This is a genomic window from Aquibacillus saliphilus, from assembly GCF_020404745.1.
GTDB classification, from domain to species: domain Bacteria; phylum Bacillota; class Bacilli; order Bacillales; family Amphibacillaceae; genus Aquibacillus; species Aquibacillus saliphilus.
Window position 1 is genome coordinate 115344 of record NZ_JAIZAP010000009.1, and the last position, 57671, is coordinate 173014.

Sequence of the window (57671 nt, forward strand, 5' to 3'; positions counted from 1 at the left end):
GAGAGTATTCGTGCAACTGCTGCCTACCGTATAGGAATGATAGATGATCCTAAACAATCCAAGAAAAAGAGCCCGGCAACTCCAATCATTGGATTTGTGGCTCCTCCCAAAAGCTATCGAACGTATTTAAATAATATACGAATAAGTACAGATGAAATAGACCTAGTTTCTAGGTTAATGTATATGCAAATCACACATAAAACATATGCAGGTACTTCTACTGTATGTACAGGAGTGGCGGCAAGAATTAAAGGCACGATTGTTCATGAAGTGTCTTCCGGTAGGGATAATATCAGATTGAGGATCGGTCATCCAGCAGGAGTAATTGAAACTGAATCAATCGTTGAACAAATATCTTCAGAATATGTAGTTAAACGGGCAACCATAGGTAGAACAGCACGACGTCTAATGGAGGGATATTCTTTCATTCATTCTTCTATTTAAAGGAAAGAGGGAAGGTATATGAGCTGGTTAGTGAGAGACGATGAAGAAGATCCGATTACAACCCTTAGAAATATGATTAACGAGGATGGTATATTTCAGGTTCCAGGAACACATGATGCAATGGCTGGTTTACTTGCTAAAAAGGCCGGATTTCGTGTCATTTATTTATCTGGTGGTGCATTTTCTGCTAGTATGGGCATGCCTGATGTAGGATTATTCACTCTTACAGAATTAGCAACACGTACAAGAGAAATAACTAGGGCTACAGGAATGCCAATTCTTGTGGATATTGATAACGGATCTAATAGTATATTAAATTTATCCAGAATAATAAAAGAGATAATAGATGCAGGGGCAGCCGCTGTCCAGGTTGAAGACCAAAAACTACCCAAAAAATGTGGCCATTTAAATGGGAAAAGGTTAGTAACAAAAAAGGAAATGATTCAAAAAATTCAAGCGATAAGAAATACAAGTGATAAAATTATCATTGTGGCAAGAGTAGATGCGAAATCAGTAGAAGGTATGAACAGTGCAATTGAGCGGGCAAAAGCCTATGTGAAAGCAGGTGCTGATGTAATCTTTCCAGAAGCATTAGAAACCGAAGATGAATTTAAGCGGTTTGCACAAGAAATTGATAAGCCTTTGCTAGCTAATATGACAGAGTATGGTAGAACACCTTATTACCACATAGATCAATTTAAAGAATGGGGTTATAAAATGGTGATCTATCCTGTTACTTCTTTACGTGTAGCTTCCAAAGCAATCGAAAATGTTTATAATAGTATTCGTGATGAAGGCTCTCAAAAAAATACATTAGATCAAATGCAAACGAGAAAAGATTTATACGAAACGATTAAGTATTACGATTACGAAAAACTGGATAACAATATTGCAAAAACAGTTTTACAAGATATGAAAAATTAGCACCAAAGTGGGAGTGCCTCATTGTAGTTGGTTAGTAATAGAAGAAATTAAAAAGAAGGATTGATTCTAATCTAATAGAATCAATCCTTTTTTGTCATAAATAACGGTTTCATATTCAAACAAAGACTGACTATATTTAAGGATTCATTCATCTAGTAAATTATTCATATGGAATTTTTCGGAAAACAAATCAGAATGCAGTGCATTCCCCTCCTTTAATATAGTATAATTCAGAATATAGAAAATATTTTGCGAAAAGTAAATATCTGATTGGGGAGGATATTGTGCAAGAAAAGGATTGGTATATGATTAAAGTATTGCATGAAGAAAAGCGAATTACAAAGACGGCAGAAAGACTATATATATCTCAACCAGCAATAACTCACCGAATTAAACAAATTGAGAAAGATTATAACATAAAGATAGTTGTTCGTGGAAAGAAAGGAATCCAGTTCACACCTGAAGGAGAATACCTTGTAAATTATTCTACGAGAATGCTCGAAGAATTAAAAAAAATGAAGGAATATTTTCTGAAGTTGGATGGGCATGTACAAGGAACGTTGAGATTGGGTGTATCAAGTAATTTTGCACGTTATAATCTTTCCAGACTATTAAAAGAATTTCATGACCAATATCCAGATGTGAGTTTCAACTTAAGAACGGGATGGAGCAATGAAGTGATGGCGTTACTCCAAAATGATGAAATCCACATGGGAATTATAAAGGGAAATTATAAATGGCCTGATGAAAAGCTATTGATAAGTCAAGAGCCTATATGTATAGTTTCGAAAAATCCTATTAACATGAAAGAATTACCGAAATTAGAACGAATAAATTACAAAACAAATAATGACTTGAAGTCCTCGATCGATTACTGGTGGGAATCTTATTATGCTGTTCCACCACTAATATCAATGGAAGTTGATTCAACGGAAACATGTAAGGAGCTGGTCAAAAATGGGCTTGGATATGCAATTCTTCCTTCTAGTGCTTTAACTGAGGAAAATTCTTTATTATCAATGCCAATATCTATCGATGGGGAAGTTGTTATTCGAAATACATGGCTGATGTATCGAAGTTCTTCAATAGAATTGCCAGTTGTAAGGACCTTTAAGGAATATCTACAGAATAACTAAGGACAAGGAGATAGGATAAAACCACTGAAAAACCATTCCCAAAACTTGTGAAAAAGTAAAAGAAACCTCCTAATATTTGGTGTAAGGGTCTTCTAAAACTAAATGAATATCGGAATAATTTCTATGTTTTACAACGTCCAAGCTTCCTTGCGAAGTTTAGGGTGCATCGATTACAAGGTGTATCACTACTACATTCGCAAAACCTTATATTTTTGTATGTAGGATGGCGAATAAATGAGAGAGATTTTAAAATTTCACGGATTCGGTCGTGCCAAAGGGTACGGTCTAAAAAGCATGTCCAGACATACAAAACTAACGGTATTAGCGGTTAACATAAAGAGGATAGTGGGATACTATCCTCTTTATGCCCTCTCATTTTGTGTTTTTCGCTAAATTAGTGATACAAACAATTTGCCTGGTGATTTCAACCACCCTCGGTACCTTCCAGCGAACCCTGAAATCTGTTCCTCTGTCCCACTTAGTCATAATATAGTAAACTAGAGGTTAGTGAAATTTTTTGATTGCTAATGAATGAGTGCCTTTACATATTAATTACTAGTTCTGGGACAAGGAACCTGTCCCTTTTTCCCAAGGAGGGTCAGCATGAAGCGCGTATTTATTATTTATTTTGTTTTAGTTTCTTTATTTATCACGTCTTTAGGATTCTTTTTTTATTTTTATCAACAAGTACAGACTTTTGACAAAAAATTGACGGAAACAATTTCTACTGAAGAACCTTTATCGAAACATCATTTTGTTTTAGTTGGTGAGGAAATGGATCACGATTATTGGCGATTAGTCGGAGAAGGTGCGAAAAAGGCTGAGTCAACATATGAGGCTATTGTGGAATATGTGGGGCCTAAGCGTTCCAATCCAGAAGAGCAACTAAAGCTTTTTGATATGGCTATTAAATCAAAAGTAGATGGGATCATTGTGCAAGCGCTAAATGACGATTTTACGCCAATGATTAATAAGGCTGTAAAGGAGGGTATCCCGGTAATTACCGTTGATACGGATGCTCCTGAAAGCTTGCGTAGTGCATATATTGGAACAGATAATTACAAAGCTGGTCAGTTAGCTGGTCAAGCGTTGATTGAAGATACTGGTGGAAAGGCTATTGTCGGCATTGTTACCGGTGGGATGGATAATGCGCATCATCAGCACCGGCTAAGACTAGAAGGATTTAAAGATACAATCGCTCAGGTTGAAGGAATCAAGGTTGTCGCATTGGCCGAATCAAAACTGACAAGGGTCAAAGCAGAAGAAAAAGCCTACAAAATGTTAACCGAACATGAGGATATAACAGCATTTTACGGAACGAGCTCATTGGATGGCATGGGCATAGTAGCTGCGGCCAATACGTTGAATAAGCTGAATGATTTGTATGTGATGACATTTGATACATTGGATGAAAATATTCAATTACTTGAAAAAGGAGATATCGATACTATTATTGGACAACAACCTTTTGAAATGGGAGAAAGAAGTATTAAGATTATGCTGGACCTGATCAAGGGAAAGTCCGTCCAAGATGTCTATCAAACAGAGGTAACGATCATTCGTAAATCAGACTTACCCCTAAAGAATAGAGAAAGGGTAGGTTCTCATGATTAAAATTCGTACGAAGTTACTTATTTATTTTGCCACTATTCTTTTTTTAATTGTTTTATCATTTTTAATTAGAGAACAAAGTAACCAGGAAGTAAAGGAACTTTATCAGGAAAATGTAGAATATCTTTTTCTACTGAATGAAATGACGAAGCAGACGAATGAGACATTTCAGTCGCTGCAAATTTTTGTGCATGAACCACTCTCAGAAAATTTAAGCACATATAACGAAGATAAAGAAAATCTCCTCGTGCTAAAAGAGCAGTTTGATGCGAGAGAAAGAGGTGGGATTAAAAAGGAAAATTTCCTGAATATAATGACCGACTTTCTTATCCAAACGGATAAAACGATTGCAGGCGTAAACAAACAAGATATTGAACAATATTCAGCGTCATTAGACGAAGCTGAAAAAACGTCTGGTTATATTGATGAGAAGGCACTTGATTTAATAGATGAGAGACTAACGAATTATCAAGATGTTTCGTTCCTTTTAGATAAAAAAATCACGCAAACAAAAAACATGTGGACAATGATTATTTCTTCTATCATCATTCTAAGTATTTTGTTTGCACTATGGTTTTCTAATGGTATTACTAGAACCATTGAGCGCCTGACAAAGGCAGCACAGGAAATCTCAGCTGGGCGTTATTCGGGCAAGGATGTTGTTGTCTCTACAAAAGATGAGCTTTGGTTTTTAACGAAGACATTTAATGAAATGAAAAAGAATATCCTAGATTCGGTTAATGATATAGAAGAAAAAGCTAGATTAGCCCAACTACTAAAGGAGATGGAATTGAAAAGTTTACAAAATCAAATCAATCCCCATTTTTTGTTTAACACATTAAACGTCATCTCCAAAACGTCTTATATTGAAGGGGCGGAGCGAACGAATGATTTAATTTCATCTATTTCAGCGTTGCTTCGTTATAATATCGGTAATCTGGATCGACAAACGACGCTAAAAGATGAAGTGGAAATTGTAAAGGAATACTTTTTTATTCAAAAGACACGTTTCAAAGACCGTGTGGAGTTTATCGAAAACATTGATCCTAGCTGTTTATCGATCCCACTTCCATGTCTTACGCTTCAGCCAATTATAGAGAATGCGTTTATCCATGGGATTGAAAACATGTCTGAAGGCGCCGAGATTGTATTATCGATTTATGAAAAGAATGAAAGCGTGTGTATCGAAGTAAAGGACAATGGGGTAGGGATGGACCAGCAAACAATCGATCGATTGATGGATACAAGTGACGAGAAAGAGGTTCATGTAGAGAAAAAAGGCTCAGGTCACTCTACTGGAATTGGCATGAAAAACGTGATCAATCGCCTTAGACTATTCCATAAGGATAGTGAAATTAACATTTCTTCAGATCTTGGAAAAGGTACGACAGTGACGATTCGATTAAATAAAATTTAACAGAGCTAGAGGGGATAGTTTATGATAAAAGTGATGCTGGTTGACGATGAACCAATTGAAAGAGAAGGTTTAAGGCTGATACTTGGTAGAAATCGTTCTAATTTTAAAATTGTTGCAGAAGCTCAGAATGGAAAAGAAGCCGTCGAATTTGCGTGCACAGAGAAACCAGATGTAATCTTTATGGATATCAAAATACCAGAATTTGATGGCATCGAAGCAATTAGGAGAATAACTCCGGAGCTTCCCTCTACAAAGTTCATAATGGTATCAGCTTTTGATACGTTTGATTATGCCCGTGAGGCTATGAAATTTGGAATTAAAGAATATTTGTTAAAACCAAGTAAAATTTCTGAAGTGCTAGAAGCATATGACCGAATAGTTGATGAAATTGACACAAAGAAACAAGAGGTTACTGAAAGAAAGCAAATAAATCATCGTCTAGAAAGCGTTAGTTCCTTTATAGAAATGGAATATATTGTCTCTTTTATGATGGATCATGTTCATGAGTTCGACCAAGAGAAGTGGGATGAATGGCTAGACCTCGATGATAAACAAGGATTTGTTTCCGTTTTCTCGTTTGAATCGGACAAAAAACAGCCTAGTCGGGAAGAAAAAAGTCACTGGTACCGGATTTTAAAGCAAACGTTTAACGAACAAAATACCACATGTCTTGTCGGCCCATTAACCGGATTCCAAGTGCCTGTATTGGCACTATTTAGCGATAATCAAGAACTAGACCGTGAAATAAGGGGAGATTTTGTTCGGACGATTATTCATCGTGTTCAAAATAACTTAGAAGATTGTCGGATAAATGCTGGGGTTGGGAGTCTTGTTGTGGATGTTAATCAGTTCTCCGATTCATACAAAGAGGCGATGTATGCATTAGAACTAGTTTGCAATCATCCAAGTGCCTCCTATCTTGTATATAGTGATCAATTGAAACAAAAGCGTGTACAGTTGGTTCCTTTTGAAGCAGAGCGAGAACTGGTTAACGCTATTAAAAAAGGCAATATCCAAAAAGCAATGCAACTGTTTGAGTCCTATTTTTCAACGATTCAAGAAGCTTCAGACTTTCGGGTAAGCGCGGTTCACAAGGCGATGGAGGATTTTTTTATCGTGTTAACAAGATCGATGAAAGAGCTTGGATACAATGAGGATATTCAGACGAGTTTAGGACAACTTGACACATCGATACAAATCAAAGAAGTAGCTAAGGCACATGTATTAATGATTATCGAACGTTTAGAGCAATGGCGATCGACTGGTATCCAGCCCCTACTTTTACAAGCAAAAAATTATATCGATAAATATTATTATAGACCCATCTCGTTGGATGAGGTTGCCGAACAAATAGGGATTAGTTCCTATTATTTAAGTAAACTTTTTAAAGATACCTTTCAAGTTACCTTTATTGATTACTTGACGGATACTCGATTAGAAAAAGCAAAAGAGTTTTTACTAGACCAAAACGTGCCGTTAAAAGAAATAGCACTAAACATCGGTTATAAGGATCCCAACTATTTTAGTCGGGTATTTAAAAAACAAATTGGAATTAGCCCAAGTGACTATAGAACGAAATATCGACAATGAAAAGCAGTGATCCTATGGTCACTGTTTTTTATTTTGAGTACAAGTTTATTTCCTGAAACAAAAAGCGAAAGTGTTCGACAACATGCACCTAAAAATGCCAAGAACTTTAATAAAAATATAGATTTCACAAGATAGTCTAGCTGATAACAAGAAAGTGCAGATGAAAGTGCTATCAGGAATGCGATTACATGATAATTTAGATGTACTGATTAAAGAACATTTTGTTAATATCATAAAAATGAAAACGAAATCTTTTTAAAAAGTAGTTAATTTTAGGGGGATAGTAAGATCGTTTTAGTCGTTCGTAATAAGGCAATCATTAAAAAATACAGCATTAATGTAAGCGTTATAAGAAGAACTTCAACTAGAGAAGGGAGGAAAGAAAGAGAATCTATCTCTTTCTAACAAAAGATGAAGAAAAATAGCTATTTTTATATTATTTTAATTACATTGGTAGCAACACTTGGAGGGCTGTTATTTGGGTATGATACAGCTGTTATCTCAGGAGCGGAGGGTTCGCTTCAAGCATACTTTACAGACAGTCTAGGACTTAGTTCACTTGTTCACGGAATAACAGTATCTAGTGCTTTAATTGGTTGTATTATTGGTGGTTTTGCATCCGGTTTCTTTTCATCAAAATTTGGTCGTAAATATTCGCTTGTATTAGCGGCCTGCTTATTTTTGATTTCAGCTCTTGGATCTGCTTATCCAGAATTTCTATTCTTTACAAAAGGTGATCCAACTATTGCTTTACTGTTTACTTTTAACATCTATCGAATTATTGGTGGTATTGGTGTTGGACTAGCATCAGCAGTTGCACCTATGTATATTGGTGAAATGGCACCCGCGCACATTAGAGGAACATTAGTTTCTTTAAATCAATTTGCAATTATCTTTGGAATGTTAGTTGTTTATTTTGTGAACTGGGGTATTGCTGGCGGGCAATCGTTGGAGTGGTTAAATGATATTGGTTGGCGCTACATGTTCCTCTCAGAAGCAATACCGGCACTATTATTCCTAGGTCTATTATTTACCGTACCGGAGACGCCGCGTTATCTTGTTTCGAAAAATCAAGATGAGAAAGCGATGACCGTTCTATCTAAAATTTACGAGACTACAATGGCGAAAGCAACTATGTTTGAAATCAAGAAATCATTTGATAATAAAGCAAAAGCAAAGCTATTTTCTTTTGGTAAAAAAATCGTTGTCATAGGTATTTTATTATCTATCTTCCAACAATTTGTTGGAATTAATGTGGCACTCTACTATGCACCACGAATTTTTGAAAGCATGGGTGCAGCAAGAGATGCTTCTATGTTCCAGACTATTATTATGGGCTTAGTGAATGTTGTATTTACTCTTATTGCAATTTTCACTGTTGATAAATTTGGACGTAAACCATTATTGATTATTGGCTCAATCGGTATGACTATTGGTATGTTTGGTGTAGCTGGAATGGCTTATACAAACACAATTGGTATTGGTACGTTAATCTTTATCATTATTTATACAGCATCATTCATGATGTCTTGGGGACCAGTGGTTTGGGTACTTATTGCTGAAATTTTCCCTAATAAAATTAGAGGACAGGCTGTCGCAATTGCTGTTGCAGCACAATGGGCAGCGAACTATTTCATTTCTTCCACATATCCAGCGATGATGGAATTTAGTGGCGGATTAACCTATTCATTCTATGGCATTATGAGTCTACTATCCGCAATCTTCATATGGAAATTTGTTCCTGAAACAAAAGGAAGATCATTAGAAGAACTCGAGCAAATCCTAGTTAACTCTAGAAAAGAAAAAGAAGAATCAAAAGCAAAAGTTAAAGCATCATAGGGGTTAAGGGTCAGGTTTCTTGTCCCAAGTATCTAAAAAGACAATTTGCCGATTAGGTAAGTTGTCTTTTTAAATTTGTACTGAAACAGTGATGGAGGATAACATGACTTGACTCGTTTTTGTTTGGTATAATGATGAAATTTCATTTGGTCCATTTTTTAGCCATAGTATAGTAAACTATGGGTAGTAGATATGAATGATACTCTTAATGGGTGAAAAACGAGCGAATGCAGCTAAAGGAGAATAGGAATGGATAGTATTATTTTTGACTTAGATGGTACCTTGTGGGACTCCAGAGATACGGTGGTTCTTGCCTGGAATAACGTATTGAACAAATATAAAGTTAACAAAGAAATAACGAGTGATGATTTAAAGCAAACCATGGGGTTACCAGTTGAAGAGGTCAGCAAACTATTGTTACCTGATGTAGATAAGGAAGTAGCAGAAAAAGTATTAGATGAAAGTTGTGAAGTTGAAAACGGTTATTTAAGTAAACAAGGTGGGCTTTTATATGACGATGTCGAGGACGTATTAACTACTTTATCACAACATTATAAGCTTTATATTGTAAGTAATTGTCAAGACGGTTACATCGAAGCATTTTATCAGTATCATGGTTTAGGAAAGTATTTCTCTGATTATGAGAATCCTGGCAGAACGGGACTTCCAAAAGGAGATAATATTAAATTAATTATCGAAAGAAATCAGTTGATAAATCCTGTTTATGTTGGAGATACAAAAGGTGATCAACAGGCAGCGAAACATGCCGGAGTTCCTTTTGTTTATGCAAGGTATGGATTCGGTGAGGTAACTGGGCACGATCATGCTATTGATAGATTTGATGAACTTTTAGATATGTACATGTAACGACGATTCTCATGAGAGCGGCTCTGTCCTAATACTAATTAAAGTAGGGTGTTCGTTACAACTGACCATCATTTAAAAAATAAAAGTGCCAGGTTCCTCATTTGAACAAAATGTTCGTACAAGGAATCTGGCGCAATATTATTGAGCTGTTAATCCACCGTCAACGACAAACTCAGAACCAGTACTATAACTAGATTCATCAGAAGCAAGAAATAGTACGAGATTGGAAACCTCTTCAGGCTTAGCAATTCTTCTATTAGGGATAGATTTTGCAAACTCCTGAATTTGTTCTTTGGCATCTCCTTGTGCAATCATTGGTGTTTCAATCACACCTGGATGGACAGAATTAACACGGATATCATAATGAGCTAAGCCAAGAGCAGCAGCTTTACTCATTCCTCTAACTGCAAATTTAGAATCGGTATAGCCTATCGCGCCTCCCACTAAACCATTAATGGAAGAAATGTTAACAATCGAACCGCCATTTCCTTTTTTCATAGATGGAATCACGGTTTTCATACCAAGAAATACAGATACTTGATTAATATCGATAATTTTTCGATACTCTTGTTCCGAGATTTCTTCGATTGATTTGCTCATCGAAATACCAGCGTTATTTACTAATACATTTACAAAACCAAAAGTATGTTCCGTCACAGCAACTGCTTCTTGCCAGTTTTCTGCTTTCGTGACATCAAGCTTGACAAATGTAGCATTCTCTCCAAGTTCTAAAGCTAAGGCTTGCCCTTCTTCTACTAGAATATCAGCAATCACTACTTTAGCACCCTCGTTCACAAATAAACGAGCATGAGAGGCTCCCATTCCTCTTGCCCCGCCTGTAATAAGAGCAACTTTGTCTTGTAATCTTCCCATCAAATTCCTCCTTGTTCTAATTAATAACGTATTTCCGCGAAAACTAGTCTGCTAATCGGTGCAATACTATATAGCAGGTAGAAGACGTTTATTTCGTAACAGGATGAAGTTCCTTAAGTTTATTTGCAATGTTATCAGTTAGTTCAGTTGCTGTTTTTGGTACGAATGATTTAAGGATTGGATTAATCATCGGACCCATCATACCAGCAGCTGTAATATCAAGATTACCTGTCATCTTCGTTTGGGTATCAGAGATGGCCTCAGCCTTGAAATACCCATTTCCTGCAAAATTTTCATTTAATCCTTTTAAGTCAAAGGTAACTAAGTCAGGTTCCTGCCACTTGGTGATATCAATTTGTAGGCTCACTTTCTTTTGCATGATCCCAATGTCACCTTTAAATTTCCATGTCGATTGTGTTTCACTCAGTATTTGATGTTCAATGTACCCGGGTACCAAAGGCGCCCAATTGTTCATTTCACTAATGAAATTCCATATCGAATCAATCGATAGATTTAATTGTACTTCATGTGTTCCACTTGGCATGATTTAACCCCCTACTATATGTCTATTTTGATTCTATTAGGTTAGTTTGAGCAATATTCCTACTTGGTGTATTTCCAGCATCTATTCCTGCTAGATAGCCAAATGTCATAGCTGGTCCAATCGTGCCACCTGCACCAGGATAACATGCACCAAGTACACCCATTGCTGCGTTGCCAGAAGCATAAAGCCCTGGGATCGTTTCTCCTCGTAAATTAATAACCTGTCCATTCTTATTAATGCGAGGTCCACCATTAGTACCTAGTGTCCCTGCATAAATTGGAAGTGCATAAAACGGTGCTTTCTCAACCGGGCCAATATTCCCTTTTGGCCCTTGATAGCCACCCATCATATTTTCGAAATGCTGTGTTCCACGATGAAAATCAGGATCTTCTAATTTTTCTGCATGGCTATTAAAACGCTCAACCGTTGATTCCAGTCCTTCCGGGTCCACGCCTATCTTTTCAGCTAGTTCACGGAGAGTAGGCGCTTGGTCCACCCAATCTGGTGCTGGTTCGCCTGGTGCCATTGTTAACACAAGAGAGCGATCTTTCAAATTTTGATCAAAGATTAACCATACAGGTGGTTTGTTTGGCCATGTTTGTGTTACTGGATCAAACTCATAGAAACTTTTCGGTAAATCCATATAAGTTGTACCTTCATGAACAAACCGTTTTCCTTGTTTGTTTACTATGATAGAATTGCCCACTCCACGACCACTGCCCAACTGGTTGAAAACGCGATCTTCATATTCAATCGTTGGATCTTGCATAATTGGGTACCACCATGCTTCACTCATATTTGCTAAGCTTGCCCCTGCCTCCATTGCCATAATTAGACCATCACCTTCATTACCAGCAGGACTTGCAGCATGAGTTACTTCTTGTTTTAGAAATGAGCGAACTAACTGTTTGTTCCATTCAAAGCCACCAGTAGCGATAATAACTCCTTTTCTAGCACCAACAAAAAAGTCTTTGCCATTTCGTTCTGCTCTGACACCAATTACTTCTTTGTTATCATTCATGACTAACTCTTTTCCGGGTGTTTCGAGTAAAGTATCAATACTACGATCAAGTACGGCTTGGAACATGGCGCCAATTAAGGCTCGTCCCATTGTAGTTATATTGTTTTCCATTCGTTCCGCAATCAGAGAGAAATCTGCTTGTGAAGGATCCGCTGCGCCTCCTTCTTCTAGCGTAAGTGGTGGGAAGATTGGGTTTCGGCGAATTTTGTCGGCATATTCTCCTAAACCAGACAAACTAAACGGAGTAGGGTCTAAGGAACGACCAGCGACTTTACCGCCAGGAAAATCAGCGTAATAGTCACCATAACCTCTTGGGATTTTGAATCTTACCTGTGTGTGTTCGTGGAGATAATCAATCATTTTCCAGCCATTATCAATGAAGACATCGACTAACTCGGAATCTGGTTCCGAACCATTAATCAATCTGTTTAGATAAGTATTCACTTCTTCCTTCGAGTCTTCAATTCCCATTTCTTTCATGTAACGATTCATCGGAATCCACGGAATTCCCCCAGAAAATGCCGTTGTTCCTCCAACTTGATTTGCTTTTTCTAAAATAACTACCTTTGCACCTTGATCATGTGCGAGAAGAGCTGATGTGAGCGCAGCTCCACCACTACCTAGGACAACAACATCAGCTTCTAAATCCCAGTTTATCTTTTTGTTTACTACCATTATTTCCCCTCCCAAAATTTTGAAATCGTTTTCATTAGATGGTAGAATTAAAAAAACTATAAATAGTAAAACTCGATTCTATCACCTTCTAATTCCATCATAACAGTGGTTTTTTTTGAAACAATGAACAATATTACGAGAAATGATGTTTAATAAACAATTGTTTCATTCTAATTGATAAAATTAAAGATAATAGACGGGAGTTTTGTAAATGTCTAGAAAATTAGATCCGCGAGTAGAAAGAACTAGACAATCTTTTATGGACGCTTTGCTTGAGTTAATGGAGCAGAAGGACTTTCAAAAAATTTCGATTCTAGAAATTGCACAAACCGCTCGCTTGAATCGGTCTACTTTTTATCTGCATTTTTTTGATCGGGATGACTTAATGCAACAAATGTTGGACGAGGCGCTAAATGAGCTAAGAGAAAGTGTCAAACTAACGGAAGCAGAGTTTGAATATGCTAGTGATAAGCCACACCCAATCTTTATCCGTTTGTTTGAAAAGATGATGGAGGACCGTAAATTTTATTCTGTGATTCTCGCAAATGACAAGATTCCTTATTTTACTAATTCCGTGTTAGAAATGATAATGGAGTTTATAGCTAAAGCCAAACATTATTTAATTAATGACGAGGTTGAGTTCGTTGTTCCTTTAGAAATTTCAAGTTCATATGTGGCTTCCGCTTATTTAGGGGTGATTAATTGGTGGCTGAAAAACGAGATGCCATATACTCCTCATTACATGGCAATCCAACTTACTCGAATGTCAACGGTTGGCCCTTATCGGACTAATCCATTTTTAAAAGAGAGTGTGGTGCGAGCTTCAAATGAAATGCCTTCACACCAATTTAGAGTCTGAAACGATTAGATAATAACAGCGCAAGCACCAGTAAAAGTACTATCTTCAGTACCTGATTTGTATTTTATGAGTATATTTTTAAATGCAAAAATCTGGATAGACACATTATTCCTTCCTATTTAATCTCGCCAATTCATCAAATTACTTCCAACATAGACACCTAACACCGACCTCCCGACAATTATAAATATGAAAGACAAATCAGGAGGAGGTCACAACAGATGGAGCGTTGTACAATTACAGTAAAAGAAGTGGCGAAGTACCTAGGTGTGCACACGGATACGATTTATGATTTGGTTCGAGAGGGGAGTTTTCCACATATTCGGTTTGGGCGGAAGATTCTTTTTTCCAAGGCAGCTATTGATAATTGGGTGCACGAGCAATCGAGTACGTCAGTCTATCCTCAAGACGAGCAGGAAATTGACTGAAATGAATTATCTGATGTAAGTTCAATCAACTGAAGAGCGTATGCCATGTTGCTATGGCATACGCTAATGTTATGTAAGGAAGGAAACGTTTAATGCAAAGAATGGTGTTAAACTTCGAGTTCTTTATGACGAAGTTGGTTCTGGGAGGATGTCTATTTTTTTTTGACTTATTGAAGAAGTCATATGAGTTTAGAAATAAGACTTAAAGAGTATAGGGAGAGGCCGGTTTAAATCAAATGTAAAGAAGTATTATCCCGTCTATTTTCACCAATCTTATAGTGAATTTTTAAAAAACTCTATGGATTAAAAATCCAGTTAATAATAAGAATGAATACCTTCCCTGAATTTGTACTGTTTAAATTATAATTCATAGTACAAATAAGATTGGAAAGACTGAGATAAAAGGAGGTTATAAAAAAATGAAAAAGTTTTATTTAGTATTTTTCTTAACCTTTTCCGTTTTATCGCTAGCAGGTTGTGATGAAGAAGCACCTGAGGAAGGGGAAGAAATTGAAGAAATAGAAGAAGAGGATGAAATTGGGGACGGAGAAATTGACGATGAGTAACGAATAATTGCTATTAGCAAGGGGATTTATAGTTATTAGGCGCTTCTTTAGCTAAGGAAGCGTCATTTTCTATACTATGATTTGCTGAGCATTTACGACATCACCATTTTGCACATATCTTTATTAAATATTTGTAAAATACTGTTAAAATTGTTGCAACAAATAAGTACTGTCTGCGATTATAAATGGAATAGTTTAAAGTTATAAAGAGCATTTTTTTGTGATAAAGAATGCTCTTTATTTTCGTCTGAAATAATCTTTTCAATAAAAATAGTATTAAACTTGATAAATATTTATTGTAAAACAATAAATAACTTGTTAAAATCAAAATTGAAAATAAATAGGTGAGGTGTTTTTATGAAACAAGGATCAACGCTTTTTTTAAAGATAGCTGTTTATCTGATTGGAACTCCAGTTCTTGCTTTGTGTATCTTTTTGTTGCCTCAGATAGCGAATGAAGCAATTGAACAAGCACAAAGGGGTCAAGAGTTGGCTTATGTAGTATTTGGTATTTTAATTGTTATGTATGGATCGGCGATACCGTTTTACTTTTCATTGTATCAAGCATTTAAACTTTTAAGTTATATTGACAAGAACCAGGCATTCTCTCAAATTTCTGTAATAGCACTTAAAAAAATCAAAAACTGCGCCATCCTAATCAGTGGCTTGTATGTGGTAGCCTTGCCATTAGTGTATATCATAGCGGAGTGGGATGATGCACCGGGTCTTATATTGATTGGAATGGTCATTGTTGGTGCTTCAATGGTTATCGCAGTCTTTGCTGCCGTTCTACAAAGACTCCTGCAGGAAGCTATCCATATAAAATCTGAAAATGATCTAACGGTCTGAGGTGATAAAATGGCGATTATAATCAATATTGATGTGATGCTGGCGAAAAGAAAAATGAGCGTAACAGAACTTTCGGAGCGGGTTGGAATAACCATGGCTAACCTTTCTATTTTGAAAAACGGAAAGGCAAAAGCGGTTCGATTATCCACTTTAGAGGCGATTTGTAAGGCATTGGATTGCCAACCAGGGGATCTTTTAGAATACAAAAGTGACGAAAATGCGCAAGAATAATAAATAACTTAGATACCACTGCTTTAGAATTCAATAATCTTATTTTAATTTTACTTTATTCAATTTGAAGGTAGATTATCAAAATAGGGGGACATAAATAAAGAGTCCATCCTTTATAATGTATAGTTCAATGTAATTCATTGTTGTTTTAATTGCAGGATGATGTTCAAAAAACGACACAGATCTTATCATAGAGATCAAACAGAAAAATAAGAGATTCTGGAGGTGTCAAACCCCCCCGAATCCCATTTTGACAATAGGTTGTGTCCAATCCTGGTCTACAGTCCTAAAACTGTGTGTGGGAGAAGAGATTGGAAAAATCAATAACATTTCGGGGGGGCAGACAATGTCAATGAAAATTCCATTTTTCAATAATAAACAAACGAAAGAATCCTTTCATTATACGGAAGATAATACACCGGATCATATAGCCATAATTATGGACGGTAACGGACGATGGGCCCGGAATCGAGGCATGCCGAGAGTTGTTGGGCATAAAGAAGGGTTATCTGCCGTCGTAAAAATTGTCAAGGTAGCAGTCAAATGCAAGGTGAAGGTTCTGACACTTTATGCGTTTTCCACGGAAAACTGGAAACGTCCAAACGCCGAGGTAGACTTTATATTGAGACTTCCAAAGGAGTTTCTAACCATTTATTTGCCAGACCTTATAGCCAATAATGTACGCATTGAAGCAATCGGTGATATCGAGAATCTTCCAACTTATACACGTGAAGCAGTACAGCATGCAATAGATCGTACCCGGGACAATGACGGTCTTCAGATGACTATTGCGCTCAACTATGGAAGTAGGCACGAGATTCTTAATGCTATGAAAAAAATGATCGCTGATGTAAACGAGGCGAAATTGTCACTAGATGAACTGGATGAACAGCGGTTCTCTCGATACCTGCATACAGCAGGTATGACAGAACCAGATCTGCTTATTCGCACCGGTGGGGAAAAGCGCCTAAGTAATTTCCTGCTCTGGCAGCTGGCCTACACAGAGTTCTGGTTTACCGATGTCCTGTGGCCGGATTTTTCTGAGAAGGAATTTATGCATGCACTGGAAGAATACCGGCAACGGAAGAGAAGGTATGGTGGAATATAAGTGACACTCTCTCTTTTTGATTTCCGTTGTGGCTTAACTGCCTTAAGTATGTAACTCAATTCTGGAAAGTGCCAATCACTTTTGTTCTTAAGTGGTTGGCACTTTTTTATGACTATCCATAGGTTGTAACTATTGATTTCCTTACATAACACGATGTGATAAAAGGGCTAGGGCAGAGGGAAAGGTTTGTCCCTGTGCGCCTTGTTAACGACTGGCAGTTTTAAAATATACTTATAATAAGAAAAAGGTACCAAATAGCGATGAACTACTTAGTACCTACAACTACAGACCGTATAAAGAACGGTTGACCATTAATGTTTAGATTCTAAAAAGAAGTAACCACTACCTTGATTGGGGGCAGTTATTTCTTTTTGTTTAGATAGACTACAATAGTAACAAGGAGTATAAGTCCTGCTGTCTGTGAAATGCCAAATTGTACTATTAAACTGAGAAGTGATGAGGCAGACCCTCGGTATGGGACCGCAAAGAGATTTGGTCATTTGTGGTACATAATCTCAGATTATGTACAATTTTTAAGTTATTTGGAGGTTTCGTTTTTCACTGCTATACAGGTACGAAAAGCTAGTTCTGTGGTATAATAATAGTAAGAAAATAGAAAGAGAGAACCATAATAGTATGCTAATAAAAGTCCAATCAGGAGAGTTTATTGATGTTTGTTTTCGAGTATTAGAGAAAAGTGATTTAAAAATGTATGGACTTACCAGACGGAATGGTTGGTTCGATTGGGCAAGTGAGTTTAAAAAGAAGAGAAATTATATGTTTGGCATGTTTGTAGTAGGGAATACTAAAGACTGTCAAGGAATTATTGCAATCCAAGAACATACCGAAAATCAGCTTATTCATATAGAACTCATGGAAGCAGCCCCATCTAATAGGTACGATGGACCCAGCAGGCAGTACAAATATGTAGGCATTCATTTATTAGGATTTGCGATGCATTACAGCCTTCAACGTTACGAGCAATTTGAAGGATTTGTAGGATTAATGGCGAAATTAAACCATAATGAACATTATTATCAACGACTCGGTGGAATTTGTGCCAACCTTATTAATGGAAGACCCTATTACTTTTTTGATGATAAAGCAAGTAGACAATTAGTAAATACGTACATGCCTGGAGGTGTGCAATTATGTCAAAGGTAAGTCATTTTGTATATAAGAAAAGCCGTACGGGAGTTACAGCAGTCAGAAAGGAACGAAATGAAATGCACAGTGAAGACTTTATGGATGAATTTGATCGCCTTCACCCTAACGGAAATTACGTGACACCTGGCGAACCTCCAAGAATTCGAATTCGAGACATGCACAAGTATTGTAAGTCTGTAGGTAAAAAACCAATGGATTTAACCGAAGCAGAAATGGATCAGTTTCGGTACTAATAAGACACCAAGGTGATGTCCTTTGGGGTCTTATTAGGTCATTTAACAATAAAGGCTTTCTACTTTTTATTGTTATCTCTCGGATATTGATCACTTACTTCAATTGTAACTACTCTGTATAAAATGCTGTGAAAATTAACGTAAAGTCTGTACTTAAATTAATTATGAGGTACACCTTTTCATAATTTAATTCTAGTCACCTCTAAGAAAATATTCCTCAACACCCTTTGTTTTTAATTATTGTAGTTAATCAAAAGATTGATGTAATGAATGTGGGTGAATTTTTTATGGCCATGTTAAGTTGGAATGAAATCAAAAGTCGAGCTATTCGGATTTCTAGAGAATGGAAAGATGAAGAGCGTGAATCCGGGGAAGCTAAAACTTTTTGGAATGATTTTTTTAATATTTTTGGTATTTCTAGCCTGCAATATCTGTGAATACAGTAGCCCTTGTTCGTCCTTGAAATCTCGCACTTGGTTCCGCAATTCCGAGGGTAGTGTATGGATGTAGACTTTCTTACCCATTGCTAATATATCTTCTGTTTTGGCTAAATCAGGTTTCTTACAAGTGGATCCTGTGATGGTCACGGAAGAAGACCGGCAAATGTTTTACTTACAGACTGTCATAGAGGCGCTAATAACCTATTGCTACCTTTGGAAAAAATGGAGCTACTTGAATTAGCTGAACAGCTTAGCCATATTGAGGAAAACTGGGTCGATAAAGGCTATGATTTTATAAAGGAACAGCTCTTTCGGTATCATTTGGAAGAACTACTGATGATTCCTGGTGAGAGTGGTAAAGAAGAAAAGATTAGGGCACATGTGTTAGAAAAACTGGCTCCATTTGTCGATTACCTAACTGTGGATCATGCAGGGAACATATTAGCGGAAAGAACGCACAGAGGTGTGAATGGTCCAACGATTCTACTAAATGCACATCTTGATACAGTTGATGAAATAGAAAGACCGTAAAATTATTAAAGACGGTTCCATCTGGTCTAGCAGTGAAGGTATCCTAGGTGCTGATGATCGTGCAGGTGCAGCAGTTTTGCTACATGTCGCCAAACATCTTCATTAACTTTGAAAGATGTAACCATACGGTTGATATCATAACTTTTACTATTGAGACACGAATTATGAAGTATATCTGGGAATAATTAATAATTTAAATAAGAAGTATTAAGAATTGATTTGCTTTAAGTTTACCTCTACATTCTTTAGGTATTGTAAGTTTCTTTCTAGTTCGGAATAATGTCTTTTCTTTTCATCAAACAGACTAAAGTATCTTTTGAATTGTTTATAACTTAATGTGTGGGTATTATCCAAATGAGTTTCTATAAAAGAAAGCAAGTTATTTAAAGAACAGAGTTATACTGAACAGTAATGTTTTTTACGGTGTTTCTATTTGGAAACTGTGTGTTGAAAACATTGCAAGAGGAATGATCTTATGTTATTTTTATAGTTATCGTTCTATATAAAAGGAGGTTTATCTTATGAGCAAAAAGAAACAAGATCTCATTGAACATGCGGAGCAGTTATTTTATAATCATGGTTTTCATGCTGTTGGATTAAAGCGAATCATCAAAGAAGCAAATGTTGCACTTATGACGTTATATAATCACTTTGACTCGAAAGAAGCTCTGATCCTAGACGTACTTAAAAAAAGAGGTGAACAATATTTTTCTTTGCTGAAGTCATCTGTTGAAAATTCCAAAAGCTCACCGATATTGTCCCTAGCAGAAGCCCATATTGATTTTATTCGAAAACATAATAAGAATGGATGTATGTTTTTAAGGGCTAAAGAAGAGTTCTCTTTTGATGAAGATCATGAGATTTTCCAATATGTAAATGAACATAAAAGGTCGTTGCTGGCTTTTTTTGAAGAAATTGGCTTCAATCATAGCGAAGCTTTACAGTTGGTGTTATTGTTTGAAGGGGCAACTGCTTTGTCTGAAACCTTGACTATGGATGAAGTGGAGATGACGTTTATGCATTCGATAAAGTCTATGAAGCTCCAGATGAGGGTTGAATAAGAAAGTCGCACAACTAGTCTGAAAAGTCTTAGGGCGGTGTTTGCTCAAGATTTTTTCTTTTGCTAAAAATATAATGACCGTTCTATACATAAAGGTGGAGGTGTTGTTAATGGATTCGAAAAAATTAATTATGGTAGGTTTACCAATGATTGCGGTAACTTATGGTTTTGCAAGGTTTAGTTATGGATTAGTTCTCCCTTATATACGGGAATCTCTGGATATCAATCCATCTGAGGCGGGAGTGATCTCTTCATTATCGTATTTGGCATATTGTATAGCGATTATCGTGGCGATGTTGTATATGCAGAAAATTGGTTCCCATATGCTGATTTTAATAGCGGGGATTACAGCAGTTATTGGAATGGGCATCATATCTATGGCAAATGATGCAATACCCCTGGGCATTGGGGTCTTTATTGCTGGCTTAAGTACGGGATTGTCCTCTCCTCCTTATGCAGATGTGATAAAAAAATGGGTGGATCAGAATAAGCAGTCTCCAGCAAATACGTGGATTAATGCAGGTACTAGTTTGGGAACTGCATTAACAGGAGTTATGGTTATATTTTTAGGTACCAACTGGAGACTGACTTACCTACTGTTCGCACTAATAGCGTTCATTATATTGATACTTAATTATAAGGTCATTCCTAAAGAAAATAAGAACAAAAATCGTGAGACCCAAGCATTTCATGTGGAAAAAAAGGATATTGATAATGCGTATTCTTTAATTTTATCATCTTTACTATTGGGTATTACGAGTGCGGCTTATTGGACGTTTTCGAGAGATTTTTTACTTCAAATGGAGAATATTCCTGAAGCTCTCACGCAAGGATTTTGGATCATCATGGGCATGGCAGGAGTATTAGGGGGATTTGCCGGTTATTTTAGCTCGAAAATCGGATTATTATCCTCCTACCGAGTAAGTGTCATTTTTCTAGGAACTTCTTCCTTGTTACTAGGTTTATTTACGAGTGCCTTCCCTGTTGTCATATCAGCGGTTTTGTTTGGAAGTTCGTATATATTCATGTCAGGTGTTCTGATCATTTGGGGCATCAATATCTTTAAAACAAATTCTTCATTTGGTCTTGGTTTACCATTTTTACTATTAGCTTTAGGACAAGTATTTGGCTCATTTATTGGAGGAATGGTTGCTGCGTTTACAGGTTATGGAGTCATGTTTACCGTATTTGCTATGACTAGTTTTATTGCTTTAATTTTTAAACCGAAAAAATAAGTTTAACTACTTAAGGATATACCACAATCAGGCGCAATTCTGTCATAAGATTTGCGTCCTTTCTTTGTGTATAGGGACAGATTCTGGACTGTTTTATCAGAGTATTATTTTCAAAGAGTTGAGATGTAGCTTAGCTTTATAATTGGGAACATATCATAAATGACTGTGGTTTTCTTACGAAGTATTAATATTACAAGGATATGACTTACTAATTAACAAGGAAAAATCCCATATCACATGGAATAACTACAATTTATATCATCGTAATGTTATTTCAATATTCACACATATAAAATAATATATTAATTTGGTATAATTTCATAATGCGGGTTAAGGAGGATGATTATGAAACTATGTGAACAGATTAATAAATTAATTTCTGACAAGGTGGATAAAAGCCAATTTTCAGGTGTAGTTTTAATGAAAAAAGGAAATGAAGAAATCTTTTCAGGAGCTTATGGACATGCAAGTAGAACTTGGAGAATAAATAACAGGTTAAAAACTCGTTTTAGAATTGCATCAATATCTAAAATGTTCACATCAGTAGGCATTCTTCAATTAATTGAAGCTGGAAAGTTATCTTTTAATACTAAAGCTATTGAATATTTAAACCTTGAAAACACTAAAATTCCAAAAAATGTAACAGTTGAAAGTTTACTTACACATACCTCTGGTATCGGGGATTATTTTGATGAAAATCAAGGTGGTGAAGAGTGGGAAAAGCTTTGGTCTAGTATCCCAATTTATAACATCCGTAAACTAGAAGATTATTTAGAGCTATTTATGTATAAAGAACCAGTTAGTAAGGTTAATGAAAAATACCATTATAGTGGTGCAGGATATATATTATTGGGTCTTATAATAGAGAGAGCATCAGGCTTATCCTATTTTGATTATATTAGAGAATATATTTTCCAAAAGATAAATATGAATGATTCTGATTTTCTTGCTTTAGACGGTGTAGATGAGTTTGTGGCAGAGGGTTATGAAGCTATATTAGATGGTGACGAGGAAATTATAGGATGGAAAAAGAACATCTATACAACAACACCTGATGCCGCTTCAGATGGGGGAGCTATCTCAAGCGCGGAGGATCTAATAAAGTTTAGAAAAGCATTAAGAAATGATCAATTACTTGGTGAAAAAATGTCAAGGGAGATGTTTATCCCAAAGGTTCTGGAATATGATGATACACCAAGGGGTTATATATGGATGTATGGCTATGGAAATGAATTCATATTAAATAAAGAGACCAAGGAGATCGTTCGATGTGGTCATACTGGGGAAGAATACGGAGTTAGTTGTAGACTATATTATTATCCTAGCATTGATTTAGATGTAGTCATATTAGGTAATCAAGGATGGTGTGCGGGTTCGTTAGGATGGGGTTTACACGATATTATAATGAATTACAATCTTTACTAATTTATTTACATAAAACTTGACATGAAATAAGTCAGTAAAGAGACAATTAGAGTCACCATAAGGGGGCTTATTGACTCTCCTTTTGATGGATAAGGTGCATTAGCGCTTTTGTTCTTAAGCAATTATTTAAATTCAACAAGATGACAAAATACTTTTCACGAACATGCCGTTAAAGGATGGAATTTTAGATGCGGAAAGGATATGGATATGAGTGTATTAAATTTGATAGATTTAGAGAAACATCGGCAGGATAGTACCGTGTTTCCCGCTATTCGTTTGAATATCGATGAAGGCGAAGTAATTGCCATTCACTCCACGACAGACATTCGAAAGTGCTTGTTGAATATTTTTACTGGACATGAGTACATTTCAAATGGAAGTGTATTGATTGAGAATGAACTAATGAGGCACGGGAAAATCTCTGGAAATCAAAAAGTTGGATTTTTCTTTTTGGATGAGGGATTTTATGAGCGTTTAAGTGTGAAGGACCACCTGATTCTTTTTAAAGGATTATTCACATCTCCGTTGGGAGTAGAAGATGCCCTAAAGCTTGCAAGATTGGAGATGAAAAAACAAACAAAAATAAAGCAGTTATCGTTTTCTGAGAAAAAAAGACTTCAAATGGCAAAGTTGCTTACTCAAGATCCTATTCTTTTTATTTTGGAAGAACCAGATCAAAATGTGGATATTGAAACAAAACGAATTTTTATTGCAATTACAAAACATTTAAAAGCGCAGGGGAAGGCGATATTAATTCTAACAAGTAATATGGAAAGTGCAATCACATTTTCTGATCACGTGTATCGGCTCAGCGAAGAAGGTTTGCTATCAATAGAAATGACCTCGCCGTTAGAAAAGGAAAGTCAACAGCAAGAATCTGTGGATGAGCCAGAAGAATCAGTGATTCACTTTAATAAGATTCCTGCCAAGGTGAATGATAAATTAATTTTGTTTGATCCGCCTGAAATAGATTATGTTGACAGTCATGATGGACATTCCAGTATACATGTTCGAGGAGAAAGCTTTCCGTGCGTATTTACGTTAAATGAATTAGAAGAGAAACTACATTCATTTGGTTTCTTCAGATGTCATCGATCTTATATTGTGAACTTGCAAAAGGTCAAGGAAGTGGTGACTTGGACGAGAAATAGCTATAGCTTGATGTTAGAAAACTCAAGTAAAACCGAAATCCCGTTATCTAAAAATAAAATGGCCGATTTAAAGGTAATGCTCGGATTAAAATAGCTCCTTTTAACCGGTTATATACTCTTTTCACCTAAAAAATGCTGACAATGTGTGTGTCTTTTCTTATTCTTGAGATGCAGGTAACGCCGACTAAGAGGAGGAGAAAGATGGATAACATACTCAGTGTGAAAGCATTAAAGCAAGTCTTTTCGAAAGAAACAGCAATAGACAACATGAATTTCGAAGTAAAAAGAGGCGAAATTTTTGGATTTTTGGGTCCTAGTGGTGCGGGGAAAACGACCACAATTAAAATTTTGACTGGTCAGCTTCATCCAACGAGTGGTTCGGCTTTACTTTTTGATGTTCCTTCAACAAAGGTGAATCATCCTAAATATTTAAAGAAAATTGGCGTGATGACGGACAATAGTGGGCTATACAGTAGGCTCAGCGTGTATGATAACCTCCATTTATATTGTGAATTGTATTCTGTGGAAAATAAGCGAAAAAGAATTGATGAAGTATTGGAAATGGTTAATTTAATAGATGCTAAAAGTAAGGTAGTTTCTAAGCTTTCGAAGGGGATGCTGCAAAGAGTAACGCTCGCTCGCGCACTTTTGCATGAGCCGGAACTACTTTTTCTCGACGAACCAACAGCTGCGCTCGATCCTGCTAATTCGAGGCACATCCATCATGGACTGCAGGAACTTAATCGCAAAGGTACCACAATATTTTTAACGACCCATGATATGCAGGAAGCAGAGTTATTATGTCATCGAGTGGCATTCTTGAACAATGGGAAAGTACAATTATTGGATGAACCGTCTAAGATACGAAGGAAATATTCTGACGACACCTTGACGGTTGAACTAGTAGGCGGAGAAAAACGGACTCTAATAAATGGGCCAGAAGGCGCGCAAAAAATGTATGAATATATGTTAAACAACCAAGTCGTCACCATGCATTCAAATGAACCGACATTAGGAGATATTTTCGTAGATGTAACAGGGAGGTCGCTACTATGAGTTTTTCACTGAAACGTGTATATGCTATTTTTAACAAAGATATCAAAGATTTATTTAAGAATATGTTCGTGTTGTCTACTGTTCTCACGCCGATTCTTCTTGCGTTTTTATTTTCACAATCAGAGCCGATCCCTGTTGGTTTACATTATTTCATCATTAATTTAATTTTCGTTATGACTACAGTTTATGTGCAGGGTGCGATTATTGCAGAGGAAAAAGAGAAAAATACGCTACGAGGATTAATGATGTCACCAGCAACAACGACAGAAATTATGACTGGAAAAAGTGGACTGAGTGCATTGTTAACGATAGTAACATTAGTGGTTTGTATGCGAATCACAGGGTACGAATTTGTCAATGTGCCTGCTATATTTTTGGCGTTTTTCATGTCATTCATTCTTTATCTTGCGATGGGAACACTGTTAGGGTTGTTGACGCGAACCGTTATGGAAGCTTCTTTGGTTTTAATGCCTCTTCTGTTTGTTTTTGGAATGGGAACGCTTCTTTTAGAGTTTATAGCCGACTATCCGAGCTTGGCATTTTTAGAATATCTCCCTAATTTTCAATTGCAATTTTTAGCGGAAGCAGTGGACGCGGGGCAAGCCTTCACGGATGTCACTGGTTATTTAATCGTGATTGCTGCTTGGATGGTATTACTCTGCATTTTAACAGTAGTGGTTTATCGCAAAAGAGCGGTAGATGGCAAATAACTGCATAATTTTCCGGGAATCTCGTTTGACAAAATAGGTTTAAAAGATAGAAGTTTTTTTACACACATGAACACTATAGGAGCGATTTTATGAAATCATTTTGGGGATATGTTCTCGTATTTATTTTTTCGGCATTGCCTTTTTTTGAGGGATATGGGGTTATTCCAATTGCTTTTGTTGCAGGACTTTGGGTAGTACCAGTCATGTTGCTTGGGTTAATTGGAAACATTTTAACGGTTTTACTCGTAATTGTATTTATTAATCAAATTAACAATTGGAGAAAGAAACGAAAGAAAGAACAAGAACAAAAAGAAAGCAAACGCTCAGCAAGGGCGGAGAATATTTGGAAAAAATATGGTTTACCTGGTTTAGCAATGCTTGGTCCATTAGTCGTTGGAAGTCACTTAACTGCTATAGCGAGCATGACATTTGGCGGAACAAAAAAGAAAACCTTCTTATGGGTATCGAGTAGTATTGTAGTATGGAGTATTGTGTTTACCATTTTACTATACTTTGGAGTCGACATTTTAAACTTTGAGAATCGTGGTCTCATCAATTATTTTAATACGAATAAGTAACTAAAAGGGCTGAGAAGATTGTTTAAAGATGCAGTTTGGTTAGTAAAAGTGGAGTTTAAATAGCATTTGATCGCGGTTGTAATAACGTTTCCTGTAAGTATATTTACCGGCTTTGATTACAGGACTTCTCCTTATTTTGTGAAAGGGTGAACTAGAATAAGTTTAGTGTACCACTATCAATACTATTAAATAATGAAGTCTAGATGTTGAACCCCTTGAGATATGATTATCTTAAGGGTATCTTTATATTTGAAAGAAAAATATTTAAATTGTGTCGTAGATTTATAGAGGGAAGCTCAAGAATAATACTATTAAAAATATGCTATTGGTGTGTTTCCGCAAAAGCAGATATGGAAGGGAGAAATAAATGGAACAGCAAATAAATATTTTAGTTGTTGAAGATGATAATGATATAAATCAATTACTATGTAGAATTATAAAAAAAAGTAATTATGTCCCGCAGCCTGCCTATTCCGGGACTGAAGCAATGATTTATTTAAAAAAACAAGAGTGGGACTTAGTGTTGTTGGATTTAATGCTTCCAGGAATGGCTGGGGAGGAAATTCTTGCAGAAGTCAGGACGGAAGGGAGTATTCCGGTAATTATTATATCAGCTAATAGCAAACAGGAGACAAAAGTTAATAGTTTACGATCTGGTGCAGATGATTTTATTTCAAAGCCTTTTGATGTGGAAGAAGTGTCAGCGCGTATAGATTCCCTGTTAAGAAGATACAATCAAATCAACGAGACTCCGAGAAGTTATCAGTTAACCCACAAAGATATTCGTATTGATTTAGAAGCGAAAACTGTTTATGTGAATGAAACGTACCTTACATTGACCGCGCGTGAGTATGCAATATTGGTCCTTCTCATGCAATCTCCCAACAAAATATTTTCAAAATCTAATCTATTTGAAAGTGTATGGAATGAAACTTTTCATGGAGATGACAATACAGTGAATGTTCACATGAGTAACTTACGGAATAAACTTTGCAAGGCAAATCCAAATGAAGAATATATAGAGACCATTTGGGGAATGGGATATCGACTTAAATCTTAAGGTTTTCTTAAGGATTGCTTAAGCTTTTCTTACACTTTATGCCCCATACTATATGAAGAGCAAGTAAGGAGGCTGTTGATATGAGTGATTTTATTTTAAGAACCAATAAACTTTCAAAAAAATATAAAAGTGATTTCGCCATTGAAAATATCAATGTAACGATTAAAAGAGGAGAAATTTATGGTTTTATTGGTCAAAATGGGGCCGGTAAATCAACCATGCTACGGTTGGTAACAGGACTTACGTTCCCAACAAGTGGATCAATAGAATTGTTTGGAAATAATAATCCTAAGGAGTTAATAGATGAACAGAAAAGAACGGGTGCCATTATCGAACAGCCCGCACTTTTCCCAAATATGACTGCATATGAAAATTTGGAAGTCCATCGCTTACAAAAAGGTATTCCAGGAAAAGAATGTATCATTAATACGCTAGAGTTAGTAGGACTAAGGGATACAGGAAAGAAAAAAGCAAAGAACTTTTCACTTGGAATGAAGCAAAGACTTGGACTGGGGATTGCATTATTGAGTGATCCAGAATTCTTAATTCTCGATGAACCAACTAATGGTTTGGACCCAATGGGGATCGTTGAGCTGAGGGAATTAATAAAAGTATTAAATCGGGAGAAAGGACTTACCGTTCTAATCTCAAGCCATATGTTAAGTGAACTTTATCAACTCGCAAATAAATTTGGCATCATCCACAGGGGGAAGTTATTAGAAGAACTGACAGGAAAAGAGTTGGATGAAAAATGTAGACAACATCTACGAATAAAAGTTGATGATCCAACTAAGGGAGCCACAATTCTGGAAAAACAGTTATCTACAACTGATTTTGAGGTTATGCCAGATGGTACAATTAAGCTTTTCAATTTTCTTGATGATGTATTTACCGTTTCACGTACATTAACAAGCAACGGTCTTGTGATCGAGCATCTCTCACAAAATGGAGATAGTCTAGAAAACTATTTTTCCAAACTTATAGGAGGTGTTGATATTGTCTAATCTTATCAGGGCAGAACTATATAAATTACAACGAAATAAAACTTTTTGGGTTTTAATCGGGACAATAACAGGGTTAAGTGCATTGTTACATTTCTTAATCCTAATTGAATGGTGGCAACTGAGTGGCACTTCGTTTGACAGCGCTGGCTTAAGCGAACTTAATGCTTTATCAACTTTTACTCTACCATTATTTTTCAACTTAATCGTCAGTACATTAGCTGGATTTTATATTTCAAATGAGTTTTCACATCATAATGTGATTAAAAATCAGATGATAAGCGGTAATAAAAGATCCCATATTTTTTTGGCAAAGTTTATTGTATTTACGCTTGGATCCTTGATTGTTACGATACTGATTCCACTGGTAATAGCTATTATATTGGTCATGCTATTTGGACATGGTGATGTATTAAATTTTACAAATCTATTGTATTTGGGAAGAGCATTTAGTTTATTTACAGCCCAATTTTTGTGCTTTACAGCTATCGTGTTATTGATAGCTATTGTAACAGAAGATAGTGGAAAAACGATTATCTTTACTCTTTTACTTTCCATTGTAATGTTTGTAATCGAAAAATTTCTTACCTATCCATTTATCAAAATGCTGTACGAAAACACTATCTTTCATCAGTTTAGCGAAGTATTTAAATTTCAAATGACGAACGGGGAAATTATAAAGTCCATTCTCATTGCATCGGTATCATTAATTATTATCATGTTATGTGGAGTTTTGCTTTTTAATAGAAAAGAAATTAAATAAAATTCAAGAATGTGGTGAGACCAATGATATATGTAGCATTAACACTATTTTTTTTGACATTACTTTTGCTCACTCGCGAATTTGTACTAAAAAAAGAAGTGAAAAAGATTAGCAAGCAGCTGCAACTCTACAATAAAAGTAAAACGAATAAAAAAATTGATATGTCACTCCTTGATAAAGACATTGAAAACCTTGGAATTGAAATAAATAAACTTATGGATCTATACGTGACAGAAAATAGAAAGAGAGTCCGCTTTAAAAACGAGCAAAAACAGGCGGTTGCCAATATGTCTCATGATTTAAGGACACCATTAACTTCTATATTAGGGTTCATCCAGATGGCTGAAGACGATGATATTACAACAGACGAGAGAAAAGAATTATTAGCTACTGCAATTAAACGAGCAAAAAGACTTGAGGAAATGTTAAAAGAGTTTTTTGAACTGAGCATAATTGAATCGACGGATCGCCCTATGAAATCTGAACAAATCAATATGAGGAATTTAACGATAAATATCTTGATGAGTTTTTATGATCGTTTTAACGACAAAAATATAGAACCAATCATTCAGGTGCCAGAAAACGATGTATTCATTGTCTCTGATGAATCAGCCGTTACGAGAGTAATTGAAAATTTGTTTTCAAATGCTATTGCCCACTCAAATGGAAACCTCATCATAAGTCTTGAGGAAAATGATAGGAGAGCTAGACTGATTGTTAAAAATGATGCACTTTCTTTGACTGAAGAAGATGTTGACCGAATTTTTGACCGATTTTATATGGCAGATCAATCTCGTTCAGGCAAAAGCACCGGATTAGGATTGTCGATTGTGAAAAGCTTTATGGAAAAAATGGATGGGACAATTACGGGACAGCTAAATGATGAGCAACTGTCCATCATTTGTGAATGGGAAACAGTGAAGAACAAATAAAAATAGAAAATAAATTAGAATGGAGTTTAGTATATGCGTAAGAAGCTAGGTGTTAATTTTCTAATAGCATTTATATTATTAAACGTATGGATTCCTCCTTTATCAATTCAGGCTGCTGAGTCTATCAATACAGTTGATGTTGATGAATTTGTTACGAATTATCTCAAAAAAAACGGATTGCCTGGTGCTTCTATTGTAGTTGTTAAAGATGGCAAGTTAAAGTATGAAAAAGGTTATGGCCATAATTCTAACGAAAAACCACTGACAGCAAATTCTAAAATGAGACTCGCTTCAGGTTCTAAACCATTTACAGCATTTGCTGTGTTACAACTCGTTGATGAAGGAAAGATTCAACTAGATGATCATGTAGTGAAACATTTGCCAGAAGTGAAACTTGACGATCCTAGATGGGAAGAAGTTACGATACGGCAATTGTTGAGTCAAACATCTGGTTTGCCGGATCCAATAATTGTAGCCCCAGCAAATACGTTAAAAGCAGGAGTAGAACGTCTCTTTGATTGGAAACTACAATCTCAACCCGGAGAGAAATATGCTTATAGTAATGCAAACTATTGGGTCTTAGCTTATTTGGTAGAAAAAATTAGTGGTATTGGGTTTGAAGATTATTTAACGCAAGAGGTATTTTCACCACTAGGAATGAATGACTCGCTTACTGCTGTGAACTCTGGAGATTCTGTGTCTGGGCTACCAAAAGGATATGTAACAGCATATGGAACGGCAATACCTTGGACAGAGCTTGAACAAATGTTGATGGGGGCTGGAGGAGTCGTTACGACTGCTTCGGATATGGGGAAATGGCTTTCAATGCACACAAACGAAGGCAAGAATGAAGTAGGAGAGTTATTATTATCAAAAGAATTATTAGAAGAGTACTATTCATCACAGCCTGGCAGTGAAAAATACGGTCTTGGCTGGTCGTTAAGTTCTCCGAATGTCAAACCAGCACGTATTTCACATAGCGGTTCAGTATCTACTTATCAAACTCAGCAAGACATTGTACCGAGTAGTGGGTATGCAGTTGCGGTTTTACTCAATAGCTTCACTCCTACATTAGAACATGCATATGAGATTAGTTCGGGGATAATTCAACTAACTGAGGGAAATGAACCTGAAATGAAAGCTCCTGTACCTAAAATAATTGACCTTTCCCTCGCTCTCATAACATCGATTTACTTGGTTTTCGGCATTCGAGGAATCCTACGAAGTAAAAAATGGACGGATCATCGTAAAAATCATTCTGCTTGGAGATTTTATTTACGGTTAATCCCACAATTGGTCCCTATCCTATGTATTGGTTGGCTGTTCTTTATTGTTCCAACTTTAGAAAATAACAGTTCGACCACGATTGATGCATTCGGTCTTTACCCAGCAGCGATGATCTTATTGGCAATCATTTTCATTAATGGATTGGTTCTAACAATTTTGAGGGTATATTATCGTATAAGATGAGGTGAAGTTTGAAAGTTGTGAGCATTTCTAAAAGTGGCTGAAGTAGGGGTAGTAAGTGAATATTAAAAAAATAAGAGACGAATAAATGGGGTATTTAGTTAGGAAATGATAAGATAAAATTGAGATAGAAAGGTGGATATTATGAAAATTATCGTTTTTGGTGCAACAGGTGGTGTAGGTCAATCCGTTGTGAGTCAAGGACTTGAGGCTGGATTTGAAATAACAGCGTTTGTACGGACTCCAACAAAGCTAACCGTTTCTCATGAAAATTTAAAGATTATACAGGGAAATGCTTTCAATCAAGGGGAAGTCTCAGAAGCGATTGCAGGTCATGAGGCTGTTGTATCATGTTTAGGCTCAAGTCAAGGGATGAAAAAGTCAACCGAGCTTCAAGAAATGACAAAAAATATTGTTAATGGCATGAAGGAGCATAATGTAGAACGAATTATCTACACTGCATCTGCGGGAGTCCATAAAGAATTATCGGGACTAAGTGGAAAACTGGTCATGGGAATGCTTAAGAATCCTCTAATAGATCATCGCGCTGCAGTTGATTATATTCAAGCGCATGAACTGAACTACACAATTGCTCGACCGATGGGGTTAACAAATCAACCATTTACAGGAAAGTACAGAGAATCTTCAACAAGCGTACCGGAGAAATCAAAGTCAATACCGCGAGCTGACGTAGCACACTTTATCTTAAAAGCATTAAGAGATTCACGTTATGAAAATACGTCAATTGGAATTTCTACCTAAGTAGTTACACAAGTTATCTCCTGAACAGTACGATCATGACCAACTGCCTCCAACTATACATAAAAGGGTGCATTATAAAGAAATGTTAAGGGGGCTTAGAAAGTCATAGGGACAAGTCCTTTAGCTCAAAAATAGAGGTGACTGTCAAATTTTCAAGCACCAAGACGGTTCTTTGGCATTACTTAAGATATTCTTCTACTCAGATTTTGAGTACGTACAGCAGCCCCCTTTTTAGCTCGTGATGGTTCAAGTTCATAAAACCCCCTACTATTCAAAAGTAGGGGGTTAGTAAGTAATTATGCATTTGAATCTAAAGTCGAAGCAACCTCTGAGATAATGATTTCACTCCCCAAGATAGGGGATTCTTGTTCCCCGTTCGTTGGACCTGAATGAGCTTCTTTAAAAGCATCGCTATTTTTCCAAAGGGTAAAGTCCTCCATGGTGTTCCAATACATATTTACATTTAGCTCATCATATTCTGATAGATTTTTGGTAATTAGTACCTCGACTTTTACAAAACCATTCATTTTCTGTAGAGTTCCTGGTCTTGTGAACATTGGAGCCATCTTTTCAGCAAAACCTAATTTCATTTTAATTCTGTTCGTTACAATAATCATTGATTATTCCTCCTTAGTTTTCTTGCAACTGTTTATCCTCTAGTAGAGTATTCCCGTTTTCACGATTGAATGAATCATCATGTTTAAGTCTGCCATCTTCCATTCGATATACTTTATCGCAGTATTCTAGCATTCGTTCGTCATGGGTAACCATAATCGCTGCTTTGTTTCTTGTTTTTGCTTCGTTGGCTATGAGTTGAACCACTTCATGAGCCCTTTTCGAATCAAGACTTGCTGTTGGCTCGTCTGCCAGAATAATTGATGGATTGTTCATAAAAGCACGAGCAATTGCAGTACGCTGTCGTTCACCTCCAGATAGTTGTTCAGGTAATTTTTCCAGTTTTGCTGCTAACCCGAGACTTTGTAATAATTCCTTTGCGTATCCCTTATCCACTTTTGCAAGTTTCCCTGCCATTTTTTTCACTACAAGTAATTGTTCTAAAACATTTAAATAGGGGACAAGATTACTTGTTTGTAAGATAAATCCTATTTCTTCCAGACGCAATCGCACTAAATTCTTAGGTTTTAATTCATTAAGGTTCTTACCGTTAAGAATGACCTCACCTTTAGATGTCTGGAGTAATGCACCTGCAATAGCTAGAAATGTACTTTTTCCTGAACCAGATGGGCCAATGACAGCGATAAACTCACCTTGTTCCACAGTTAGGGAGATATCATCAAGGGCAAGAACTTGATTTTCACCCTGTTGATAAAGTTTTGAGACATTTTTGAATTGTATTCCTGACATTATTCCATCCTCCCAATCGCTTGAAGTGGGTCTATTTTTGTGATTTTTCGAACGGAAACCAATGAACTTAAAATCGAAATGACAAGTAATAAAAGGGCATAAAGGACAACTAATTTAAGATCAAGTGAAAACGGCATTTCATCTGGGAGAATAAGGGCTGTCCCATAGGTTAACAAGACTCCTGCTGTAATACTAACAAATGATAATAGAAATACTTGGGAAACAATAGCTCTTCCAAGGAAACGATTGCTGGCGCCAAGAGCTTTTAATATGCCAAATTGATTAGATTTTTGCAAGGTAAGTACGTAAAAGAATACACCTAGAACAAATGCCGAGATGGCTAAAAGAAAAGCAAGCATCATCATAATGGTGCCATTTTCTTCTTTATAACCAGGCATACCCTGGACGGCTGCGCTCTTGGTTACTGTTTCCGTATTCTTGAATAACTGATTTAATTTCTCAGAATCAATATTTTTTCCTTGTAACATAATCGCATTTACAGGTTTCTCAATTCCTTTATCAGAACCAGGTGCTGCAAATTGAATAGAGCGCCACTTATCTAAAGTAGTAAAAATGGCAGGTAAATGATTGTAGGTTTCATTGTTAACAAACCCGACAATTTTCATTTTTTCTAATGAACCTTCTATCTTCAGGGTATCACCAATCTTAAAGCCCTTTTTCTTTAAGGTATCATTAGCGATCACTTCCAATGATTCATTTGCTTGAAGTGGCTTTCCGTCAATCACATTGGGTTCCAGAAAACTACCCGGTGTTGTTCCCAATATAGCAATATCTACTTTTTCGTTAGTTCCAGAATCAGAATTATTTAGTATGGTTCCCATGGTTGCACCCATTACGGTTGCAGCTGAAACATTGGGCTGATTTTCCAGTTTTTCTGCCAATGATTCACTCAATAATGATCGACTCATAGAGGCTCTAGATCCATCTTCAAATGTCACATAAGTGGCATCCATATTTTTAATTGTTGCGGCACTAAGAGTGGAAAGGCCGTTACCTAACCCTGATAGCATGAATACCAACCAAGCAATCATGACAGTTATAACGCCAATCATTAGAAACCGTAATTTACCATGCTTTAACTCTCTTATAGCAAGAAACAATGTAAGTCACTCCTTTGATGTAAACACTAATAGTCACATGTGACTAATGAAATTATACTAGTTTGTCATTGATTAGTCAATTGTGATTATATGGTTAAACAGGATTATTTTTTATTGAGATATAAAAAAGGAACCCTCGGTCGGTTCCTTTAATTCATGTGAGTATAAAATTTAATCCGAATGAAGAAGATGGTGAATATTATTTTCAAGAAAGGCAACTTCTGCTTCTAACATTGTAATTTTATGTTTGACTGCAAGATTAACACCAGTTCGTATTCCATGTGTAGGGGTTTGGTTAAATAGATCTATTAGTTTTTTGTTCTTTTTTAATCTTTCCTTCAAGGCCGCTATTGCTTTATCAATCGGAAGAAAATCAATAAACATTAACCCAATATCTCCTTGGTAATTAACACTTTCCGCAGAGGATAGATTATCTAAGAGTAATTGATAAAAATAGTTTCGGCCGCTTTCATTTATAGAGTACACTTTTCGGGTGGGTCTATTTCCTTCTTGTTCTAACTGAATATCTATATATCCCTTTTGATTTAGTTTATCCAGAGTAGCATAAGCAGTAGGTTTTTTCATATCTGTAACTGTACTTAAGTTTCTTTCAATAAATTCATTAATTTGATATCCGTGCTGACTTTGTCCCATAAGTAACCCAAGCAGAATTAGTGAGCGATGTTCCACTGAAATCCTCCTTTCTTTTAAGTATTCTTTATTTATTTTCTCCTAAATTTACTTTGTAGTCAATTGAGGGATTACCACCAGAAGTGATACAACCATTAGTGGTTATGGGGTTGGAGCAATAGGCATAATAAACTTACCATTGATTGTTACACAGTATAACAATACTATGCAATAGAAAAAGGAAGAAATGGGGTAGCGGTTATGAAAATAAATTACGCTACAAGTGCCTGACCCCCGATAATAAAAAAGAGGGCTATATTGCTGGCATAGTAAAGGCAGGAGAAAAAGCGCAGCTTCTATGTCATGTCAATCCGCGTAGAGACCTTGGTAGCATGCATTCTTGGTTCTAATGGTGCCGTCACCACCCGTGATTTGTCAAATTCGACATTTACGGGTGGTGACGGCACTATTTTCATATACTTCCAAGTAATAATGAAATATGAGATACTCTAGGTAAATTGGATAATAGAAGGGTGTCTTTCAAGTGGAACTGCAACAAGAATTAACTGAAAATGGTTTTACGGTAGCTGCTGAACTACTAGCAAATCTAGCTGAAAGTGATCATTTTCTTGAAGGGATTTCTTTGATTTTAAAAGAATGTGATTCTTCAACAAGTAATCTTCCTGACGATATTCTTATCTTGTGTACGCAGTTAGAGCACGTAACTACCTTTCAGGAGGAATACAAATCTATTTTATTACGTGATCTAAAAATTATATTATCCGAAATGATGAACCCCACAAATGATCCAGCGGGAATCTATATCGATAAAAAGGAAGAAGAGGAAATTATTTCCTTGTATAAAAAAGCCTTAGTAGGTAATGCAGATGCCCAGCTCGAACTTGGTCATTTTTATAAATCAATGCAGCGTGATGAATGGGCCTTTGACTGGTTCAAAGTAGCAGCCGATGCCGGTAGTGTGGATGCCCTTTACTGGCTAGGTAATGATTATTTTGTTGGAAAAGTTGTCGAACATGATTGGGAAAAAGCTTATTTTTGTTATAAAGAAGCCGCGGAAAAAGGACATGCGGATGCCCTAAACAATTATGCGGATATGTATTTACGTGGGGAGTATGTGGAGAAGAATGAAAAAAGAGCTCTAGAACTTTTCAAGGAAGCCGCTGATAGAGGCGTACCTGAAGCAATGTACACACTTGGCTATATGTATGAAAATGGTGTCGGGACAGAAGTAGACATGGGAGAATCCAAACGATGGTTTACTGAATCCGCCCTTTTTGGTGATGTGTTTGCAGCGAATCGCCTAGGACATGAAGCAGTGGAAAATGGCCTGGGGGATGAAGCGATATCTTGGTATCAAATGGCTGCTGATCGGGGTGACTCTTATGGGGAGTTTAATCTTGGTGTTTGCCATGAGAACGGGATTGGAACCCAAGTTAATATAAAAAAAGCTAAATATTGGTATCAAAAAGCTGCTTTAAAAGGTGATGATCTGGCAAAGCAGAGGGCAAAAGAATTATAAATTTATCGCATTTGTTTTAAATGAAGGGGTACGCTTACAGACCCTGCCGAATGACAAAGTGATAGATTTGTCTATAAGAGCGTGTTCAAACAGTACCCTATTAAATAAAATTCAAGTTTAAAACTCCCCTTTCATACTTCCATAATTGGAAATGAAAGTAAATTATTTGGAAAGTCCTAAGTAAACTGAATATTCATCAAAATGATGCCTGAAAAAGGGTACATTTTCCCCCTTGGTCATAAACAATGATTGAGGATGCTGTCTGGGTGAATGAACAGGTTGGAAATACGGCAGTAAAAGTATATATATCACGTCTCAGAACTAATTTAGCCACTGCGCTGCAGATTGATCAAGTGCAAGTGCGTAAGCATGTGCTCATTACAACTAATGGTCGATACAAGTATAACTATCCAGATAAATATTATGTCCTCAGGTAAAAACAAGGTTACGAATTCGTAACCTTGTTTTTATTATACTGTGGTTAGGATGATGAGAATGAATTTATTAAACTTAGAACGAATGAATGGTACGGAACGATTAGCGGAAGCGTTGCGTATGAGAGGCTTGTTTGTTGAAATTGAGATTGATTTTATCGTACTTACTGATGAAAACACTGCTTCGGATGTTGAAGGAGTGCAACGGTTACTCGAGGAAATCGGGCTACCTGTCTTTTAGGCAGAAGCTTTTAAGTTTCAAGTACTGTTGAATCGTCTGCCGGTTTCCATTATGAAGCGGATTATCAATAAAAAGGTAGAGAATTTCCTGTTTTGATGGCAGGCTACCACTTCCGCTGGAGAGCTTTTGCCCAACGAAGGTTCGGCATAAAAGTGAATGCATTGGATTTAGACCCGAACATGGCAATGCTAGTAAAAACCTTGAATGTTGCCGGAATAACAAGTCTTGCTGGTTGTAATGGTCACTATCGCTACCAGCCTAATGTTCAGCTGTCTGGAGTGTTTCAAGGTGCTTGGTTTCAGGTGCTGCAGGAAAAGTATTTGAAGAACTGCAAGCTTAATTATAAGTGGCAAATCCGGTATGGTAACCATTCTGGAGCATGCTTGGTTGCAGAGAATAAGAGCGGTGAGAAGTGGAATATGAGTCTCATCTATCAAGACACTGTAGCGATGGCAGAAATTATCCAAACAAAAAAGACTGAGATTCGTGAGCTAAAGTTAAACACATTTAAACGAAACCGAATTATGAAGAAAGAAGCGGAAGAAATGAGAGAGACCAAGCAGTACGAGGAGCTTGTTCAATGGATGAAAGTAAAAATACATCAGTAAGGGGCAATGATATAACTCATGAAGAATACAAGGTTGGATGTAAAAAAATTGACCAAATAAAAAACAATTGTTCATATATATGAACAATAAACTGAATATTGACAAATATCTGAATTAAATATATAATCTAAATAATCAGAAAATTATAAACATTTAGTCGAGGAATTAATAAATCTGTGTATATGTTGACAACAAGGGACGCCTTGTGAAGTTCATACAAAAAAAGTTCACTTTGCTAGATTATAAGAAAAAATCATAGGTGTTAGCGGAATGTTAAAAAATCTATATACTTTATTCTTTGAAAAAAATTAATTGGAGGTAATTGTTGAAATGGATGTAGAAAACTTGTTAGTGCGGTCGGAAAAGGTAACGCCAGGGGGAGTTCATTCTAATACGAGAAGAATTGAACCACAAATTATGCCTAAGAAAGCTTATGGGTCGATGTTAACTGACATATCCGGAAAAGAATATTTAGATTACCATGCAGCCTTTGGTCCTATTGTGTTAGGTCATTCCTATTCAAAAGTTGTTGATGCTGTTAAGGATCAGTTAGGTGAACACGGACTATACGGAGTTGGGGTAACCGAACTTGAAGTTAAAACATGCGAAAAAATTGTTGAACATGTACCTTCTGCTGAAAAAGTATTGATTACGAACAGCGGTTCTGAATCAACATTTCATGCAATTCGTGTCTCACGTGCTTTTACTGGAAGGAAAAAAATAATTAAGTTCCAAGGGTGTTACCATGGGTGGCATGATTATGTCGCTCGTAATATGCTGAGTGAAGAAAAAATGATTGGAAAAAGAGATCCAGGTTCCGCAGGCATGCTAGATGAAGTGATAGACAGTACATTAGTATGTCGATTTAATGATTTAGATGATGTTGAAAATATGATAAAGGCTAACCGTAATGAAGTAGCTGCTATTATTTTGGAACCAATTCCTCACAATATTGGAAATGTAATGCCGACTATGGAATTTTTAAAAGGTTTAAGAACTATAACAGAACAAAATGGTATAGTTCTAATTTTTGACGAAGTAATTACAGGCTTTCGACACCACTTGGGTGGATATCAAGCGATTTGTGGTATAACCCCTGACTTAACTACACTAGGGAAAGCTATAGCTAATGGGTTTCCGATTGCAGCGGTATGTGGGAAGTCCGAAATTATGGATAGTTTTTCAACACGTCCTGGAGGAACCGCTCTTTTTGCGGGAACCTACAACGGACATGTAGTGGGGACAGCTTCTATATTGGCTACAATCGATATTATGGAAAAAGAAAATGTACATGAGCATATTAATACACTCGGAGAAAAATTAAGAATGGGTATTCAAGAGATAGCAGATCGAGTGGGATTGGAAGTGACTGTCAAAGGATTTGGGTCTATTTTTGTACCATATTTTATGAGTGGGGAAATTAATAATTATGAAGATCTTATGAGAGAAGATACAGAAATGGATTTAAAATTTCGAAGAGGAATGATTGAGAAAAATATATTTATGTTTCCTATTCCAATGAAAAGAAATCACACGAACTTCACTTTAACAAAAAAAGATGTAGATATAACGTTGCAAGCTACAGAGGACGTTATGAAAGATATTAAAAAATAAATAAATGGAGGTTAGCAAAGTGATTATTGATATTCATTCACATACACCAAACTTTTTTATGGATGTTGATGAAGATATAACGGATACAGGTTCAGTAAACCAAAGTATGCGTCCAGATGGAGGTGGAATAAAGTTTAAATTTAGCGAGATTGAACACCGTAAGGGGACAAAAGAGGCAGATAAAGTCGTTGTGTTTAATATGTATATTGGGAAAAATCCAAATGATGCCACAGCTGATTATGTAAAAACTGATCCAGAACGCATTATTGGATTTATGGGCTTAAACCCTAAATTACCACACATGTTAGATGAATTAGATCGTTCATTTTATGATTTAGGATTAAAAGGGATAAAGCTTGGGCCAATCTATCAAGACTTTCATCCTTTGGACAAAAGAGCATACCCCATTTACGCTCGAGCTGAACAATTAGGATTACCTATACTTTTTCATCAGGGAGCAACGTTTCCAAGGAAAGCTCCCCTTAGGTATGCTAATCCTATTTTACTTGAAGAAATTGCCCATGATTTTCCCAATCTCAAAATCATCATTGCCCATGTTGGGAACCCTTGGTGTGATGAAACCAATGTGCTTATTAGAAAACAACCAAATGTCTATGCTGATATATCGGGATTATTTTATCGTCCTTGGCAGTTTTACCAAGCACTTTCTTTATGTCACGAGTATGGTTGTATGGATAAGTTGCTTTTTGGGAGTGACTATCCAATAGCTACTACGGAAGAAACAATAACCGGTCTACGTAATATCAATAAGGTTATTGAAGGGACAAATTTACCTAAAATTCCAGAGGATGAAATTGAAAAAATAATTTATCGCGATTCTCTATCTCTTCTCGGACTTAAATGAAAATATAAATTTTCTTTATTTCTTTAGAGGAGGGAGAATGTCTTGAAAAGTGGATCAGATTCTTCAGTAAATCGTGCGATAAAAATAATTAGGCTATTGTCCCAATTTCATCATCTTACTGTAACAGAAATCTCACGTAGACTTGAGATACCTAAGACAACATGTTTTGTGATCCTACAAACACTTGAATTTGAAGGGATAATTCGTAGGGATAACCAAGCTAAGTATAACATTGACAAAGGTTTATATGCTCTTATCTTAAATGCCGATAACTATGATTTGCTTAAGAAAATTGCACGACCAATATTACAAGATCTTACGAATAAAACTCAAATGACATCACATTTGGCAGTCAGAGAAGGAATGGAAACAGTCTATCTTGATAAAGTAGATGATTCTGGATATGTAAAATTCAATACTTATAAGGGGCAAACACACCCGTTATATATTACAAGTGTGGGTAAAGCGATTCTAATGAATATGGATAATAAAGAAATTATTAAAAGTTATGCAGAGACTACTTTCTTATCTAAACATGAAAATACAGTTACTAGCTTAGAAGACTTACTTGATCAATTAGAAGGTTTTAGAAATAAAGGTTACACGTTAGAGGACGAGGAGGGGGAGATTGGAATTAGGTGCATTGGTGCTCCTGTTGTCGATTCAACAGGTCAAACCATCGCAGCGTTAAGTATCACTACTTTAAAAGAAAAATTGCCAGAATCTGAATATTTTCATATAGGATCAATTATTCAAGAGGCAGCCAAACAACTTGCATATAGCATCGAACTGGAGCGAACTTAAGTGTCGAAGCTCTTTAAAAATTTCAAATTAAGGAAAAGTTTAATTAAAACTATATTAATCTCTAAGGGGAGAAATTAAATGAAAAAACTTTTTGGTAAATTGATGTTAGCTAGTTTGATAATTATGCCCTTACTACTTGTAGTAGCATGTTCATCCGATTCAACTTTAGATAGTGAAAATGCAGATAGTGAAAACGAGGAAGAAAATAATAACGAGCAAACCAACAATGACGAAGAAAAATCAATAACTGTAGCTATAAACAGTGATATTCAAAATTTTAATCCATACACAAACCAAACGGTTGATTATTTTATTATTCGTTACAACCTTTTTGATTCTCTTGTTAAGTTTGATCCAACAATGAACATAGTTTCAAATTTAGCGACCGACTGGAATAAGGTCAGTGATACAGAATACACATTCACTTTAGAGGAAAATGTTGAGTTCCAAAATGGACAGTCTTTTTCAGCAGCAGATGTAAAATATTCTATCGAGATGGCGCAAGATGAAGACAATGCATCATTTTTTGCACCTTACTTTGCAGATGTGGAAAGTGTAGTAGGGGATGGAAATAATGTAACTATCCATTTATCACAGCCCAACCCTGCATTATTGAGCAATCTAACTAGTTTCCCAATTATTGCTGATGGTACGTTAGATGAATTAGGCTCTAATCCTATTGGTACAGGACCATTTGAATTCTTCTCTTGGTCTTCGGGAGATAAAATTGAATTGAAAAAATTTGAAAATTATTGGAAAGGCGATACAACGAATGTAGATAAAGTAGTACTTCGACCAATTGTTGATTCTGCTGTGCGTTTAAGTAACTTGATTTCGGGAACGATTGATGTGGTAAATAGCTTATCCCCAAATCAAATGGCGGAATTAGAATCAGAAGAAGATATTTCTTTATTACAACCAGTATCTTCCAATCAAACTGCACTAGTAGAAGTTGTATTGAAAAACAATGAAGCGTTCCAGGATCCTCGTGTAATGCAAGCATTGACACATGCCCTGGATAAAGAAGCAGTTAAAAATAATGTTTATCAAGGATATGGAAAAGTTCTTTGGAGTCCATTCCCTTCTAATAACTTCGGCTATAAGGAAGGTGTGGAGTATTCTTTTGATCTGGATAAGGCAAAAAATTTACTTGAAGAAGCAGGTTATGGATCAGGATTATCTTTTTCACTCATTTTACCAAGTGGGGTTTCTCATTTAGAACAAATTGCTGTTATGTGGCAGTCTAATTTAAATTCTATTGATGTCGATATGGAAATTAATACAATGGAAGTAAACAGCTGGGTAGATCAATATATTGAACGTTCTTATGAAATGACACTCAATTTTTATCCGCAAGCTGGTAATGATCCTTCCACCTATGCTAACCAAATCCTATTACCTTTAGCACAAAATAGCATGGTCGATCCCAGCCAAATGGTGGAATTAATTGAAAAAGGAGCTTCAACAGCAGATGAATCAACTCGAGAAGAAATATATTCAGAGATACAAGATTTGGTAAACGAAACGGGGGTTATTATACCAATTGTAGAAATGCCTATTGCTGCCGGAGTTGCTAATCATGTAAGTGGTTTGGAATTTGATCCAACATCAGTGTTATATCTTGATAAGGTTCAAGTAGAGTAATAATTATGTATTAACCACCCTAGTTACTGTGTCTATAGCTTAAAATCATCTTGTAAGGAGGGAAAATCTTTGCTTTCCTATATACTTAAACGTCTATTCAAATCCATTGTGGTTATATTCTTTATAAGTATTGTTTCATTTTTTGCGATAAGACTTGCGCCAGGAAACCCAATTCTTACTGTATTGGGAACAATCGGCAATTCTCCTGAAAAAGTGGAAAGCCTGAAACAAGAAATGGGATTGGACCAGTCCCTTATCATTCAATATCTGGATTGGATAGGAGGGGTTTTACAAGGTGATCTTGGCCAGTCGCTTATAAGCAACAAGCCAGTTATTGATATAATTTTGGCTCGTTTACCAGCAAGTGTTGAATTGATTTTAGTTTCGGTAGTGATTGGGTTACTTTTCGCGATCCCCATGGGCATAATGGCGAGCGCTCGTCCAGGAAAACTTTTGGACAAAAGCTTATCCGTTTTCAGTGTGTTTGGTATGAGTATTCCTGTATTTTGGCTAGGTCTTTTGATGATACTACTATTTTCGATTAATCTTCAATGGCTCCCCGCATCAGGTTACATTGGGTGGTCTGAAGACCCCATACAGCATATGAAATTACTAGTTATGCCTGCAATCTCATTAGGGATATTTGAAGCCGCTGTGTATTTTAGATTTGTTAGAAATGGTATGTTAGACATTTTGGGAGAGCCGTATATCGAAACTGCTTATGCAAAGGGACTCTCCCCTTTTAAAATATATTTTAAACACGGATTTCGTAATACCTTTCTTACGTTAATAACTGTACTAGGTTTAGAAATAGGTACACTAATTTCTGGAACAGTTATCGTTGAGCAAGTTTTCAGTTGGACCGGTATTGGTTGGTTGGTATTGAATTCTGTAATTACAAGGGATTATACACTTCTACAAGGTACAATTCTTCTTGTATCTGTTGCAGTAGTTGCTATTAACTTTTTGTTAGTGCTTTTATACACCGTTCTAGATCCAAGGATTAAAACTGATATGACAAAAGGGGGGAGTTGACATTGGAATTGGAATCTAACACTAATCCATCATTATTACAGAGGTGGTCGTACGGTATAACAAAGAATTGGCTCGCGAGCTTTGCGATTATTATTTTGCTTTTTTTAATTGTTATGGCTCTATTTCCGGCCTTGTTAACTTCATATGCCCCATTAGAGGTCATGTTAGATGATGTATTAGTCCCGCCCTCAACCGAACATATAATGGGAACTGATGAATATGGTAGAGATATTTGGTCAAGGTTAGTGTACAGTGCTCGGGTTACCATTTATATTGGCTTGGGATCCGCAATCCTGGCAGCTTTAGTAGGAATCCCTTTGGGACTTCTTGCTGGATATTATGGTGGGAAATTAGAACAAATCATCCAGGTCATAGTGGATACCATGCTTTCTTTTCCTGCCATGCTACTAGCTATTTTGATAGTATCAGCTTGGAATCCTAATCCTTTCAGTTTAATAGTGGTCATATCTATGGTGAATTTTCCACGCTTTACAATGGTTGTAAGAAGTAATGTTCTTTCTCTAAAGGAAAGAGAATTCGTGATGGCTGCAAAATTATCTGGAGTCTCCTCTGGTCGAATTATGTTTTTTGAGATTTTGCCAAATTGTATGACTCCAATTATTGTACAAGGGTCACTGTTGACCGCAACTGCTATTTTAATAGAGACGGGATTAAGTTATTTTGGATTAGGTATTCAACCACCCGATCCATCCTGGGGCGGGATGCTAAATCATGCTCAAAATTATATGAAATATCCATGGTATTCAATCGCTCCTGGCCTAGCTATATTGTTAACAGTATTATCAATTAACATCATCGGGGACCATTTTCGCGATCGCTTAGATGTAAGGAGGTAAAATATTATGAGTCTGGAAATTAAAAATCTGTCTGTGACATTTAATAAAAGGTATGAAAAAGTTTATGCTGTTACGGATGTTTCCTTAAATATTAATTCCGGTGAAATAGTAGGTCTAGTTGGAGAGTCTGGTTGTGGGAAATCAGTCACTACGAAAGCAATTCTCAGATTAATAGGTTCACCGCAAGCAGATTTGTCAGGATCAGTTTTGTTAGATGAAAAAAATTTAATTCATTTAAAAGAAAAAGAGATGCGAAAGGTTCGCGGAAAGAAGATCTCACTTATCTCACAGAATCCACTATCTAGTTTGAATCCTGTTATAACTATAGGTGAGCAGGTGGCGGAACCATTAATGCAACATAAAAAGATTAAGAGAAAGCACGCTTTAAGGTTAGCCAGGGAGGCTTTAGATAGAGTTGGATTTCCAAAGGGATATAACTATTTAAAACGCTATCCAAACGAATTTAGTGGAGGTATGAGGCAACGGATCGTAATAGCCATGGCACTAATAAATGAGCCTGACATTATCATTGCGGATGAGCCAACAACAGCATTAGATGTTACAATCCAAGCCCAAATACTTAATTTGTTACAGGATATAGTAACAGGTACATCCACCTCTGTTTTAATTATTTCACACGATTTAACTGTTATATCCGAGATGTGCGATAAGATAGGGGTTATGTATGCGGGACAGATTGTCGAGTGGGGAGAAAAAAATAAGATCTTGAGTAATCCTTCCCATCCCTATACTGAAGCACTTATATCAACCATTCCTAATAAAACTATTAAACACGAATTTATGACAATATCAGGCCAACCGCCAAAACTCAGCAATATTCCTGATGAATGCCACTTCGTCGATAGATGTAAATATGCAGATATTTCTTGTAGAAAAGGACCTATTTCATTAGAAGAAAGACAGGATGGAGGGAGAGTAAGATGTCTGAAACCACTGCATACATCTTAAGAGTTTCCAATATATGCAAGTATTTTGAACAGAGAAATTTTCATAAAAAAATTGTTCTAAAAGCAGTAGACGATGTTTCTCTTGAAGTTAAAAGAGGGGAAATATTTTCTATAGTAGGTGAATCGGGGTGTGGAAAGTCTACTTTAGCCAAGGTTATTACTCATTTAACGAATCTTACTTATGGAGAATTATATCTAAATGACAAACCGATAGAACTCACCAAACGTGAACAAATATTACAATATAGGAGAGATGTCCAGATGGTTTTTCAGGACCCTTTTTCTTCCATTAACCCTAGAACAAAAATAAGAAAAGCAGTTACCGCACCATTGTTTTCGTTATTTAAGGTTACTGAGGACGAGGCTGAGGAAAAATTCCTGGCAATCATGAGTGAAGTAGGAATTCCGGAAAGATTATTTGATAAATTACCTCATGAGTTATCAGGGGGCCAATTGCAAAGAGTTGCTATTGCTAGAGCTTTAATTGTGAATCCAAAACTGCTAGTAGCCGATGAACCTATAGCTGCGCTGGATGTGTCTATTCAATCTCAAATTTTAAATTTGCTTTTTAAATTACAAAAAAAGTTCGGTCTAACCATTGTATTTATAGCTCATGATTTGAGGGTGGTCAGTCAATTTTCAGATCGGGTAGCTATTATGTACCTTGGCAATATAGTAGAACTAGGAAGTAGTGAACAAATATTTCGCAATCCCCAACATCCGTACACAAGAGCATTAATTCAGTCTATTCCAAAGATAAGTAGCGATGTAAGATCACATCTAGAGGTTTTAGACGGGGAAGTGCCTAGTCTATTTAATATACCTAAGGGTTGCCCTTTTCAACCAAGATGTTCAAATCGAACTAAAATTTGTACTTCTTCAAAACCAAAACTATCTAATTCTGGAGACTCTAATGAAGAAATCTATCAAGCTAACGAAAGGAAAGTTTCATGTTTTCATCCTTTAAAGTCAAACGAAAAGGAGAGGATGTTTTGATGGCTGCTTTGCAGAAAGGATTGTTCGTTTATCCGTGGAATATGGCGGAGGAAGGTATTGAGGAATCTGTCGAATTGTACAAATCAGTAAATACTGATACATTGTTTGTTTCCGCAAGTTATCATAGTGGACGATTTTTCCATCCTAAGGCTACTAATAAAATGCATACTCGACATGATTCTGGGACTTCTTTTCAGCCTGATCTACCCTTGTATCCATCAGATTTACAACCACAAGTTGATGCTGATTTATGTAGTGACCCTATTCATCAGCAAATAAGGGAAACATGTGATAAAAACGGAATATCCTATAATTCGTGGATAGTGGGTATGCATAACTCTACTTTGGGTCGTAGCAATCTAGAATTATGTGTAGAAAACGCATATGGTGAAAAATATGATTACGCACTCTGTCCTAGTCAACCAACAGTTAGAAAGTATTTGGCTGCATTGGTAGAAGATGTTCTGAAAAATTTGAAGCCAGAATCAGTTTTACTAGAAACACCAAATTTTCTTGGCTTTATTCATGATCATCATCACGAATTAATACTTGCCAACCTTGGTCCAGTATGTGAATATCTTCTTTCTTTATGTTTTTGTGAACATTGTCAAGACAAGGCGGCAAAGGATGGAATTGATTCAGACCTGCTTCGCCATCGTATTAAAGAAAGAATAAATTTCTTAATTGAAAATGAAAGAGGTGGGGTTTCAGCCGAATTCTCGAATGCAGAACTAGCATCAATTCTGCTCGAGGACCCAAATCTTTACGAATACTCTAGAATGAGATTAAAAAGTGTAACAAGTTTTATTAAAGAAATTAGAAGTTTAACAAATTCATATGGGAAGATGCTATATGCAGTTCCGTCTATTTTTGCAAGGCCTGCTTCAAGAGCATGGATGGAAGGAACATCTTTATCTGAAGTTGCTAAAGCTGCTGATGGAATATTTTTATTATCTTATTTTTCTGATCCGGCTTTGGTAAGGGCAGATATAGAATGGGTGAAATTGTTTATAGGTGATACCCCTATCTTCTCTGCTTTTAATGGTGGTTATCCTGACACTCTAAGTGAGGAAGGATTAAAGGCTTGCATAAAAGTGGCGATGGACTACCAGCCATTTGGTCTAGGTATTTATAATGCTTCTTTATTAACCAATACTAGAATGAAATGGGTACAGTCTGTTTATAAGATGGTTGATGAAATGAACTAAATCAAGAGTTTGCAGGGGAGTTGTGGATATTGAGAGTTGGTATTATAGGTTATGGTTTTATTGGGAAACTCCATCTTTTAGCATGGAAAGGGGTAGAGCCGAAGACGACTTTTTGTGTGATTGACCCAGTATTAACTGATGAAATTAAGTTAGAGCTTGAACAGAGAAACATACCTTATATGGATACTTTTGAAAAAGCATTAGCAAAGTACCCTGATATCCAATATATAAGTGTCTGCTCACCTCCAAATCGTCATAAAGAGGTTGTTCTCCGAGCAGCAAAAGAGAATATCCATATTTTATTGGAGAAGCCCGTATCTGCTGTTGAGTCAGACTATAAAACTATGAAATTAGCCCTTTCTGAAAGTAAGTCAAAAGCTATGGTAGGTGTAACCCAACGTTTTTACCCTGAAGTCATTAGAGGAAAAAAATGGATAGAAAATGGATTGATTGGCGATATTATTTCCATTCAGGATATTATGATTTTAAGTGATTTTGGACTTCCTTCTTGGTATAACAATCCTGACATATCGGGTGGTGGTATTTTTATTTGTAATGGAGTACATCTCCTAGATAGATTAAAATATCTAACCGGAAGTGAGATAGAAAAACTTTATGACTACAAATTTAAGGGTCCTGTTCGAAATGAAAAAATTGCCTCTATTAATGGAAAATTGTCTGGGGGGGTAAACGTTCATCTTCATCTCGAATGGAGTGAGGTTGAAAAACGGCAGGAATTAACTATTTTTGGAACAAAAGGCAGGATAGAAATATCAACATGGGATTACGCACGACTTTATACTAAAGGTGGTCTGGAAGAGGTTAAGCCCTATAAAAGTGGTGATTCATTTAATGATCGCACCTTAAGTGGCTTAGTAAATGAAATAAAATGTTTCTTGGATGGAGTGGAAAATACCATTCCACATGAACTGACACTTGAAGGACATGAATCAATTATTGGAACAATTTGGAAAACATATCAAAAATAAGATGAGGAGACTGAAACATGGAGGTTACTGATAAAGAATTATTAACTGATACTCCTATAGTTGCAGTTGATTTAGATGTATTAGAACAAAATATTTCTTGGCTTTCTAACTTGGCAAAAGAAGTAGGAGTAAAACTTCGTCCACACGCCAAGACACATAAAAGCCCATACGTTGCTAAGAAACAATTAGATGCCGGAGCAATTGGTATTACAACAGCTAAATTAGGTGAAGCAGAAGTAATGGTAGATAACGGTATTAATGATATTCTTATCGCTTTTCCAATTATAGGGAAGCGAAAACTAGAAAGATTTGGTCAGCTGCTAAAAAGAGCAAATTTAATGGTAGCTCTTGATGATCTAGAGATTGCTCGATCCTTAAATGAAGTGGGAGAAAAGCTTGATAAAGAAATTGAAATTTATGCGGATGTTGACACTGGTTTGCACCGGATGGGAAGAAGTCCTATTGAAAGCGTAGATCACTTATATGAAATTTCAAAGTTGAGTCATATTACTATCAAGGGTTTGATGAGTCATACTGGGCATGCATATCAGGCCGAAACAGATGAAGAAATAAGAAGGATAGCCATAGAGGATGCGACACTCTTAAATCAAACAAAAGAGATGCTAGCAGAAAAAGGGGTTTTTATTCCCGAGATCAGTATTGGTGCTACGGCAACAGCGCGCTTTATAAAGGAAATCCCTTTTGTAACTGAAATGCGCCCTGGAATGTATGTTTTTAATGATCGTTTTGTGATGGCGTCTGGTGGTGCAAAGGAAGAAAATTGTGCTGTATCCGTATTTGCCACCGTTATATCTCATCCCACCAATGACAGAATTATTATTGATGCGGGTAGTAAAACTCTGGCTCAGGATCCATTTAAACACGGAGGTCACGGAGTTGTAAAAGGACATGATAACTTAGTTATAAGTTCTCTGTCAGAAGAACATGGAACGATTGTAGTAAGAGGTAATACTAATTTGAATGTAGGAGACGTAATTCAAATTATTCCAAATCATATTTGTCCAGTAATAAATTTAACAGATAATCTTTATGGATTCAGGAATGGGGAGTTAGAACGGATGATTCCTGTTCTGGGTAGAGGTAAGAACAGGTAAATGATGATAATGGAAACGGAGAGTGCTGTATCTAATGTATGATTTATTAATTCTGAATGGATATATAATTGATGGTTCACGGGATGCAAGGAAAAAGATGGATATTGCTATTAACGAAGATAAAATAGTTACTATTGGAGATCTCTCTAATTCTCAAAGTAAGGATGTCATTGATGCAGAAGGACTTGTTATATGTCCTGGTTTTATAGATGTGCATACACATTCTGAACTTGCTTTGATGGGCGGAAATGATCAGTATGCTCCTTTAAAAATGGGAGTAACTACACAACTAACTGGACCTGACGGCTTTTCATGGGCCCCATTAACAGGTGATGTAAGTGATGAAATGAGAGAATTTTTAGAAGTGTTCTACGACTACACAAACGTCCCTAAGGAATTCTTTGAGATTCAATCTATTGATGGTTTATTAACAATGTTCAAAGATAAAATTCCTTCTAATTTGTTGTTACAAGTACCACACGGTAGTGTTCGGGGGGCAGTTTTAGGTTGGGAAGACCGTGTTGCCACTGAGAAAGAAATACAAGTTATGGAGTCGATTGTAGAAGACTGGATGAAGGCAGGAGCAAAAGCCTTCTGCACAGGGTTAGAATATGAACCCACAAGACATGCCGATTTGAATGAACTCGTTAGATTAGCTAAAGTATCAGCTTCGTACGATGGAATTTATGTAGCGCATCAAAGAGGATATATGGACAACGTACTTACAGGGTGTAATGAAACATTTGCTATTGCTAGGGGGGCAAATATCCCTGTACATATTTCTCATTTCACAGTAAACGAAGAAGCAGAGCAGTTGATCTCTCAGGCAACAAAAGAAGGTATTGATGTATCTTTTGACATGTATCCCTATCCAGCTGGATGTACTCATTTAATGTACATGCTTCCAGAGTCATGGCAAAAAGGTCCTCCAGAAAGGATTTTAAAACAACTGAGCGATAAAGAAAAACGAAAAGATATAAAAAGCCATTTAGAAAATGTATTAGATCCAAATAGAGCCAAATTCGCATATGTTGGAACTCCTTATCAATCTGGACTTGAAGGTAAAACTCTAAATGAGGTTTATGAATCCTCAGACAAAGACCTTTCTGATATTATATGCGATATCCTATTGGAAAGCTCATTACAAACAGTAATGATTTATCATTGGCCCAAAGAAAATTTCAATTATTTAAATAAAACTTTTACACATGATTTACACATGGTAAGTACTGATGGTATTTATGCTGGTGAGAAACCACACCCAAGAGGTTTTGGGACTTTTCCAAAAGTAATAAGGGAATTTGTTTATGAAAAGAACATATTAACTTTAGAAAATGCCATATATAAAATGACAGGTTATCCTGCTGAACGCTTTCATATCAAGCAAAGAGGATTAATCAAGGAAGGTTATTATGCTGATATTACAATTTTTGATCCTAAAAGGGTTAACTCAGAGGCGACTTTTGAAAATCCAAGGAAAGAACCGGAGGGGATTGACCATGTGATTGTTAATGGAAAATCTGTTATAGAAAAGGGGAAAATAATCCCTGGAATGAACGGAAGAATACTACATTAAGCATAGATAAGGAGAATATTAAATGAATAGCAATGCTAAAGAGATTTTTGAACGTTATAAGACAGAGTTGAATTTTAAACCGACTACTCCAAGGTCAGACCGTCCGTATACAGGAGTTAAATATTTTAACAATTGTGCTTTTATTTCTGGGAATGTTGCCTTTTCCAATGGTGAGGTTCTTTATAGTGGAAGAATTGGAGATAACTTATCCATCGAAGAGGGAAAAAAATCTGTTGTACTCGCAGTAATCAACTGCCTTGAACTTTTTGATCAGGATAAAGGAATTGAAAATATTGACTCTATACTTAAAATGACAGGCTATTTAAGCTGTACCGAAGCTATAACAGAACATCCAACAATTTTAAATGCAGCTAGTGAAGTATTACTTGATATATTTGGTGAGCCAGGTAGACACGCTAGAGCAGCACTTGGAATGCATACTTTGCCTTTAAATGCTTCAAGTGAAATTGAGTTGATTGTGAGTGTGAAAGAATAGTTGTTGTCTCACATGTAGAGCTTTCAATTAAAACTATCTCTTAAGTACTTGAAAACTATTGATAATATTTTTTTAATTAGAATAAAGTAGTTTTGTGACTTAAAAATAAAAGCAGAATTGGAGTGGTATTATGAAATTAGTTACATTTGAAACTAATGATGGTGTAAAGGCGGTTGGTGTTTTGAAGAAAGACTCAGTGCTTTCATTAAATAAATTATTAAAACAACCTGACCTTTCCATGATGGTACTCGTTGAAAAAGGAATTTCTTACATCAACGAAATAAGAAATGAGGTTGATTCTTCTGAGGGAGATTACAGTTTAAAGGAAGTTAAAATTTTGCCACCTCTAGAACGACCCAAAAAAATAGTTTGCGTTGGAAATAACTATATGGACCACTGTCGCGAACAAAAAATAAAACCGCCAGAAAGACCTTTGATATTTTCTAAGTGGCCAAGTTGTGTGGTGAGTTATAATGATCACATTGAATTACCTAAAGAATCTAAACAGGTTGATTACGAGGCTGAACTTGGGGTTATTATTCAAACTGGCGGAAAACATATTAATAGGGAAGAAGTGAGTGATTATATATTTGGTTACGTAGCTGTAAATGATATTAGTGCGAGAGATGTACAATTTTCGGATGGACAATGGATTCGTGGTAAATCATTTGATACTTTTATGCCGACAGGTCCATTTATCTTGACAGCTGATGAAGTTGAGGAACCACAAAAGTTATCCATCAAAACCAGTTTAAATGGAAAAATACTGCAAAATTCAAATACTGCGGAAATGATTTTTGATATATCATATATTGTTTCCTATCTTTCAGAAGGTTTTACTTTTGAAAGTGGTGACCTTATTGCAACAGGTACCCCTAATGGCGTGGGTGTTTTTCGTCATCCCCAAATATTCCTTCAAGCTGGGGATATGATAGAAGTATCAATAGAAGGTCTGGGTTCCTTAAAAAATACATGTGTAGAACGATAGTATTGATACTAGTAATATAAGCTTAAAAGTTGTTAAACTCTATGAAATTTGTAATATTTAGTACATGATCTATCATCCCGAGGAATTAGTAGTAAAGTTATCAATTATAGAAAATTCTGAGTTCAAATTATCCAGAAGGAACCTTAAGTCAATATATAAGAAGGCTACGATTGAGGCCTTCAAATTCACTATGTGAATTTATCGAACTGCTGAAGTTGGCTTGAGGTGGAATAAATTAATGATTTTATTATTAGATATGTGAATTAGTTTAATTTAATCTCAAATCTGTTATTATGATCTGAAAATTATTTGTTTTGGATTTCGGTTATTGGGTTAAAAATATTACCAAGCAGTCTTCTTTTTTGATAACCACAAATAATGATAAGGTTGCTTCTCTTTTTTCTAGTACTTAGATATAAGCTGATTGGCTGATCGTAAATGCTGTTTTCTTCTTGGAAGAATCGGCGGTATTTATTGTGTGTTTTTCATCTTTCAGTTTCGTCCTCGTTAAAGCCACACATCTCTTGTTCATTCCATTCATCCAAATTATAAAAACTATACTTTATAATTTTTTTATAATAAATCTTTCCACGTTATTATTTTATTTTTTCCTATGCTCTTTGAATTAAGTCTATCTTGTTACAAATCCTAATAAGAAGTACTACGAACAAAGTTAAGTACATTTTAACAACAGCACTTTCAAAAGAACTAAAAATGAACATCAAGGAAGTATTTCAAATCTTTCTTGCCAATGGCTTGATTAATAGAGTTGATGATAACTGGGTGCTTACTGAAAATGGTGAAGAACGAGGCGGAACGATAAAGAAACACCGAAGGATTGGTGAGTATATAGCTTGGGATGAAACTATTAAAAGTAGCAACATGTTCAACACTAGTAAAGAAACACTATTAAATGCTACAGCATTAAGCAAACATTTTGAAGTATCCAAATTTAAAATGAATCCAATCTTGTCTGAATTAGGATTCGTGCAAAAGTCTGTAAAAGGTTGGACAGTAACAAAATTAGGGTTAAGTATTGGTGGGAAGCAGCTGGAATACGATAGGACTGGTGTCCCATATGTAAATTGGCCAGAAAGCATTCTGCAGAATAAGAGATTAGTAGAAACAATGAATGAGTTACAGTGAAATTAGCCAGAGGAGAACACGGAATCTAATCAAAACAATTCTTTAGGATTTAGAGAAAAGTTTGTGGCTAAACATAGATCAGCAGATGGTCATTATGTACGATCAAGAGCCGAAATGCTTATAGATAACTGGTTATACATGTCTGAAATTGTACATGCTTATGAACGGAAACTACCAATCGAGGAAGATGTTTATACCGATTTTTACTTACCAGTCGGTAAAGTGTACATAGAATATTGGGGCTTAGAAGACGAACCGAAGATGCGGCGCGAAAGCAAGAAAAATTACGAATATATCAAAAGTACGGGTTCAACTTAATAGAATTACAGGATGCTGACATTCAAAACTTGGATGATATACTGCCAAAGAAGTTGTTGAAGTTAGGGATACAGGCTTATTAATTGAGTCTTTCTAACGTAGAATCGGTTAAATCATTAGGGATTTCTCTATAGAAATAGGCAGATGTGGGGCAACTATTTTATTGCGTAGTAGACCATTACTGCGCAATAAAGAACTTCTTTTAAGACTTCGCGAAAATTGAATTCATGCCCTACAGGCGGTTGAGTAGATAACCCATTGGTCAAGATAAGTATTATTTATTAAATTACAAATAATATAACTTAAAACTGTCTTGCTATGTTACATTAAAAGGCCATCAGTTTGAGATGGCCCACTTCTATTTTAGGAAACAGTAATGTGAGTAATACGAGTAAAATATTACTTTTAACGGCGTTATGATATTCTGATTTTCAAACATAAATACTATATATTTATTACTATAAATTGATAGTATTACAATAAATCAAATGGCCGTCTAACTTTATAGCTAATTCTACCTGATCTCGCCCCAATATAAAATCATTCATATTGATACGGAGTTGATTAGCAGGATTGTTAGCAGATAGGATATAATTTTCCTTAGCAAAATAACAAATCTCTCCCCCCCTACCGAACCATCTTATATCTATATTTCTTGAATAATTGTCATTTCTATTAAAATCCACTATTAAGTGACTCTTACTCTGATTCACCTCTAAAATCTTTAAGAAATCACCATGAAAAATAGTATTAGAATCCGTTATATCAAATGTACCGTCATCTATATAACAAATCATATCCTGATATCCGTGATAAGCAAAGTCGTCTAATAGATGCTTCAACGTATCAGCTTCAGCTTTTGTTCTACAAACAATTCTTTGTAAATAATTCAAATTACAATGATCCTTTACTACTATTTCAGCTTGTCGATGTTTCCTTATTTGTGACCCATCAAGTCCATATGTGCTATCATTATGATAAATATAATTAAACGGTGCTTCAGCTAATTCTTCCATACCTTGATGTATTGGTACATAATGATGTGAGGCAAGGCTTTCATATGAAAAATATACATTCGGTTCGTCCAATATTGCTGTATCAAATAATAAAAATACAGGTACTGGGCAATGTGCCCCAAGTTCAGTTATTTCTACTTTAGCCCTTATTCCTTCATTGTGGAACTGTGTAGGGGTTAAAGGCCTAAAGTAGAACCGAGCATAATCTTTATATTCTTCCTCAGTCCCTGATATCACATCGCTACTAGCATTGTCATTTAAGTTTTCAATCTCCTTTGTATTTCCTTGATTTCTAGAACACAGTAATCCATCATTTAGAATAGATGCTATGTTAGTAATATGAGAAAAATGATAAATATACTTTGACCACCACTTACAATTTTGTGGTAAATACTTCGTAACATGTGAACAGAGTAATAGTTCCTTAGCCGAACTAACCGTTTCCATAGTCCCGCACCTCCCCTAAAAAATGTATTTTATTTTAAATTTTACCATATATAATAGACTTAAGGAGTGTGAAAGAATGATTATTTATGAAAAAGGTGACCTTTTTAAACAAATAGATCATGTAGAAGCAGTTATAAATACAGTTAACTGTGTGGGTGTTATGGGAAAAGGAATTGCTCTAGAATTTAAGAAGCGCTATCCTGAAAACTTCCAAATATATAAAGATAAATGTCTAAGCAAAGAATTAACTATTGGTAAGAGTTTTGTACACGAGATTCCTAATAAAGAAAAAACAAAATACATAGTTAACTTTCCTACTAAAAAACATTGGCGTCATCCATCAAAAATTGAGTATATAGATGAAGGTCTTGATAATCTAAAAAGTATAATAATAGAACATAATATTAAATCCATTGCTATGCCCGCACTTGGTTGTGGAAATGGAAATCTTGATTGGGCTACTGTGAAACCCTTAATTGAAAAGAAATTAGAACCTCTAAATGATATAAAAATAGTCATTTATGAACCTTCTATCTCCAAAGAACAAAAAACAAGCAATAAAAAGAAAAAGCCTAAATTGACTGTTGATAGAAAAAAACTGCTACTCCTAATGAATGATTACAATAAGGCAACAAAAGATCAAATATTAAGCTATATTCAAACCCATATTCTTTTTTACTTCCTAAACTTTAAAAATTTGGAGTTTGAATTAAAAGATAATGGACCCTACCTATCAGACATTAACAAAGTAATCTTACTTTTAAGCGAATATTATATAGAACCAATTAAAAAAAGCGATCCTAGCCAGCCAACAAAAATTAAAGTTTTAACCTTAAATTTCCCAAAAAAGAAAGATATTTTGTCTGATCCAGAATATCTAAAAGTTAAATCCTTAATAAATGGGTTTGAAAGTTACGAGGGGCTTCTAACATTATCATTAACACACTGGTTTAAATTTAAAGGCAATTTTAATTCTGAAGAACTTAAAGATGAAGTAGCTTCATGGCTTGAGAGTAATAAATACTTAACTGATCCAAAACTAATTGAAAAGGCAGTAAATAGGATAGAAAGAATCTATTTTGAACCTGAGAATTTAT

General features: G+C 35.9%; 59 protein-coding genes (2 of these 59 cut by a window edge). 51 read left to right on the forward strand and 8 right to left on the reverse strand.

The window, feature by feature from the left end:
- The 8 genes from LD272_RS10955 to LD272_RS10990 all read left to right on the forward strand — a co-directional run.
- A protein-coding gene (locus LD272_RS10955; protein WP_226036658.1) for a 2-methylaconitate cis-trans isomerase PrpF family protein crosses the window boundary here: on the forward strand, positions 1-444 show its end. The gene continues 702 nt to the left of window position 1, outside the view; only the last 444 of its 1146 coding nucleotides appear in the window; the start codon falls outside the window, past its left edge; the stop codon is at positions 442-444.
- 18 nt (positions 445-462) lie between these two features.
- On the forward strand, positions 463-1368 hold the full coding sequence (gene prpB, locus LD272_RS10960) for a methylisocitrate lyase (protein WP_226036659.1): 906 nt from the start codon (positions 463-465) through the stop codon (positions 1366-1368).
- A 284-nt stretch (positions 1369-1652) separates the two neighbouring features.
- A complete protein-coding gene (locus LD272_RS10965) occupies positions 1653-2504 on the forward strand; it encodes a LysR family transcriptional regulator (RefSeq protein ID WP_226036660.1) in 852 nt (283 codons plus the stop codon).
- Between the two features lie 603 nt (positions 2505-3107).
- Positions 3108-4118: a sugar-binding protein gene (locus LD272_RS10970; RefSeq protein ID WP_226036661.1), complete on the forward strand. Its 1011-nt coding sequence runs from the start codon at positions 3108-3110 to the stop codon at positions 4116-4118.
- Positions 4111-5532, forward strand: a complete 1422-nt coding sequence (locus tag LD272_RS10975) for a sensor histidine kinase (protein ID WP_226036662.1) — start codon at positions 4111-4113, stop codon at positions 5530-5532. The genes LD272_RS10970 and LD272_RS10975 overlap by 8 nt, the downstream gene beginning before the upstream one ends.
- A gap of 21 nt (positions 5533-5553) precedes the next feature.
- Positions 5554-7122, forward strand: coding sequence for a response regulator (locus tag LD272_RS10980; RefSeq protein ID WP_226036663.1), 1569 nt, complete (start codon positions 5554-5556; stop codon positions 7120-7122).
- A 411-nt stretch (positions 7123-7533) separates the two neighbouring features.
- A complete protein-coding gene (gene xylE / locus LD272_RS10985; protein WP_226036664.1) occupies positions 7534-8961 on the forward strand; it encodes a D-xylose transporter XylE in 1428 nt (475 codons plus the stop codon).
- Between the two features lie 249 nt (positions 8962-9210).
- Positions 9211-9828: an HAD family hydrolase gene (locus LD272_RS10990; RefSeq protein ID WP_226036665.1), complete on the forward strand. Its 618-nt coding sequence runs from the start codon at positions 9211-9213 to the stop codon at positions 9826-9828.
- Positions 9829-9966: 138 nt separating this feature from the next.
- Here the strand turns inward: LD272_RS10990 and LD272_RS10995 are convergent, their stop codons facing one another.
- From LD272_RS10995 to LD272_RS11005, 3 genes are all read right to left on the reverse strand, one after another.
- The gene (locus tag LD272_RS10995; RefSeq protein WP_226036666.1) at positions 9967-10701 is read right to left on the reverse strand and encodes a glucose 1-dehydrogenase; all 735 of its coding nucleotides are present in this window, start codon (positions 10699-10701) and stop codon (positions 9967-9969) included.
- An 88-nt stretch (positions 10702-10789) separates the two neighbouring features.
- Positions 10790-11245, reverse strand: a complete 456-nt coding sequence (locus tag LD272_RS11000; protein WP_226036667.1) for an SRPBCC family protein — start codon at positions 11243-11245, stop codon at positions 10790-10792.
- A gap of 22 nt (positions 11246-11267) precedes the next feature.
- Complete coding sequence (locus tag LD272_RS11005; protein WP_226036668.1) at positions 11268-12941, reverse strand: FAD-binding protein; 1674 nt, start codon at positions 12939-12941, stop codon at positions 11268-11270.
- 211 nt (positions 12942-13152) lie between these two features.
- On the opposite strand from LD272_RS11005, the gene LD272_RS11010 reads away from it, so the two are divergent.
- The 23 genes from LD272_RS11010 to LD272_RS11120 all read left to right on the forward strand — a co-directional run bounded on the left by LD272_RS11010 (position 13153) and on the right by LD272_RS11120 (position 32553).
- Positions 13153-13800: a TetR/AcrR family transcriptional regulator gene (locus LD272_RS11010; RefSeq protein ID WP_226036669.1), complete on the forward strand. Its 648-nt coding sequence runs from the start codon at positions 13153-13155 to the stop codon at positions 13798-13800.
- A gap of 221 nt (positions 13801-14021) precedes the next feature.
- Positions 14022-14228 carry a helix-turn-helix domain-containing protein gene (locus LD272_RS11015; RefSeq protein ID WP_226036670.1) on the forward strand — a complete coding sequence of 69 codons (207 nt, stop codon included), beginning with the start codon at positions 14022-14024 and terminating at the stop codon, positions 14226-14228.
- 419 nt (positions 14229-14647) lie between these two features.
- Positions 14648-14794, forward strand: coding sequence for a hypothetical protein (locus LD272_RS11020; protein WP_226036671.1), 147 nt, complete (start codon positions 14648-14650; stop codon positions 14792-14794).
- A gap of 357 nt (positions 14795-15151) precedes the next feature.
- Positions 15152-15643, forward strand: a complete 492-nt coding sequence (locus LD272_RS11025; RefSeq protein ID WP_226036672.1) for a DUF2975 domain-containing protein — start codon at positions 15152-15154, stop codon at positions 15641-15643.
- Positions 15644-15652: 9 nt separating this feature from the next.
- Entirely contained in the window at positions 15653-15874 is a 222-nt protein-coding gene (locus LD272_RS11030; protein ID WP_226036673.1) for a helix-turn-helix domain-containing protein, read from the forward strand.
- Between the two features lie 346 nt (positions 15875-16220).
- On the forward strand, positions 16221-16982 hold the full coding sequence (gene uppS / locus LD272_RS11035; RefSeq protein WP_226036674.1) for an undecaprenyl pyrophosphate synthase: 762 nt from the start codon (positions 16221-16223) through the stop codon (positions 16980-16982).
- A gap of 636 nt (positions 16983-17618) precedes the next feature.
- A complete protein-coding gene (locus LD272_RS11040; protein ID WP_226036675.1) occupies positions 17619-18146 on the forward strand; it encodes a hypothetical protein in 528 nt (175 codons plus the stop codon).
- Positions 18134-18382, forward strand: a complete 249-nt coding sequence (locus LD272_RS11045; protein WP_226036676.1) for a hypothetical protein — start codon at positions 18134-18136, stop codon at positions 18380-18382. The genes LD272_RS11040 and LD272_RS11045 overlap by 13 nt, the downstream gene beginning before the upstream one ends.
- Positions 18383-18669: 287 nt before the next feature.
- Positions 18670-18819, forward strand: coding sequence for a hypothetical protein (locus LD272_RS11050; protein WP_226036677.1), 150 nt, complete (start codon positions 18670-18672; stop codon positions 18817-18819).
- Positions 18820-19026: 207 nt separating this feature from the next.
- Complete coding sequence (locus LD272_RS11055; protein WP_226036678.1) at positions 19027-19353, forward strand: hypothetical protein; 327 nt, start codon at positions 19027-19029, stop codon at positions 19351-19353.
- 521 nt (positions 19354-19874) lie between these two features.
- The gene (locus LD272_RS11060; protein WP_226036679.1) at positions 19875-20414 is read left to right on the forward strand and encodes a TetR/AcrR family transcriptional regulator; all 540 of its coding nucleotides are present in this window, start codon (positions 19875-19877) and stop codon (positions 20412-20414) included.
- Positions 20415-20523: 109 nt separating this feature from the next.
- Positions 20524-21648, forward strand: coding sequence for an MFS transporter (locus LD272_RS11065; protein ID WP_226036680.1), 1125 nt, complete (start codon positions 20524-20526; stop codon positions 21646-21648).
- Between the two features lie 345 nt (positions 21649-21993).
- The gene (locus tag LD272_RS11070) at positions 21994-23073 is read left to right on the forward strand and encodes a serine hydrolase domain-containing protein (RefSeq protein WP_226036681.1); all 1080 of its coding nucleotides are present in this window, start codon (positions 21994-21996) and stop codon (positions 23071-23073) included.
- A 207-nt stretch (positions 23074-23280) separates the two neighbouring features.
- Positions 23281-24318 carry a LytTR family transcriptional regulator DNA-binding domain-containing protein gene (locus LD272_RS11075; RefSeq protein WP_226036682.1) on the forward strand — a complete coding sequence of 346 codons (1038 nt, stop codon included), beginning with the start codon at positions 23281-23283 and terminating at the stop codon, positions 24316-24318.
- 107 nt (positions 24319-24425) lie between these two features.
- Positions 24426-25280 carry an ABC transporter ATP-binding protein gene (locus LD272_RS11080; RefSeq protein ID WP_226036683.1) on the forward strand — a complete coding sequence of 285 codons (855 nt, stop codon included), beginning with the start codon at positions 24426-24428 and terminating at the stop codon, positions 25278-25280.
- The gene (locus tag LD272_RS11085; protein WP_226036684.1) at positions 25277-25990 is read left to right on the forward strand and encodes an ABC transporter permease; all 714 of its coding nucleotides are present in this window, start codon (positions 25277-25279) and stop codon (positions 25988-25990) included. Before LD272_RS11080 ends, LD272_RS11085 begins: the two co-directional genes overlap by 4 nt.
- Before the next feature lie 89 nt (positions 25991-26079).
- Complete coding sequence (locus LD272_RS11090) at positions 26080-26568, forward strand: small multi-drug export protein (protein ID WP_226036685.1); 489 nt, start codon at positions 26080-26082, stop codon at positions 26566-26568.
- Positions 26569-26935: 367 nt separating this feature from the next.
- Positions 26936-27628, forward strand: coding sequence for a response regulator transcription factor (locus LD272_RS11095; RefSeq protein WP_226036686.1), 693 nt, complete (start codon positions 26936-26938; stop codon positions 27626-27628).
- Between the two features lie 80 nt (positions 27629-27708).
- Positions 27709-28632 (forward strand): ATP-binding cassette domain-containing protein, encoded by a 924-nt coding sequence (locus tag LD272_RS11100; RefSeq protein WP_226036687.1) that lies wholly within the window; start codon positions 27709-27711, stop codon positions 28630-28632.
- Complete coding sequence (locus tag LD272_RS11105) at positions 28616-29392, forward strand: ABC transporter permease (RefSeq protein ID WP_226036688.1); 777 nt, start codon at positions 28616-28618, stop codon at positions 29390-29392. Before LD272_RS11100 ends, LD272_RS11105 begins: the two co-directional genes overlap by 17 nt.
- Positions 29393-29415: 23 nt before the next feature.
- Positions 29416-30324: a sensor histidine kinase gene (locus LD272_RS11110; protein ID WP_226036689.1), complete on the forward strand. Its 909-nt coding sequence runs from the start codon at positions 29416-29418 to the stop codon at positions 30322-30324.
- Between the two features lie 33 nt (positions 30325-30357).
- Complete coding sequence (locus LD272_RS11115) at positions 30358-31794, forward strand: serine hydrolase domain-containing protein (RefSeq protein WP_226036690.1); 1437 nt, start codon at positions 30358-30360, stop codon at positions 31792-31794.
- 141 nt (positions 31795-31935) lie between these two features.
- A complete protein-coding gene (locus LD272_RS11120) occupies positions 31936-32553 on the forward strand; it encodes an NAD(P)-dependent oxidoreductase (RefSeq protein WP_226036691.1) in 618 nt (205 codons plus the stop codon).
- Positions 32554-32849: 296 nt separating this feature from the next.
- On the opposite strand, the gene LD272_RS11125 is transcribed toward LD272_RS11120, so the two are convergent.
- From LD272_RS11125 to LD272_RS11140, 4 genes are all read right to left on the reverse strand, one after another.
- Positions 32850-33170, reverse strand: a complete 321-nt coding sequence (locus tag LD272_RS11125) for a heme oxygenase (RefSeq protein ID WP_226036692.1) — start codon at positions 33168-33170, stop codon at positions 32850-32852.
- A gap of 13 nt (positions 33171-33183) precedes the next feature.
- Positions 33184-33918, reverse strand: coding sequence for an ABC transporter ATP-binding protein (locus tag LD272_RS11130; RefSeq protein WP_226036693.1), 735 nt, complete (start codon positions 33916-33918; stop codon positions 33184-33186).
- The gene (locus LD272_RS11135; RefSeq protein WP_226036694.1) at positions 33918-35039 is read right to left on the reverse strand and encodes an ABC transporter permease; all 1122 of its coding nucleotides are present in this window, start codon (positions 35037-35039) and stop codon (positions 33918-33920) included. Before LD272_RS11135 ends, LD272_RS11130 begins: the two co-directional genes overlap by 1 nt.
- Positions 35040-35210: 171 nt before the next feature.
- Positions 35211-35729, reverse strand: coding sequence for a PadR family transcriptional regulator (locus tag LD272_RS11140; protein WP_226036695.1), 519 nt, complete (start codon positions 35727-35729; stop codon positions 35211-35213).
- A gap of 484 nt (positions 35730-36213) precedes the next feature.
- On the opposite strand from LD272_RS11140, the gene LD272_RS11145 reads away from it, so the two are divergent.
- The 19 genes from LD272_RS11145 to LD272_RS11235 all read left to right on the forward strand — a co-directional run bounded on the left by LD272_RS11145 (position 36214) and on the right by LD272_RS11235 (position 55111).
- On the forward strand, positions 36214-37209 hold the full coding sequence (locus LD272_RS11145) for a tetratricopeptide repeat protein (RefSeq protein WP_226036696.1): 996 nt from the start codon (positions 36214-36216) through the stop codon (positions 37207-37209).
- Between the two features lie 495 nt (positions 37210-37704).
- Complete coding sequence (locus tag LD272_RS11150; protein ID WP_226036697.1) at positions 37705-37884, forward strand: hypothetical protein; 180 nt, start codon at positions 37705-37707, stop codon at positions 37882-37884.
- Between the two features lie 95 nt (positions 37885-37979).
- Positions 37980-38492: a hypothetical protein gene (locus LD272_RS11155; protein WP_226036698.1), complete on the forward strand. Its 513-nt coding sequence runs from the start codon at positions 37980-37982 to the stop codon at positions 38490-38492.
- Positions 38493-38822: 330 nt separating this feature from the next.
- The gene (locus LD272_RS11160) at positions 38823-40106 is read left to right on the forward strand and encodes an aspartate aminotransferase family protein (protein WP_226036699.1); all 1284 of its coding nucleotides are present in this window, start codon (positions 38823-38825) and stop codon (positions 40104-40106) included.
- A 19-nt stretch (positions 40107-40125) separates the two neighbouring features.
- Positions 40126-40971 (forward strand): amidohydrolase family protein, encoded by an 846-nt coding sequence (locus LD272_RS11165; protein WP_226036700.1) that lies wholly within the window; start codon positions 40126-40128, stop codon positions 40969-40971.
- 42 nt (positions 40972-41013) lie between these two features.
- Entirely contained in the window at positions 41014-41775 is a 762-nt protein-coding gene (locus LD272_RS11170; protein ID WP_226036701.1) for an IclR family transcriptional regulator, read from the forward strand.
- A gap of 78 nt (positions 41776-41853) precedes the next feature.
- Positions 41854-43419, forward strand: coding sequence for an ABC transporter substrate-binding protein (locus LD272_RS11175; RefSeq protein ID WP_226036702.1), 1566 nt, complete (start codon positions 41854-41856; stop codon positions 43417-43419).
- A gap of 69 nt (positions 43420-43488) precedes the next feature.
- Positions 43489-44454, forward strand: a complete 966-nt coding sequence (locus tag LD272_RS11180) for an ABC transporter permease (protein WP_226036703.1) — start codon at positions 43489-43491, stop codon at positions 44452-44454.
- Positions 44455-44456: 2 nt separating this feature from the next.
- A complete protein-coding gene (locus tag LD272_RS11185; RefSeq protein WP_226036704.1) occupies positions 44457-45311 on the forward strand; it encodes an ABC transporter permease in 855 nt (284 codons plus the stop codon).
- A gap of 6 nt (positions 45312-45317) precedes the next feature.
- Positions 45318-46280: an ABC transporter ATP-binding protein gene (locus LD272_RS11190; protein ID WP_226036705.1), complete on the forward strand. Its 963-nt coding sequence runs from the start codon at positions 45318-45320 to the stop codon at positions 46278-46280.
- Positions 46253-47275 carry an ABC transporter ATP-binding protein gene (locus LD272_RS11195; protein WP_226036706.1) on the forward strand — a complete coding sequence of 341 codons (1023 nt, stop codon included), beginning with the start codon at positions 46253-46255 and terminating at the stop codon, positions 47273-47275. The genes LD272_RS11190 and LD272_RS11195 overlap by 28 nt, the downstream gene beginning before the upstream one ends.
- Positions 47275-48483 carry a hypothetical protein gene (locus LD272_RS11200; RefSeq protein ID WP_226036707.1) on the forward strand — a complete coding sequence of 403 codons (1209 nt, stop codon included), beginning with the start codon at positions 47275-47277 and terminating at the stop codon, positions 48481-48483. The genes LD272_RS11195 and LD272_RS11200 overlap by 1 nt, the downstream gene beginning before the upstream one ends.
- Positions 48484-48512: 29 nt before the next feature.
- Complete coding sequence (locus LD272_RS11205; protein WP_226036708.1) at positions 48513-49472, forward strand: Gfo/Idh/MocA family protein; 960 nt, start codon at positions 48513-48515, stop codon at positions 49470-49472.
- A 17-nt stretch (positions 49473-49489) separates the two neighbouring features.
- Positions 49490-50587 carry an alanine racemase gene (locus LD272_RS11210; RefSeq protein WP_226036709.1) on the forward strand — a complete coding sequence of 366 codons (1098 nt, stop codon included), beginning with the start codon at positions 49490-49492 and terminating at the stop codon, positions 50585-50587.
- 34 nt (positions 50588-50621) lie between these two features.
- Complete coding sequence (locus LD272_RS11215; protein ID WP_226036710.1) at positions 50622-52163, forward strand: N-acyl-D-amino-acid deacylase family protein; 1542 nt, start codon at positions 50622-50624, stop codon at positions 52161-52163.
- Positions 52164-52185: 22 nt separating this feature from the next.
- Positions 52186-52659: a RidA family protein gene (locus LD272_RS11220; protein WP_226036711.1), complete on the forward strand. Its 474-nt coding sequence runs from the start codon at positions 52186-52188 to the stop codon at positions 52657-52659.
- A gap of 130 nt (positions 52660-52789) precedes the next feature.
- Positions 52790-53647, forward strand: a complete 858-nt coding sequence (locus LD272_RS11225) for a fumarylacetoacetate hydrolase family protein (RefSeq protein ID WP_226036712.1) — start codon at positions 52790-52792, stop codon at positions 53645-53647.
- A gap of 714 nt (positions 53648-54361) precedes the next feature.
- Positions 54362-54793 carry a hypothetical protein gene (locus LD272_RS11230; RefSeq protein ID WP_226036713.1) on the forward strand — a complete coding sequence of 144 codons (432 nt, stop codon included), beginning with the start codon at positions 54362-54364 and terminating at the stop codon, positions 54791-54793.
- Between the two features lie 63 nt (positions 54794-54856).
- Positions 54857-55111, forward strand: coding sequence for a hypothetical protein (locus LD272_RS11235; RefSeq protein ID WP_226036714.1), 255 nt, complete (start codon positions 54857-54859; stop codon positions 55109-55111).
- Between the two features lie 458 nt (positions 55112-55569).
- Here the strand turns inward: LD272_RS11235 and LD272_RS11240 are convergent, their stop codons facing one another.
- Positions 55570-56574: a DarT ssDNA thymidine ADP-ribosyltransferase family protein gene (locus tag LD272_RS11240; protein ID WP_226036715.1), complete on the reverse strand. Its 1005-nt coding sequence runs from the start codon at positions 56572-56574 to the stop codon at positions 55570-55572.
- Positions 56575-56650: 76 nt separating this feature from the next.
- On the opposite strand from LD272_RS11240, the gene darG reads away from it, so the two are divergent.
- A protein-coding gene (gene darG / locus LD272_RS11245) for a type II toxin-antitoxin system antitoxin DNA ADP-ribosyl glycohydrolase DarG (RefSeq protein WP_226036716.1) crosses the window boundary here: on the forward strand, positions 56651-57671 show its 5' portion. It continues 17 nt past the right edge of the window; 1021 of the gene's 1038 nt are visible here — the first part of the coding sequence; it begins with the start codon at positions 56651-56653; its stop codon lies off the right edge, out of view.

Bases quoted from the DNA above. Each gene is read 5' to 3' on its own strand.
- LD272_RS11115 (WP_226036690.1), top strand. From the start codon at position 30,358: ATGCGTAAGAAGCTAGGTGTTAATTTTCTAATAGCATTTATATTATTA.
- LD272_RS11090 (WP_226036685.1), top strand. From the start codon at position 26,080: ATGAAATCATTTTGGGGATATGTTCTCGTATTTATTTTTTCGGCATTG.
- LD272_RS11150 (WP_226036697.1), top strand. From the start codon at position 37,705: ATGAATTTATTAAACTTAGAACGAATGAATGGTACGGAACGATTAGCG.
- LD272_RS11120 (WP_226036691.1), top strand. From the start codon at position 31,936: ATGAAAATTATCGTTTTTGGTGCAACAGGTGGTGTAGGTCAATCCGTT.
- LD272_RS11200 (WP_226036707.1), top strand. From the start codon at position 47,275: ATGGCTGCTTTGCAGAAAGGATTGTTCGTTTATCCGTGGAATATGGCG.
- LD272_RS11025 (WP_226036672.1), top strand. From the start codon at position 15,152: ATGAAACAAGGATCAACGCTTTTTTTAAAGATAGCTGTTTATCTGATT.
- LD272_RS11110 (WP_226036689.1), top strand. From the start codon at position 29,416: ATGATATATGTAGCATTAACACTATTTTTTTTGACATTACTTTTGCTC.
- LD272_RS11215 (WP_226036710.1), top strand. From the start codon at position 50,622: ATGTATGATTTATTAATTCTGAATGGATATATAATTGATGGTTCACGG.
- LD272_RS10980 (WP_226036663.1), top strand. From the start codon at position 5,554: ATGATAAAAGTGATGCTGGTTGACGATGAACCAATTGAAAGAGAAGGT.
- LD272_RS11095 (WP_226036686.1), top strand. From the start codon at position 26,936: ATGGAACAGCAAATAAATATTTTAGTTGTTGAAGATGATAATGATATA.
- prpB (WP_226036659.1), top strand. From the start codon at position 463: ATGAGCTGGTTAGTGAGAGACGATGAAGAAGATCCGATTACAACCCTT.
- LD272_RS11060 (WP_226036679.1), top strand. From the start codon at position 19,875: ATGAGCAAAAAGAAACAAGATCTCATTGAACATGCGGAGCAGTTATTT.
- LD272_RS11085 (WP_226036684.1), top strand. From the start codon at position 25,277: ATGAGTTTTTCACTGAAACGTGTATATGCTATTTTTAACAAAGATATC.
- LD272_RS11080 (WP_226036683.1), top strand. From the start codon at position 24,426: ATGGATAACATACTCAGTGTGAAAGCATTAAAGCAAGTCTTTTCGAAA.
- LD272_RS10975 (WP_226036662.1), top strand. From the start codon at position 4,111: ATGATTAAAATTCGTACGAAGTTACTTATTTATTTTGCCACTATTCTT.
- LD272_RS11070 (WP_226036681.1), top strand. From the start codon at position 21,994: ATGAAACTATGTGAACAGATTAATAAATTAATTTCTGACAAGGTGGAT.
- xylE (WP_226036664.1), top strand. From the start codon at position 7,534: ATGAAGAAAAATAGCTATTTTTATATTATTTTAATTACATTGGTAGCA.
- LD272_RS11220 (WP_226036711.1), top strand. From the start codon at position 52,186: ATGAATAGCAATGCTAAAGAGATTTTTGAACGTTATAAGACAGAGTTG.
- LD272_RS10990 (WP_226036665.1), top strand. From the start codon at position 9,211: ATGGATAGTATTATTTTTGACTTAGATGGTACCTTGTGGGACTCCAGA.
- uppS (WP_226036674.1), top strand. From the start codon at position 16,221: ATGTCAATGAAAATTCCATTTTTCAATAATAAACAAACGAAAGAATCC.
- LD272_RS11240 (WP_226036715.1), bottom strand. From the start codon at position 56,574: ATGGAAACGGTTAGTTCGGCTAAGGAACTATTACTCTGTTCACATGTT.
- LD272_RS11065 (WP_226036680.1), top strand. From the start codon at position 20,524: ATGGATTCGAAAAAATTAATTATGGTAGGTTTACCAATGATTGCGGTA.
- LD272_RS11160 (WP_226036699.1), top strand. From the start codon at position 38,823: ATGGATGTAGAAAACTTGTTAGTGCGGTCGGAAAAGGTAACGCCAGGG.
- LD272_RS11130 (WP_226036693.1), bottom strand. From the start codon at position 33,918: ATGTCAGGAATACAATTCAAAAATGTCTCAAAACTTTATCAACAGGGT.
- LD272_RS11050 (WP_226036677.1), top strand. From the start codon at position 18,670: ATGGCCATGTTAAGTTGGAATGAAATCAAAAGTCGAGCTATTCGGATT.
- LD272_RS10970 (WP_226036661.1), top strand. From the start codon at position 3,108: ATGAAGCGCGTATTTATTATTTATTTTGTTTTAGTTTCTTTATTTATC.
- LD272_RS11030 (WP_226036673.1), top strand. From the start codon at position 15,653: ATGGCGATTATAATCAATATTGATGTGATGCTGGCGAAAAGAAAAATG.
- LD272_RS11015 (WP_226036670.1), top strand. From the start codon at position 14,022: ATGGAGCGTTGTACAATTACAGTAAAAGAAGTGGCGAAGTACCTAGGT.
- LD272_RS11075 (WP_226036682.1), top strand. From the start codon at position 23,281: ATGAGTGTATTAAATTTGATAGATTTAGAGAAACATCGGCAGGATAGT.
- LD272_RS11195 (WP_226036706.1), top strand. From the start codon at position 46,253: ATGTCTGAAACCACTGCATACATCTTAAGAGTTTCCAATATATGCAAG.
- LD272_RS11125 (WP_226036692.1), bottom strand. From the start codon at position 33,170: ATGATTATTGTAACGAACAGAATTAAAATGAAATTAGGTTTTGCTGAA.
- LD272_RS11230 (WP_226036713.1), top strand. From the start codon at position 54,362: ATGAACATCAAGGAAGTATTTCAAATCTTTCTTGCCAATGGCTTGATT.
- LD272_RS11225 (WP_226036712.1), top strand. From the start codon at position 52,790: ATGAAATTAGTTACATTTGAAACTAATGATGGTGTAAAGGCGGTTGGT.
- LD272_RS11100 (WP_226036687.1), top strand. From the start codon at position 27,709: ATGAGTGATTTTATTTTAAGAACCAATAAACTTTCAAAAAAATATAAA.
- LD272_RS11010 (WP_226036669.1), top strand. From the start codon at position 13,153: ATGTCTAGAAAATTAGATCCGCGAGTAGAAAGAACTAGACAATCTTTT.
- LD272_RS11000 (WP_226036667.1), bottom strand. From the start codon at position 11,245: ATGCCAAGTGGAACACATGAAGTACAATTAAATCTATCGATTGATTCG.
- LD272_RS11210 (WP_226036709.1), top strand. From the start codon at position 49,490: ATGGAGGTTACTGATAAAGAATTATTAACTGATACTCCTATAGTTGCA.
- LD272_RS11045 (WP_226036676.1), top strand. From the start codon at position 18,134: ATGTCAAAGGTAAGTCATTTTGTATATAAGAAAAGCCGTACGGGAGTT.
- LD272_RS11005 (WP_226036668.1), bottom strand. From the start codon at position 12,941: ATGGTAGTAAACAAAAAGATAAACTGGGATTTAGAAGCTGATGTTGTT.
- LD272_RS11175 (WP_226036702.1), top strand. From the start codon at position 41,854: ATGAAAAAACTTTTTGGTAAATTGATGTTAGCTAGTTTGATAATTATG.
- LD272_RS10995 (WP_226036666.1), bottom strand. From the start codon at position 10,701: ATGGGAAGATTACAAGACAAAGTTGCTCTTATTACAGGCGGGGCAAGA.
- LD272_RS11040 (WP_226036675.1), top strand. From the start codon at position 17,619: ATGCTAATAAAAGTCCAATCAGGAGAGTTTATTGATGTTTGTTTTCGA.
- LD272_RS11020 (WP_226036671.1), top strand. From the start codon at position 14,648: ATGAAAAAGTTTTATTTAGTATTTTTCTTAACCTTTTCCGTTTTATCG.
- LD272_RS11155 (WP_226036698.1), top strand. From the start codon at position 37,980: ATGGCAGGCTACCACTTCCGCTGGAGAGCTTTTGCCCAACGAAGGTTC.
- LD272_RS11190 (WP_226036705.1), top strand. From the start codon at position 45,318: ATGAGTCTGGAAATTAAAAATCTGTCTGTGACATTTAATAAAAGGTAT.